At 58.7% G+C, this 57,671-nt stretch carries 50 protein-coding genes, 1 tRNA gene and 1 pseudogene (1 of these 52 running past the window's edge); 34 read left to right on the forward strand and 18 right to left on the reverse strand.

Translation table 11 applies throughout. The features are described from left to right. Positions 1-97 precede the first annotated feature (97 nt). The 6 genes from FHW37_RS33970 to FHW37_RS28930 all read left to right on the forward strand — a co-directional run bounded on the left by FHW37_RS33970 (position 98) and on the right by FHW37_RS28930 (position 7,870). Positions 98-349, forward strand: coding sequence for a hypothetical protein (locus FHW37_RS33970; protein ID WP_210249342.1), 252 nt, complete (start codon positions 98-100; stop codon positions 347-349). Between the two features lie 145 nt (positions 350-494). Continuing rightward, positions 495-1,046: a recombinase family protein gene (locus FHW37_RS28910; RefSeq protein ID WP_145642799.1), complete on the forward strand. Its 552-nt coding sequence runs from the start codon at positions 495-497 to the stop codon at positions 1,044-1,046. 142 nt (positions 1,047-1,188) lie between these two features. After that, positions 1,189-2,850: a type I restriction-modification system subunit M gene (locus tag FHW37_RS28915; protein WP_210249343.1), complete on the forward strand. Its 1,662-nt coding sequence runs from the start codon at positions 1,189-1,191 to the stop codon at positions 2,848-2,850. Beyond that, positions 2,840-4,078: a restriction endonuclease subunit S gene (locus tag FHW37_RS28920; RefSeq protein WP_145642801.1), complete on the forward strand. Its 1,239-nt coding sequence runs from the start codon at positions 2,840-2,842 to the stop codon at positions 4,076-4,078. The genes FHW37_RS28915 and FHW37_RS28920 overlap by 11 nt, the downstream gene beginning before the upstream one ends. Positions 4,079-4,089: 11 nt before the next feature. Next, the gene (locus FHW37_RS28925; RefSeq protein ID WP_145642803.1) at positions 4,090-4,812 is read left to right on the forward strand and encodes an abortive infection family protein; all 723 of its coding nucleotides are present in this window, start codon (positions 4,090-4,092) and stop codon (positions 4,810-4,812) included. Next, positions 4,805-7,870 carry a type I restriction endonuclease subunit R gene (locus FHW37_RS28930; protein WP_145642805.1) on the forward strand — a complete coding sequence of 1,022 codons (3,066 nt, stop codon included), beginning with the start codon at positions 4,805-4,807 and terminating at the stop codon, positions 7,868-7,870. The genes FHW37_RS28925 and FHW37_RS28930 overlap by 8 nt, the downstream gene beginning before the upstream one ends. Before the next feature lie 269 nt (positions 7,871-8,139). Here FHW37_RS28930 and FHW37_RS28935 read toward each other — a convergent pair. Next, a tRNA-Ser gene (locus FHW37_RS28935) sits at positions 8,140-8,229 on the reverse strand. A 315-nt stretch (positions 8,230-8,544) separates the two neighbouring features. Between FHW37_RS28935 and rplU the strand changes: the two genes are divergently transcribed. From rplU to FHW37_RS28955, 4 genes are all read left to right on the forward strand, one after another. After that, positions 8,545-8,856: a 50S ribosomal protein L21 gene (rplU, locus tag FHW37_RS28940; RefSeq protein ID WP_145642807.1), complete on the forward strand. Its 312-nt coding sequence runs from the start codon at positions 8,545-8,547 to the stop codon at positions 8,854-8,856. A gap of 32 nt (positions 8,857-8,888) precedes the next feature. Next, the gene (rpmA, locus tag FHW37_RS28945) at positions 8,889-9,158 is read left to right on the forward strand and encodes a 50S ribosomal protein L27 (protein ID WP_113004827.1); all 270 of its coding nucleotides are present in this window, start codon (positions 8,889-8,891) and stop codon (positions 9,156-9,158) included. A 130-nt stretch (positions 9,159-9,288) separates the two neighbouring features. Beyond that, a complete protein-coding gene (locus FHW37_RS28950; protein ID WP_145642809.1) occupies positions 9,289-9,924 on the forward strand; it encodes a GNAT family N-acetyltransferase in 636 nt (211 codons plus the stop codon). Beyond that, a complete protein-coding gene (locus FHW37_RS28955; protein ID WP_186458461.1) occupies positions 9,921-10,508 on the forward strand; it encodes a GNAT family N-acetyltransferase in 588 nt (195 codons plus the stop codon). The genes FHW37_RS28950 and FHW37_RS28955 overlap by 4 nt, the downstream gene beginning before the upstream one ends. Positions 10,509-10,551: 43 nt before the next feature. On the opposite strand, the gene FHW37_RS28960 is transcribed toward FHW37_RS28955, so the two are convergent. Then, a complete protein-coding gene (locus FHW37_RS28960) occupies positions 10,552-11,415 on the reverse strand; it encodes an endonuclease/exonuclease/phosphatase family protein (RefSeq protein ID WP_145642813.1) in 864 nt (287 codons plus the stop codon). A 99-nt stretch (positions 11,416-11,514) separates the two neighbouring features. On the opposite strand from FHW37_RS28960, the gene obgE reads away from it, so the two are divergent. From obgE to FHW37_RS29010, 10 genes are all read left to right on the forward strand, one after another. After that, entirely contained in the window at positions 11,515-12,576 is a 1,062-nt protein-coding gene (obgE, locus tag FHW37_RS28965) for a GTPase ObgE (RefSeq protein WP_145642815.1), read from the forward strand. After that, on the forward strand, positions 12,573-13,751 hold the full coding sequence (gene proB, locus FHW37_RS28970; protein WP_145642817.1) for a glutamate 5-kinase: 1,179 nt from the start codon (positions 12,573-12,575) through the stop codon (positions 13,749-13,751). Before obgE ends, proB begins: the two co-directional genes overlap by 4 nt. Continuing rightward, the gene (locus FHW37_RS28975) at positions 13,744-15,027 is read left to right on the forward strand and encodes a glutamate-5-semialdehyde dehydrogenase (protein WP_145642819.1); all 1,284 of its coding nucleotides are present in this window, start codon (positions 13,744-13,746) and stop codon (positions 15,025-15,027) included. The genes proB and FHW37_RS28975 overlap by 8 nt, the downstream gene beginning before the upstream one ends. A gap of 54 nt (positions 15,028-15,081) precedes the next feature. Beyond that, positions 15,082-15,678, forward strand: a complete 597-nt coding sequence (locus FHW37_RS28980; protein WP_186458468.1) for a nicotinate-nucleotide adenylyltransferase — start codon at positions 15,082-15,084, stop codon at positions 15,676-15,678. Positions 15,679-15,806: 128 nt separating this feature from the next. After that, on the forward strand, positions 15,807-16,259 hold the full coding sequence (gene rsfS, locus FHW37_RS28985) for a ribosome silencing factor (RefSeq protein WP_145642823.1): 453 nt from the start codon (positions 15,807-15,809) through the stop codon (positions 16,257-16,259). Positions 16,260-16,384: 125 nt separating this feature from the next. Next, positions 16,385-16,867, forward strand: coding sequence for a 23S rRNA (pseudouridine(1915)-N(3))-methyltransferase RlmH (gene rlmH / locus FHW37_RS28990; RefSeq protein ID WP_145642825.1), 483 nt, complete (start codon positions 16,385-16,387; stop codon positions 16,865-16,867). A 204-nt stretch (positions 16,868-17,071) separates the two neighbouring features. Next, on the forward strand, positions 17,072-18,493 hold the full coding sequence (locus FHW37_RS28995) for a murein hydrolase activator EnvC family protein (protein ID WP_145642827.1): 1,422 nt from the start codon (positions 17,072-17,074) through the stop codon (positions 18,491-18,493). After that, positions 18,483-19,814, forward strand: a complete 1,332-nt coding sequence (locus tag FHW37_RS29000; protein WP_145642829.1) for a S41 family peptidase — start codon at positions 18,483-18,485, stop codon at positions 19,812-19,814. The genes FHW37_RS28995 and FHW37_RS29000 overlap by 11 nt, the downstream gene beginning before the upstream one ends. Positions 19,815-19,907: 93 nt before the next feature. Next, on the forward strand, positions 19,908-21,098 hold the full coding sequence (locus FHW37_RS29005; protein ID WP_145642831.1) for a divergent polysaccharide deacetylase family protein: 1,191 nt from the start codon (positions 19,908-19,910) through the stop codon (positions 21,096-21,098). A 15-nt stretch (positions 21,099-21,113) separates the two neighbouring features. Further along, positions 21,114-21,644: an RNA pyrophosphohydrolase gene (locus tag FHW37_RS29010; RefSeq protein ID WP_145642833.1), complete on the forward strand. Its 531-nt coding sequence runs from the start codon at positions 21,114-21,116 to the stop codon at positions 21,642-21,644. 390 nt (positions 21,645-22,034) lie between these two features. On the opposite strand, the gene bfr is transcribed toward FHW37_RS29010, so the two are convergent. From bfr to FHW37_RS34290, 5 genes and pseudogenes are all read right to left on the reverse strand, one after another. Then, positions 22,035-22,520 (reverse strand): bacterioferritin, encoded by a 486-nt coding sequence (gene bfr, locus FHW37_RS29015; RefSeq protein WP_145642835.1) that lies wholly within the window; start codon positions 22,518-22,520, stop codon positions 22,035-22,037. Continuing rightward, positions 22,486-22,877 (reverse strand): annotated as a pseudogene (locus tag FHW37_RS34285) ((2Fe-2S)-binding protein). The gene bfr and the pseudogene FHW37_RS34285 overlap by 35 nt, the downstream one beginning before the upstream one ends. Before the next feature lie 203 nt (positions 22,878-23,080). Next, positions 23,081-26,548: an error-prone DNA polymerase gene (locus tag FHW37_RS29025; protein ID WP_145642839.1), complete on the reverse strand. Its 3,468-nt coding sequence runs from the start codon at positions 26,546-26,548 to the stop codon at positions 23,081-23,083. Further along, positions 26,545-28,020 (reverse strand): Y-family DNA polymerase, encoded by a 1,476-nt coding sequence (locus FHW37_RS29030; RefSeq protein ID WP_281407291.1) that lies wholly within the window; start codon positions 28,018-28,020, stop codon positions 26,545-26,547. Before FHW37_RS29030 ends, FHW37_RS29025 begins: the two co-directional genes overlap by 4 nt. Then, a complete protein-coding gene (locus FHW37_RS34290) occupies positions 28,004-28,939 on the reverse strand; it encodes an ImuA family protein (RefSeq protein WP_246690981.1) in 936 nt (311 codons plus the stop codon). The genes FHW37_RS29030 and FHW37_RS34290 overlap by 17 nt, the downstream gene beginning before the upstream one ends. A gap of 174 nt (positions 28,940-29,113) precedes the next feature. Here FHW37_RS34290 and FHW37_RS29035 point away from each other — a divergent pair, with 174 nt between their 5' ends. Next, on the forward strand, positions 29,114-29,551 hold the full coding sequence (locus FHW37_RS29035) for a metallopeptidase family protein (protein WP_145642843.1): 438 nt from the start codon (positions 29,114-29,116) through the stop codon (positions 29,549-29,551). 41 nt (positions 29,552-29,592) lie between these two features. On the opposite strand, the gene FHW37_RS29040 is transcribed toward FHW37_RS29035, so the two are convergent. Both FHW37_RS29040 and FHW37_RS29045 read right to left on the reverse strand, forming a co-directional pair. After that, positions 29,593-29,799 (reverse strand): DUF1737 domain-containing protein, encoded by a 207-nt coding sequence (locus FHW37_RS29040; protein ID WP_145642845.1) that lies wholly within the window; start codon positions 29,797-29,799, stop codon positions 29,593-29,595. Continuing rightward, on the reverse strand, positions 29,796-30,692 hold the full coding sequence (locus FHW37_RS29045) for an HpcH/HpaI aldolase/citrate lyase family protein (protein ID WP_246690982.1): 897 nt from the start codon (positions 30,690-30,692) through the stop codon (positions 29,796-29,798). The genes FHW37_RS29040 and FHW37_RS29045 overlap by 4 nt, the downstream gene beginning before the upstream one ends. Positions 30,693-30,800: 108 nt before the next feature. On the opposite strand from FHW37_RS29045, the gene FHW37_RS29050 reads away from it, so the two are divergent. The 5 genes from FHW37_RS29050 (at position 30,801) to FHW37_RS29070 (ending at position 34,489) form a co-directional block, all read left to right on the forward strand. Beyond that, the gene (locus tag FHW37_RS29050) at positions 30,801-31,028 is read left to right on the forward strand and encodes a hypothetical protein (RefSeq protein WP_145642849.1); all 228 of its coding nucleotides are present in this window, start codon (positions 30,801-30,803) and stop codon (positions 31,026-31,028) included. Between the two features lie 125 nt (positions 31,029-31,153). Further along, the gene (gene leuD, locus FHW37_RS29055) at positions 31,154-31,759 is read left to right on the forward strand and encodes a 3-isopropylmalate dehydratase small subunit (RefSeq protein WP_145642851.1); all 606 of its coding nucleotides are present in this window, start codon (positions 31,154-31,156) and stop codon (positions 31,757-31,759) included. A 14-nt stretch (positions 31,760-31,773) separates the two neighbouring features. Next, positions 31,774-32,163, forward strand: a complete 390-nt coding sequence (locus FHW37_RS29060) for a RidA family protein (protein ID WP_145642853.1) — start codon at positions 31,774-31,776, stop codon at positions 32,161-32,163. Positions 32,164-32,262: 99 nt separating this feature from the next. Next, entirely contained in the window at positions 32,263-33,372 is a 1,110-nt protein-coding gene (gene leuB, locus FHW37_RS29065; RefSeq protein ID WP_145642855.1) for a 3-isopropylmalate dehydrogenase, read from the forward strand. Between the two features lie 124 nt (positions 33,373-33,496). Further along, positions 33,497-34,489, forward strand: coding sequence for a phosphatase PAP2 family protein (locus tag FHW37_RS29070; RefSeq protein ID WP_145642857.1), 993 nt, complete (start codon positions 33,497-33,499; stop codon positions 34,487-34,489). Here the strand turns inward: FHW37_RS29070 and FHW37_RS29075 are convergent. After that, positions 34,390-36,273 (reverse strand): MFS transporter, encoded by a 1,884-nt coding sequence (locus FHW37_RS29075; RefSeq protein WP_145642859.1) that lies wholly within the window; start codon positions 36,271-36,273, stop codon positions 34,390-34,392. The genes FHW37_RS29070 and FHW37_RS29075 overlap by 100 nt on opposite strands. A gap of 112 nt (positions 36,274-36,385) precedes the next feature. Here FHW37_RS29075 and FHW37_RS29080 point away from each other — a divergent pair, with 112 nt between their 5' ends. The 3 genes from FHW37_RS29080 (at position 36,386) to FHW37_RS29090 (ending at position 38,819) form a co-directional block, all read left to right on the forward strand. Next, a complete protein-coding gene (locus FHW37_RS29080; protein WP_145642861.1) occupies positions 36,386-36,664 on the forward strand; it encodes a hypothetical protein in 279 nt (92 codons plus the stop codon). A gap of 113 nt (positions 36,665-36,777) precedes the next feature. Beyond that, positions 36,778-37,812 (forward strand): aspartate-semialdehyde dehydrogenase, encoded by a 1,035-nt coding sequence (locus FHW37_RS29085; RefSeq protein WP_145642863.1) that lies wholly within the window; start codon positions 36,778-36,780, stop codon positions 37,810-37,812. A 194-nt stretch (positions 37,813-38,006) separates the two neighbouring features. Beyond that, on the forward strand, positions 38,007-38,819 hold the full coding sequence (locus FHW37_RS29090; RefSeq protein ID WP_145642865.1) for a lytic murein transglycosylase: 813 nt from the start codon (positions 38,007-38,009) through the stop codon (positions 38,817-38,819). A 105-nt stretch (positions 38,820-38,924) separates the two neighbouring features. Here the strand turns inward: FHW37_RS29090 and FHW37_RS29095 are convergent, their stop codons facing one another. Further along, on the reverse strand, positions 38,925-39,599 hold the full coding sequence (locus tag FHW37_RS29095) for a carbonic anhydrase (RefSeq protein WP_145642868.1): 675 nt from the start codon (positions 39,597-39,599) through the stop codon (positions 38,925-38,927). 346 nt (positions 39,600-39,945) lie between these two features. On the opposite strand from FHW37_RS29095, the gene FHW37_RS29100 reads away from it, so the two are divergent. Continuing rightward, positions 39,946-41,874 (forward strand): methyl-accepting chemotaxis protein, encoded by a 1,929-nt coding sequence (locus FHW37_RS29100; protein WP_186458464.1) that lies wholly within the window; start codon positions 39,946-39,948, stop codon positions 41,872-41,874. 81 nt (positions 41,875-41,955) lie between these two features. On the opposite strand, the gene pdxY is transcribed toward FHW37_RS29100, so the two are convergent. After that, on the reverse strand, positions 41,956-42,828 hold the full coding sequence (gene pdxY, locus FHW37_RS29105) for a pyridoxal kinase PdxY (protein WP_145642870.1): 873 nt from the start codon (positions 42,826-42,828) through the stop codon (positions 41,956-41,958). A 163-nt stretch (positions 42,829-42,991) separates the two neighbouring features. Here pdxY and FHW37_RS29110 point away from each other — a divergent pair, with 163 nt between their 5' ends. Beyond that, complete coding sequence (locus FHW37_RS29110; protein ID WP_145642872.1) at positions 42,992-47,752, forward strand: NAD-glutamate dehydrogenase; 4,761 nt, start codon at positions 42,992-42,994, stop codon at positions 47,750-47,752. A gap of 30 nt (positions 47,753-47,782) precedes the next feature. After that, positions 47,783-49,174, forward strand: a complete 1,392-nt coding sequence (locus FHW37_RS29115; RefSeq protein WP_145642874.1) for an MFS transporter — start codon at positions 47,783-47,785, stop codon at positions 49,172-49,174. A gap of 22 nt (positions 49,175-49,196) precedes the next feature. Here FHW37_RS29115 and purH read toward each other — a convergent pair whose 3' ends face one another. The 4 genes from purH to htpX all read right to left on the reverse strand — a co-directional run bounded on the left by purH (position 49,197) and on the right by htpX (position 55,035). Beyond that, entirely contained in the window at positions 49,197-50,813 is a 1,617-nt protein-coding gene (gene purH / locus FHW37_RS29120; protein WP_145642876.1) for a bifunctional phosphoribosylaminoimidazolecarboxamide formyltransferase/IMP cyclohydrolase, read from the reverse strand. A gap of 84 nt (positions 50,814-50,897) precedes the next feature. Beyond that, positions 50,898-52,571, reverse strand: a complete 1,674-nt coding sequence (locus FHW37_RS29125; RefSeq protein ID WP_145643020.1) for a heparinase II/III family protein — start codon at positions 52,569-52,571, stop codon at positions 50,898-50,900. Between the two features lie 98 nt (positions 52,572-52,669). After that, positions 52,670-54,079 (reverse strand): RsmB/NOP family class I SAM-dependent RNA methyltransferase, encoded by a 1,410-nt coding sequence (locus FHW37_RS29130; protein WP_432442912.1) that lies wholly within the window; start codon positions 54,077-54,079, stop codon positions 52,670-52,672. Beyond that, positions 54,070-55,035 carry a zinc metalloprotease HtpX gene (htpX, locus tag FHW37_RS29135; protein ID WP_145643022.1) on the reverse strand — a complete coding sequence of 322 codons (966 nt, stop codon included), beginning with the start codon at positions 55,033-55,035 and terminating at the stop codon, positions 54,070-54,072. Before htpX ends, FHW37_RS29130 begins: the two co-directional genes overlap by 10 nt. A 120-nt stretch (positions 55,036-55,155) precedes the next feature. Between htpX and FHW37_RS29140 the strand changes: the two genes are divergently transcribed. Next, positions 55,156-55,374, forward strand: coding sequence for a DUF1674 domain-containing protein (locus tag FHW37_RS29140; RefSeq protein ID WP_145642880.1), 219 nt, complete (start codon positions 55,156-55,158; stop codon positions 55,372-55,374). A 132-nt stretch (positions 55,375-55,506) separates the two neighbouring features. Further along, a complete protein-coding gene (locus FHW37_RS29145) occupies positions 55,507-55,866 on the forward strand; it encodes a thermonuclease family protein (RefSeq protein ID WP_246690983.1) in 360 nt (119 codons plus the stop codon). Between the two features lie 5 nt (positions 55,867-55,871). Here FHW37_RS29145 and FHW37_RS29150 read toward each other — a convergent pair whose 3' ends face one another. Both FHW37_RS29150 and acs read right to left on the reverse strand, forming a co-directional pair. Then, positions 55,872-56,510: a tetratricopeptide repeat protein gene (locus tag FHW37_RS29150; RefSeq protein WP_145642884.1), complete on the reverse strand. Its 639-nt coding sequence runs from the start codon at positions 56,508-56,510 to the stop codon at positions 55,872-55,874. A gap of 105 nt (positions 56,511-56,615) precedes the next feature. Further along, a protein-coding gene (acs, locus tag FHW37_RS29155; protein ID WP_145642886.1) for an acetate--CoA ligase crosses the window boundary here: on the reverse strand, positions 56,616-57,671 show its 3' portion. Its footprint extends 900 nt past the window's final position; the window shows 1,056 of its 1,956 coding nt (coding positions 901-1,956); its start codon lies off the right edge, out of view; the stop codon is at positions 56,616-56,618.

The raw sequence follows: 57,671 nt of genomic DNA on the forward strand, positions 1-57,671 counted from the left end.
CATCCACATTCAGCGCTCAAGATGGCTTCCCCTCGGCAGTTCATCAGGGCAAAATCAATCTAGCCGACCTGTCCGGTGAAACGGGGAGCACTCCACCATGGCAGCGGATCTTAAAGGCACGAACTATAGGCTGGTCCCAACTGTGAACAAGCGCGTTGGCGGTCGAAGCGGGATCATGATCGTGGCTACCACCCCTCCAGTTGATAGCCTACTTCCTTTTGAAGAGCAGCGCGATGCAGTGCTGCAGGGCGCGAAAATCACAGAACGCCTTCGCGATTGGTTCGCTATGAACGAGGGTATCGTTCGTAGTTGGGCCCTTCTCGTCACCGAGGTATCACGGCCGAGCTAACTAACGCAGGGCTTAGTTAGTTCGTCGCAACATGCAGGTATACCCTGACGCGACACGCGGCGCGTTAGGGGCTGTGCCGTAACATCTGGGTTGACTTCGCCTATTTGTGACAGGGTAGCCTCGAGCCTAAAGCTTGAGGTTACACATGGCCCGCATCGGTTACGCCCGCGTTAGCACCGTCGATCAGGATTTAAACGTTCAACTCGATCGCCTTCACGCAGAGGGCTGCGAAATCGTCCGCTCAGAAAAGGTATCGGGCGCTAGCCGCTCGGGGCGAGCCGAACTCGACACGGTCATCCAATTCTTGCGGAAAAATGACGAGCTCGTCGTCACCCGGCTTGACCGCCTCGGCCGCGACACCCGCGATGTGCTCAACATCGTACACGACTGCCAGCAGCGCGGCGCCTTTGTCACCATCCTCGACCCGCATGTTTCAACGCGCGGTGAGATGGGGCATATCATTCTCACCGTTTTGGGCATGGTGGCGCAGATGGAGCGCCGGTTCATCAGGGACCGCCAGCGGGAAGGCATCGAACGCGCAAAGTCCATAGGAAAATATAAGGGTGGTATGGCTCGAATCGATCACCAGTTAGTCCGCAGCCTTCGCAATGAAATGACTGTCGCGGCTATAGCAAGACGCATCGGGTGCTCTCGGATGCAAGTCTACAGGATTTTGAAGACAAAATCGGCGGCATAAGCAACCTGATACGCCGTAAATTTAAATGAAGGGGGCGGGTGGCGTCGACCGAAGCGGCAGAATTCTGTAACTGTTGATTCGGGCCTATCCTCCATTGAATTCGGCACGAAACTCGAGCGGGCGACGTCTAAAGGAAAAAATTATGAACGAGCAATCGCCACCTCTGATGGTGGAAAGCAAAGAGCTTTCAATCAATCCCGAGGATTTGTGGCTTGCCGCCGACAAGCTGAGAGGAACTGTCGATTCTTCTGACTATAAGCACGTTGTTTTGGGACTGATTTTCCTAAAATACATTTCCGATGCTTTCGAAGCACGCCGCGCAGAACTGGCTACTGAACTAACAAATGAAGGCATATCCGGAACCGAGATTGAGCCTCTTCTTGAAAGTCGTGACGAGTATACGGCCGAGGGCGTATTTTGGGTGCCACAGGAATCTCGTTGGAGCGAGCTTCAGGCTAATGGCCGCCATCCAAACCTCGGAAAGCTTATCGACGACGCAATGTATGCTATTGAGCGAGACAACCCTAAGCTGAAAGGTAAGTTGCCTCGTGACTATGCGAGAAGGAGCATCCCGTCGGAGCGATTGGGTGGCCTCATTGACCAAATTGCCTCCATCGCCATCGGAACTAAGGACGCGCAGCGTAAGGATATATTGGGGCGAGTTTACGAGTTTTTCCTAGGTAAATTTGCTGCAGCCGAAGGAAAGCTCGGTGGTGAGTTCTTCACCCCGAGCTCAGTCGTGAGGCTAATGGTTGAGATGATCGAGCCTTACGAAGGTAGGGTGTATGATCCTGCTTGCGGGTCTGGCGGGATGTTCGTGCAGTCGGAGAGGTTTGCCGAAGCGCATGGGGGCAGCAAGCGGGATTTGTCCGTTTTCGGTCAAGAATCGAATGCGACCACGTGGCGGCTGGCGCATATGAATTTGGCTATACGAGGCATCGAAGCCAATCTAGGCGACCAGCCTGCAGACTCTTTTACGCGAGACCTGCATCCTGACCTTAAGGTCGACTACATACTCGCCAATCCTCCCTTCAATATATCCGACTGGTCAGGTCAGCTGCTGAGAAACGACGTGCGATGGAAATACGGCGTTCCACCCGTCGGCAATGCAAACTATGCATGGATCCAGCATTTCATACACCATTTGGCCCCTCCCAATGGCAGAGGCGGCGGCACCGCTGCTTTTGTTATGGCGAACGGCTCATTATCATCGAGTAGTAGCGAAGCCGAGATTCGAAAGAATATTATTGATGCTGATCTCGTAGACTGCGTGGTTGCGTTACCATCACAGCTATTCCTCACAACAGGTATTCCAGTCTGCCTGTGGTTCGTCACGCGAGACAAGACGGGCAAGCATTTAGCCAAGGGCAAAGGTGGGCGGGATCGGAGAGGAGAGACGCTCTTTATTGACGCAAGAGATATGGGGGCGATGGAAACTCGGGTGCTGAGGTACCTGACCGGGCGTGACAGCTCGGAGTCCCCACCACCGCCCGACACCGATATTGGAAAGATAGTGCAGACGTACCACGCTTGGAGGGGTGAGGTCGGGGCCAACCAGTACGCTGATCTAAAAGGCTTCTCTAAGGCTGCCACTATCGCTGAAATTGCTGCGAAAGGCCACGTTCTCACACCGGGAACATTTGTCGGAAGCAAAAAGAAAAGCTCCGATAGCGAATTATTCAACGACAAGATGGCTAGGTTAGTTTCTGAATTGTCAGAACAAATGCTGCGAAGCGAAAAACTTAACGGTGCTATCAACACCGCACTAGCGACTGTCGGGTTCGGATTTGACGATGTTAAGTGACGTCGCGGAAATATTGATGGGACAATCCCCGAAAGCGGCGGACGTCAATACCGATGCCAAAGGCTTGCCTCTCCTCAACGGGCCGACTGAATTCGGACCGGACCACCCGGCTCCTGTTCAATTCACGACAAGTCCCGTCCGGGTCTGTCAGAAAGGTGATTTATTGTTCTGCGTCAGAGGGTCGACCACTGGCCGAATGAACTGGGCTGATCAAGCATATGCTATAGGACGAGGCATCGCTGCAATCAGACATAAAAATGGCGAAGCCTTTCAGCCCCTGCTTCGGGCGGTTATCGAGCAGGAACTGGATGATTTGCTTGTGCAGGCAACTGGTTCGACATTCCCGAATGTATCCGCGCGATTGCTTGGCGGCATTCGCTGGCCCGACTTGGATGCGCGGCAGCAAGAGAGCGTCTCAGCGTTTCTCGGAGCGTGTGATCAGCAGATACAACTTACGCGAGAGATTATTAGTGCGCTGAGTGAAATCACCTCTACAATTTACAAGGCGTGGTTCGTCGATTTCCTACCGCTGGAAGCGAAACAGAAAGGTGCGACGTCCTTCCGGGGAATGCCGCAAGCACTCTTTGATGAACTGTCGGATAGCTACGACGTCTCGGAAATAGGGCCTATTCCGAAGAATTGGAGGCTGGTTAGCCTCAAATCGCTATCGACGGAGCTTCGTCGCGGCATCTCACCCGCGTACACAACAAAACGAGGCGTTCTCGTTCTAAATCAAAAATGTATCCGAAACCAAAGAGTAAACTTCGCACTTGCGCGACGCCATGACCCTCAATCTCGGGGCATCGAGGGGCGAGAGATTCAGCTGCACGATATCATTGTAAATTCAACTGGTGTCGGAACGCTCGGACGAGCGGCGCAAATTTATGATCTTAAAGAAGCGACTATCATTGACACTCACTTGACGGTAGTCCGCCCCAATAAGGCTGAGATCAACCCCATATACCTCGGCTTCGAGGTCACTTCAAAAGAAGCGAACATTGAAGCGCTTGGACGAGGTAGCACAGGTCAAACTGAACTTAACAGAGACGAGCTTGGCGCAATGCCCACATTGGTACCGCCGCCTCAATTTCAATGTGCATTTGCAAAAGTTGTATCTCCTTTCATCGCCAAAGCGGTGGTGCTCCGTCAGCAGCTGGAAACAATGCAGACTCTCCGCTCCGTGGCGGCTCCAAGACTAATTCTGGCTGAAACCCTGCGCGAAGGCTGAGAGAGAACCTGATGCTGGATGATGCTTTAGGACGGTTTCAACTTTCGGCATGCCGAGAGTTGATGGATAACCATCCCGAATCTCTCAGGATCCGAGAACAGGTCGAGGCTTTGGAAAGCGCGTTACCTGACAAGCCCGGTGTTGTTGTTTCGTTTTGTAGGACGATTATAGAAACTACCTGTAGGACCATCCTCACCGACCGAGGCGTGCCCCACGAGCCCGGTTGGAAGGCGCCAAAGCTGGTTTCCGAGACTACTAAATATCTCCATCTCGGAGTTCATGACAATGGTCAGGTCGACAGTCGCCTGAGAGATGGCGCGGAAAGACTTGTCAGCGGTGTAAGTTCGATCATCGATGGCGTGATGGCTATTCGCAATGATCACGGTTCGGCGGCTCACGGCGCAGACGCTTACGCTCCGATGCTGGATATTCGATATGCGGAGATTCTTGCGCGAGCCACCGACGCCGTCGTTGGGCTAATGTTTAAGACTCATCTTCAAAGCTCAAATCGCGACCCCCTCGCCCGTTTTCGATATGGTGATCATAAAGAATTCGACGATTGGGTTGATGGCGAGGCAGACGCGATCACTGTATTGGAGACGCCTCTAGTGCCGAGTGAGGCGTTATATCGTACTGACTTCGGGGCCTATCGCACCGCTCTTGTGCAGTTCAAGCAAGATCAACTGGAAGGTCGAAAGCGGCTGCTAGAAGTATTGAGGACACGTCATGTTTGAGCAAGTAGTAGAGCAAGCAACGCTCGGTTGGTTTGAGGCGTTGGGTTATGACGTGAAACGGGGAGCAGAAATTTCTCCGGGTGCGGACATTCCTACTTTGCGTTCAACGTACGAGGACGTTGTACTCCTACCGCGGCTGAAGGCAGCTCTTCGACGTATCAACCCTAACGTGCCTGAGGAGGCTATAGTTCAGGCATCGACTATCATATGCCGTCCCCCTGAAGCAGCTTTAATCACAAACAATCGGTGGCTTCATCGACTATTAACGGGAGGCGTTGACGTCGAATATCGCACACCTGACGGCGATATTAGAGGGGACAAAGTTAAAGTAGTCGACGACGAGGACCCTGACACAAATGACTTCCTTGTAGTATCCCAGTTAACAATCCACGGTCCGGAATTCGTCAGACGTCCAGACATCGTTGTGTATATCAACGGTCTACCGATATCGGTTCTGGAGATAAAGGATCCCTCGTCCAAGTCCGCGACTCTGTCGCGCGCTTTCGAACAGATTCGTGACTATCGCGACAACATACCGGCGCTCTTTGTCTACAACCAAATATTGATGCTCAGTGACGGGGACACAACACGGGTAGGGTCTTTAACTTCAGCCTATGAGCGATTCACCCCATGGCGATCGACTTCAGGGCATGGAGAGACTCAACGTCCCACATTAGAATCGGCAGTAACCGACCTCTTTCGGCGCGACACTATTCTGGAATACATACTTAAATGTATTACATACGACGAGGAGCCTACGACTGGGGCACTTCAGAAGAAAATTGCCGGTTACCATCAATTCCGAGCGGTGCGCTCTGCTACGCGATCATCAAAACTCGGACTTAGACCAGAGGGCGACGGGCGGGGCGGTGTAGTATGGCACACTCAGGGCTCAGGCAAGAGCCTGACGATGCTGATGCTCGCTGGCGCCTTAATTACCGATATAGATCTTCAAAATCCTACCATAGTTATCGTTACGGATCGTAATGATCTTGATGGCCAGTTATATGAGACGTTTGCCAGCGGTCGGGACCTCCTTCGGCAGATGCCCCAACAAGCTGAAAATCGGGAAGATCTTATTGCGCGTCTCGATCGAGCATCTGGCGGCGTCATCTTCACGACGATCCAAAAGTTTAGCGAAAGATCGTCACCAGTTAGTGAGCGAAACAATATTATTGTACTCGCCGATGAAGCTCATCGGAGCCAGTACGGTTTCGTATCCGGTGGCGCACGCTGGATGCGCGAAGCCCTTCCAAATGCGACATTCGTAGGCTTTACAGGAACTCCGATAGAGAGCAGCGACCGCATCACACGGGCGGTGTTTGGTGATTACGTCGACATATATGACATCAAGCAGGCAGTCGAAGACAATGCGACTGTCAAGATCTACTACGAAATGCGCTTGATTAGGCTTTTGCCAGACGAGAATGGCCTCGCAGAAGCTGAATTTAAGTTACATGAGGCGTTTGAGGCCGAGAAGGATGGAGAGGGTGTTCCACCGGATATCTCGATCCCGCTGGAAGAGCTAGCCGGTGCAGCGCCACGACTCCAAAAGGTTGCCGAGGAAATTATCAACCATTTCGAGAAACGCCTCTCGTCGATGGAAGGCAAGGCGATGATCGTCTGCATGAGCCGGGAAATCAGCATGAATCTCTATGATGAGATTGTGCGCGTTCGTCCCGAGTGGCACGACGACGACGACGACAAAGGCTTCATTAAGGTTGTTATGGACGCTGGCATACCACGAAACGCCAGCGCTGAAACGTCGCAGCGAATCAAGTATCATGGGAGAACTAAAGGGCGAAGAGAATATCTTTCGAGGAGGCTCAAAGATAGTACTGACGACCTCAAGATGGTTATTGTGTGCGATATGTGGCTGACCGGTTTTGACTGCCCACCTTTACACACAATGTATCTCGATAAACCACTTGCTGGCCATAACCTAATGCAAGCGATTGCTCGCGTTAATCGGGTTTTCGGTGACAAGCCCGGAGGAGTCGTCGTAGATTTCTTGGGAGTTGCAGATCAGCTTAAGGATGCCATTCAAGTCTATTCGCAAGCCGGTGGCGAAGGTAATCCAGTGGAGAGTATTCAGCAGCGAGCCGTTCCTGAAATGCTGCTACAATACGAGGCTTTAAGAGATTTTTTTGACGGCTTCGATTATGAAGCTCTTTGGCGCGGCAAAGCTTCTGATCGATTGGATGCCGTCGTTGGCGGTGCCAATCATGTTCTCGGAAAGGAAGATGGAAAGCGGCGCTTCATGAACATGGTCGCGGCGGCGTCCAAAGCTTTTGCTTTGTCGGTCCCTCATCCAGAGACCACAGCTGTTCGAGATCACCTCGCGTTTTACCAGTCAGTGCGCGCAGCAATTCAAAAGAGGCTTGGCGATGACGCGCCTTTGCGCACTAACGGGGGCTTTGCGGTTCGACAACTTATTTCAGACGCCGTGTCGACAGGCGGTGTAATTGACCTATTCGAGGCCTCGGGCCTCCCAGACGCCAATATTGGGATTCTGTCCGATGATTTCTTAGACAAGCTCGCTGCGTTACCACAGAAGAACTTGGCACTTGAGGCTATGAAAAAGCTGCTCGCCGAACAGATAAAAAACCGCGAGCAAATCAACCTTGTCCAGTCGCGTAGTTTTCGCGAGTCACTCGAAGCGACTCTAGCGCGTTACTCAAATCGCGCAATTACTACCGCTCAAGTAATCGATGAGCTGGTAAGCCTTGCACGTTTTCTTTCAGCGGCGATCACTCAGGGCAAGGAAACAGGCCTTTCTGATGATGAGATCGCGTTCTACGAGGCTTTGGCCGACAATGAGTCCGCACGTCGATTGATGAAGGATGATAAACTTCAGACGATAGCTCGCGAATTGGCAGAGAGCATCAAAAAAAGAGCTTCGCTTGATTGGACCCAACGAGAAACCGTACGAGCCGACATGCGTCGGACTATAAGAAGATTGCTGGCGAAACATGGCTATCCGCCTGATGCACAAGAAGCCGCAACTCAACTGGTGATCAAACAAGCTGAGTTGATGGCAGATAGGGAACTGGTTTGAAGAAATTCAGCGCTTCGCGGAGAGTCTTCTTCTTCCAGCGTGTCAGACCAGAAATCGGAAGACTGGCGAATGCGATAGGGCGTTTGGCCGGGCGGGTGAAGGGAATCAACCCCGCGTATTTAGTTCTTCAACTGGGGACTCTCGGGAGAAACTTTCGTGCTGGCACGTAGCGAAGCCTCAAGGCATCGAGCTGGATGTGGGGCAAATTGAGGGCTTAGCGCTACGGTGGCGAACAAAATGTTTAAATTTCAGGTATTTATCAAGTTAAGTGGCGGAGAGGGTGGGATTCGAACCCACGATACGGTTGCCCGTATGCCGCATTTCGAGTGCGGTGCTTTCGACCACTCAGCCACCTCTCCGCTTAAAGATGTGTTGCGTTGGTCAGCGCGGGCTGTCTCATAGCGGCGAAAGTTCGGGCTGGCAAGGGGCGAATCGCAAGAGAATGTAAGCTTTTACCTTGACAGTTTTTTATCCCTCACGTATCTCCGCACGCGATCAGGCGTGGAAAAGCTTTCCATGCCTCTTTGTTTGCCTGAAGACATGTGCTTCCCGGCAGATTTCACCGGCGGATCAGATCGAAATTTTCGGCCTGCAATCCCGCTATAGACCGACTGACAAAAAGACGGCCGTCCTTTTAAGGATAAGAGCCGGAAACGAACATGAAAGGATAACCAATGTTCGCAGTCATCAAGACCGGCGGTAAGCAGTACCGCGTGGCAGCCAACGACGTGCTCACCATCGAAAAGCTGGAAGCCGAAGCTGGTTCCGTAGTCGAATTCAACGAAATCCTGGTTGTCGGCGTTGGCGCCGATGCCAAGTTCGGTGCTCCCTTCGTTGCTGGTGCAACCGTCAAGGCTGAAGTTGTCGAACATAACCGCGGCAAGAAGGTCATCTCCTTCAAGAAGCGTCGCCGTCAGAATTCCAAGCGAATTCGCGGTCATCGTCAGCATCACACGGTCGTCCGCATCACGGACATCCAGGCTTAATCCGGGTTTCGAAGGTTTAAAGGAGAACTCCAATGGCACATAAAAAAGCTGGCGGTTCGTCGCGCAACGGTCGCGATTCTGAATCCAAGCGCCTTGGCGTGAAGAAGTTCGGCGGCGAAGTCGTCGTTCCGGGCAACATCATTCTGCGTCAGCGTGGCACGCAGTGGCATCCGGGCGCCAATGTCGGCCTCGGCAAGGACCACACCATTTTTGCGCTTACGGCCGGTAATGTGAACTACCGTACGAAGGCCAATGGCCGAGTATACGTGTCCGTAATGCCGAAAGCCGAAGCAGCAGAATAAAGCCGGTAAGCGTACTTTAGCAGCCGGTGTCACATCGACCCGGTTGAACGCGCAAGGTTCAGTCAGAAAAAAGGGAAGATGGGACACCACCATCTTCCCTTTTTCTTTTTCCCCATCAGGAGGACTGAACATGCAAGGCGAATTATTGAGGGCGAGCCAATCCCGGCCGCCGGAAGAACGGTTGAGACCCGACCGGTCGAGAAGCGATTGCCCCGTCTTATTGTCGAGAAGCCTGGTTCTGCGGGCTCCCCACGAAGAAGACATTGACGCACTTGCCCATCTCGCCAACAATGCGAATATCGCGACCATGGTGTCGCGTATGCCGCATCCTTATACGGCAAAAGACGCTGCCGATTTCGTGCGACGCACGAAGGCCGGCGAGATTGGCAAATGCGTCTATGCGATTACCAAAGGTGACAACGGCGCCTTTATGGGCTGCTGCGCGCTGGAGCCGCAGCTGGATGAGCATACGCTCGAGATCGGCTACTGGCTGGGCGAACCTTACTGGAACCGCGGTTATGCGACCGAGGCGGCCCATGCCCTGATCGACATGGCCTTCCGCACCCGCAACCATATCGATCATATCGATGCGCGCTGCAGGGTCACCAATGTCGCGTCGCGGCGGGTCATCCAGAAATGCGGTTTCCAGTTCCAGGGCTCCGGCATGATCGAATGCGTTGCCGCCGGCGGCATGGTGCCCGTCGAATGGTTCCGGCTCGACCGCAAGACCTGGATGTCATTGCGCAGCTGGGGAGACATGAGATGAACGCCGCTGTTCTGACCAAGACATCTCCGCTGCGCAACTCGCCCGGTCCCTGCCCGGTCATCACCAGCGATCGGCTAACCTTGCGTCCGCACCGGCTTTCGGATGCGGCAGCGATTGCCGAATCGCTGGCCGACTTCAAGGTCAGCCGCATGCTCGCGCGCGTGCCGCAGCCCTATGACCGGCAGGACGCACTGGACTGGCTCGTCCGGCAGACATCCGGGGTGACGCCGGACTGGACGCTGGCGATCACCACCGGTGATGATGTCCATATTGGTATGATCGGCATCGAGCTTAGGCATGGCCAATGGCATCTCGGTTACTGGCTGAACCGGTTCTACTGGGATCGCGGCTACATGACGGAAGCGGTGGTTGCCGTTCTGGAGCGGTTCTTCCGGCGCATGCCGGAAACCGAGATCCATTCGGGCGCCTTTGCCGACAATCTTGCGTCGCTCAACGTCCAGAAGAAGATCGGCTTCCGCATCACCGATGCGAACCAGGTTTTCAGCATGGCGCGCAACGGCATGGTGCCGCATATCGAAACCCTCCTCCAGCCGGAGGCGTTTCGGCGGCCGTCACGACCGTGATGCGGATTTGAGAAAGATGCCCGGCGGCAAGCCGCCGGGTTTTTCAGGCGATCTCGACCCGAACGGGAAAATGATCGGAACCGAGCGTATCGAGATCGACGAAGCAGTCGGTGACGCGCTCTGCCAGACCGGCACTCACAAAACAGTAATCGAGATGCATCTTCTGAGGACCATCACCGGGCGGCTCGGCCCAGCTGTAGCTTTCGAGCGTCAGCTTTCCGGCGCGGCCGAGCACATCAACCGGCTGGTTGGCTCGCAGGGCGCGGCCATAAAAACGATCCGCGCGGCCGACCATGGCAATATATTCGGGCGATTCCGGCTCCATGTTGAAATCGCCCATCATGACGAAATCCTCCGGCAGCGGCGGATCGGCAAAACCCTGATCGGTCGTGCCGGTAATCGCACCACCCTCCGCCACGAAATTCAGAACCCTATCCTTCAGGAAACGGATCTGATCCAGCCGCTCGTCCGGCGAGACATGGTCGAGATGCACGGAATAGGTCCGGAACGCCCCGCCGGGCGCATCGATCACCGCTTCCAGCGCCCCACGCTGCAGGTTGAGTTCGCCGATCGTGCGGCTGCGCGGCAGAAGAAGGTGCCTTGTGGTCAGGATCGGCCAGCGCGACAGGATCATATTGCCGAACTGGAAGCGGCGTTCGATACGCCGGCCACTGTCATGAGAAATGTCGAGCAGCACGTCACAGGGCGCGCCGAAGACGTGGAAATGATCGGGCAACAGCGCCTCGAAACGGGCAACGAGATCGCAATGGCCGTTCTTGTGGAAGCCGCGGGTCACCTCCTGCAAGGCAATGATATCGGCATTTCCGATCTCGGCGGCGATCCGCTCCGGGTCGAAATGACCATCCATGCCGATGCCATATTGAATGTTATAGCTGACGAACTTCATGATAGTCTTTGACCTCTCATCCAACCGACGCTATCGAAACCGCAAAATTGCTTTCGCGAAAAGTCCGAAAGCCCTTTACTACAGGACCTGTGTAGCAAGATGAAATTTCTCGACGAAGCAAAAGTCTATATCCGCTCCGGCGACGGCGGCGCGGGCTCCGTTTCGTTCCGGCGGGAAAAGTTCGTCGAATTCGGCGGGCCGGATGGCGGTGATGGCGGTCGCGGTGGCGATGTCTGGGTCGAGGCCGTCAACGGTCTCAACACGCTGATCGACTTCCGTTTCCAGCAGCATTTCAAGGCCAAGGTCGGCATGCACGGCATGGGCCGCAACCGCACCGGCGCAAACGGCGACGACGTGACGCTGAAAGTCCCGGTCGGCACGCAGATTTTCGAAGAAGACAACGAAACTCTCATCATCGACCTGACCAAGGAAGGCCAGCGGTTCCGACTTGCCAAGGGCGGCAATGGCGGTTTCGGCAATGCACATTTCAAGACCGCGACCAACCAGGCGCCGAACTGGGCCAATCCGGGCCTCGAAGGTGATGAAAAGACGATCTGGCTGCGCCTGAAGCTGATTGCCGATGCGGGCCTTGTCGGCCTGCCGAATGCCGGCAAGTCGACCTTCCTCGCCGCGGTCACCCGCGCGCGGCCAAAAATCGCCAATTATCCGTTCACCACCCTGCACCCGAACCTCGGCGTCGCGACGATCGATGGCCGCGAATTCGTGCTGGCCGATATTCCGGGCTTGATCGAAGGCGCCCATGAAGGCGTCGGCATCGGTGACCGCTTCCTCGGTCATGTGGAACGAACCCGCGTGCTGTTGCACCTGGTTTCCAGCATGGAAGAAAACGTCGGCAAGGCCTACAAGACGGTCAAGACCGAGCTCGAAGCCTATGGCGGCGGGCTGATCGACAAGCCGGTTATCGTTGCCCTTTCGCAGATCGACGTGATCGACGAGAAGGAACGCAAGAAGAAAGCCAAGGAACTGGAAAAGGCGAGCGGGCAGAAAGCATTCCTCATCTCCGCCATTACCGGCGAAGGCATGACGGATGTTCTGAGAGCGCTACGCGATGTCATCATCGAGGCGAGTGGCAGCGGCGAGACGGCGCTTCCCGATCGCTCGACGCCGATCCAGGATTTTGACGAGGACGACGAGGCATGAGTGCCGAGCGGAAATCGCTAAAGAGCCATCGCCGTATCGTCATCAAGATCGGCTCGGCTCTGCTGGTCGACCGCAAGACGGGGCTCAAGACCAGCTGGCTCGATGCAATCTGCGCCGATATCGCGGCGCTGAAGGCTGACGGGATCGAGGTTCTCGTCGTCTCCTCCGGTGCTATCGCCATGGGCCGCACCGTGCTCGACCTGCCCTCGGGCGCGTTGAAGCTGGAAGAAAGCCAGGCGGCAGCGGCCGTCGGCCAGATCGCTCTCGCAAGAGCCTGGTCGGAAAGCCTGTCGCGAGACGATATCGTCGCCGGCCAGATCCTTCTGACCCTTGGTGATACGGAAGAGCGCCGGCGTTATCTCAACGCCCGCGCCACGATCAACCAGCTCCTGAAGATCGGCGCTGTGCCGATCATCAACGAAAACGACACTGTCGCCACCTCCGAAATCCGTTATGGCGACAATGACCGGCTCGCCGCGCGCGTAGCCACCATGACTGGCGCCGACCTTCTCGTCCTCCTCTCGGATATCGACGGGCTTTATACGGCGCCGCCGCATCTCGATCCGGATGCGAAATTCCTCGACATCATTCCGGCGATCACGCCTGAGATCGAAGCCATGGCCGGCGGGGCTGCTTCGGAACTGTCGCGTGGCGGCATGCGCACGAAGATCGATGCTGGCAAGATCGCGACTGGCGCAGGCTGCGCTATGATCATCGCCTCCGGCAAGACCGACCATCCGCTGCGTGCCATCGAACAGGGCACGCGCTCCTCGTGGTTTTCGCCGTCCGGTACGCCGGTCACCGCCCGCAAGACATGGATTGCGGGCCAGCTGCTGCCGGCCGGCCAGCTTTTCCTCGACGAAGGCGCCGAAAAGGCGCTCGGCAGCGGCAAGAGCCTGCTTCCTGCTGGCGTGCGCAGGATCGAAGGTAATTTCCATCGTGGAGATACGGTGGCGATCATCGGCGCCGACGGGCATGAAATCGCCCGTGGACTGGTCAGTTATGATGCCGAGGAAGCGCGCCAGATCACCGGCCGCAAGTCGAGTGAGATCGAGGCGATCCTGGGTTATGCCGGGCGCGCCGCCATGGTTCATCGCGACGATCTGGTGATGACCGGCGCCGTGCGCCGTGGCGCGAAAAAGGAAGACCGCAAGGAGGATGCCGCCCATGCTTGATAAGGTCGCAAAAGCGGACGACATCGCCGCCCTGATGGACGAAATCGGCCGCAACGCCAAAGCAGCCGGGCGCGCGCTTGCGACGGCTTCAACCGAGGCCAAAAACAAGGCGCTCGAGGCCATGGCCGATGCCATCCTGGCAGCAAAGGACGAGATCCTCGCCGCCAACGCGGCGGACCTGAAAAATGTCGAGGGCAAGGATCTCCTGCCCTCCTTCATCGACCGCCTGACGCTGACCGAAAAATCGATCACCGGCATGGCGGAAGCCTTGCGCGAGATCGCCGCCTTCAAGGATCCGGTCGGCGAAGTGATAGCAGCCTGGGAACGGCCGAACGGGCTGAAGATCGAGCGGGTGCGCACGCCGCTCGGCGTCATCGGCGTGATTTATGAAAGCCGCCCGAACGTGACGGCCGACGCCGGCGCGCTGTGCCTCAAGGCCGGCAATGCGGTTATCCTGCGTGGCGGTTCGGATTCGGCGCAGTCATCGCAGGCGATCCATCGCTGCCTCACCGCCGGCCTCAAGTCTGCTGGCCTTCCCGAACATGCGATCCAGATCGTTCCGACCACGGACCGTGCGGCCGTCGGCGCCATGCTGTCGGGTCTCGGTGGCGCGATCGACGTTATCGTTCCGCGCGGCGGCAAGAGCCTTGTTGCCCGTGTGCAGAACGAGGCCCGCGTGCCCGTCTTCGCGCATCTGGAAGGTCTGTGCCATATCTATGTGGACGCGTCCGCCGATCTCGACATGGCAAGGAAGATCGTCGTCAACGCAAAGATGCGCCGCACCGGCGTCTGCGGCGCGGCCGAAACGCTGCTGGTCGATAGCGCCGCGATCGGCACCCATCTTATACCGATCCTCGAAGCACTGACGGAAGCCGGCTGCGAAGTTCTCGGCTCCGCAGCCGTGCTGAAAGTGTTTCCGGGCCTCAAGCCGGCAACCGAAGAGGACTGGCGCACCGAATATCTTGATGCAGTCATTTCGGTGGCGATCGTTGACGGTATTTCCGGCGCGATCAGGCACATCAACACCTATTCGTCGAACCATACCGAAGCCGTCCTCGCCGAAGACCCTGCCGTGGTTACCCGCTTCTTCAACGAGATCGATTCGGCCATTCTGTTGCACAATGCCTCGACCCAGTTTGCCGATGGCGGCGAATTCGGCATGGGCGGCGAGATCGGCATTTCGACCGGCAAGATGCATGCGCGTGGCCCGGTCGGTGTCGAACAGCTGACATCCTTCAAATACCGCGTGCACGGCACCGGCCAGATCCGGCCCTAAATCCCAGTGGCTGATGATGTGACGGAAGAAACAGTCGATCGGCACTATCTGTCCATGCCGCATGCCGAGCGCGGCATGGCCGTTGGCCTGTTTGGCGGGTCGTTCAACCCGCCGCATGCCGGCCATCTCCTTGTTGCAGAAATCGCCCTGCGGCGGCTGGGGCTTGATCAGCTCTGGTGGATGGTCACACCCGGCAATCCACTGAAGAGCCGCTCCGAACTGGCCTCACTCGGCGACAGGCTGGCGATGTGCGAGCAGCTGATCCACGACCCGCGCATCAAGATCACCGCCTTCGAAAAAGCCCTCGGCGGCGCTTACACGGCCGATACGCTTGCCCATGTGAAGGCTCGCAATCCTCATATCCACTTCGTCTGGATCATGGGCGCCGATAGTCTGCAGACCTTCCATCTCTGGCAGAAATGGCGGGAGATCGCCACGACGTTTCCGATCGCAGTCATCGACCGGCCGGGCGCGACCCTCTCCTTCCTCTCATCGAAAATGGCCCGCACCTTCGATTACGCGCGAGTGGATGAGGACGATGTCGGCACGTTATGGAAGCAGAAGGCGCCGGCATGGACCTTCATCCACGGCCCCCGCTCGACCCTGAGCTCCACGGCGATACGCGCCACGAAAGCCCCGCAACCGGAGTGAAGACCGGCCATGTGACACTTCGTTGAAGTTTTCCGGCAGTCGATCACCTTTTTGGACAAACCCTTGAAACATTAACCATTCGGTGCCAACTTTGCATAAGCGGGCGATTCTGATTTCACCCGCTGGAAGTGCATGTTGCTGTTACCTGGACGAAAGGACAAACCCTGACAACAGTACACGCCAAGGGGAAGGTGCCTGGCATCCTCCCGCAGAGCCTGGAACGTGGCGCCGATGCCGCCGCCCGTGCTCTCGAACTGGTCCTCGCAAGCCTTGAGGACTCCAAAGCTGAAGATATCGTCTCCATCAACATTGTCGGAAAATCCGCTCTGGGCGACTACATGGTCGTGGTCTCCGGGCGATCGACCCGGCATGTCATGGCGATCGCCGACCATCTGATGAAAGACCTGAAGGACGAAGGCCTCGGTACGGCCCGCGTCGAAGGTCTCGAAACCGGTGACTGGGTGCTGATTGACACGGGCGACATCATCATCCACGTGTTCCGCCCCGAAGTCCGCGAGTTCTACAACATCGAGAAGATGTGGGCCGCTCCGGATATCGAGGAAGGCACACTGCTACACTGACAGGCTTTTAAGGCACGTCCTTTAAAGTCGGGTTGGTTCGGATTTGATCTGGAGGCGATGAGCATCTGCTCTTCGCCGAGAGAGAATTTCGGCGAGTTTCGGTAGCCAAACCAACGGATCAGGACATGCGAATCAGCCTCTTTGCCGTAGGACGGCTCAAAGCCGGCCCGGAGAAGGATCTTGCGTCGCGCTATCTCGACCGCTTTGCCAAGGCTGGCCCGGCGGTAGGGCTGGAATTGGCCAAAATGGTCGAGGTCCAGGAGAGCCGCGCCTCCAATGCCGAGACGCGCAAGCGCGAAGAAGGCGGCATGCTCGAAAAAGCGCTGCCGGAAGGTGCCATCCTCATCCTGCTCGACGAACGCGGCAAGGCGCTCGACAGCGAAGCCTTTGCGGACTTCATCGGCCGGCACCGCGACAATGGAAAGCGCGACATGCTGCTGGCGATCGGCGGCGCCGACGGGCTCGACCCTGAACTTCGCGCCCGCGCAGACATGGTGATCAATCTCGGCACCATGACTTGGCCGCACCAACTCGTGCGCATCCTCATCGCCGAGCAGCTTTACCGGGCCGTGACCATTCTTTCCGGCCACCCCTATCACCGCGTCTGAGCCCGGCTGACGCCAGACATCTCCCTCAGTCGATCACGGCTCACGCAAGCTGAACTTCTTAAGCTGCGACAAACGCGACTTGGGAAATCCCCCGGGGAAATCCTTGGAAGCTTCAGCTATCGTTTACCTTCAAACACGATGTTGTTTGTGGCCTGGCTGAGCAAATCAGCTTACCTTTTCGGCCGATTGATCTTCGGAGAACCAATGACAAAAAAGGGAGCGATAGCCTTGGCCCCGACGCTGCTGTCGATTTCGACGGCCGTCGCCATTGCGTCCCTTGTCGTCTCCGAACTGCCCGGCGCGGCGCGCGCGCAGGTGACAGAAACCCCTGCGCCACCGGCGGCGGCTGCAGAAACGCCCGCTGTCGATCCCACCGCCGAACTGCAGAAGAAGCGCAATGAAACTCGCGCGGAACTCGAAGTTCTGGGCAAGACGATGAGCCTCTCCACGGAGAAGACCGCGGAGATTGAGCGCAGTATCGCCGACATCAAGAAGACCTCCGCAGACGTTCGCCAGGCGCTGATCGATTCGGCCGCCCGCCGCAAGGATCTGCAGGCAAAGACACTGGCGAGTGAAAAGAAGATCGCCGAGCTCAAGGTGAAGGAAGACGGCATTCGCACCGCCTTGCGCAGTCGTCGCGGTGTTCTTGCGGAAGTGCTGGCCGCGCTTGAACGTATGGGCCGAAGCCCGCCGCCGGCGCTCCTCGTGACGCCGGAAGATGCTCTCGGATCGGTTCGCAGCGCCATCCTGCTCGGCGCCGTCGTGCCCGGAATGCGCGCAGAAGCGGACAGGCTGGTGGCGGATCTCCAGTCGCTTGCGACCCTTCAGGCCACGGCCACCAAGGAGAAGGACACCGCGACACAGACGATCGCCGCCGGCATCGAGGAAGAGCGGCGGATGAACCTTCTGCTTGCCGAAAATGACAAGCTGAATGCACAGAACCAAAAGGACCTTGAGGCCGAACGCGCCCGCTCGCAGGAACTGGCCGGTCGCGCCACATCGATGCAGGACCTGATCCAGTCGCTCGAAGGACAGATTGCCTCTGTTCGCCAGGGCATAGATCAAGCGCGCGCGGAGGAAGAACGCCGTCGCCAGCTATCTGACGCCGACCGCGAAAAGGCCCAACAACTCGCGCAAAGCGGTGTGCCTGACAAAAACCGCATTGCGCCCGCATACGCGTTTTCAAGCCTCAAGCAGAAGCTGGAGCTACCCGTAGCCGGAGATATATTGCGTGCATTCGGTGATCCTGACGGGACGGGGCATCCGGCCAGAGGTGTGACGGTCGCATCCAATCCGGGCTCGGTCGTAACCGCACCGGCGGACGGGCTGGTTGTTTTCGCAGGAGCTTTCAGAAGTTATGGACAGATGGTCATCCTCAACGCAGGCGATGGATATCACATCGTTCTGGCGGGGATGGATGCTGTGAATGTGCGGCAGGGCAAGTTCGTGTTCTCCGGCGAGCCGATAGCTGCGATGGGTGAGAAAAGAGTGGCAAGTGCAACCGCGTTGGCGCTGGAAACAGATCGTCCGACGCTTTACATTGAATTTCGAAAAGACGGGACGCCGGTTGATTCTAAGACCTGGTGGACCGTGAAGGAACCTGGAAGGGCGCGCAATGATTCGTAGGGCTTCTCTTGTTATCGTCGGTGCACTCCTCGGTGCGACCGCGATGAGCGTCATCTATTCGGCCGGAGTGCCGGCCCAGGCCGCCGGCCCCTCGACCTACAAGGAACTGTCGGTTTTCGGTGATGTATTCGAGCGCATCCGTGCACAATACGTGACGCCCCCGGATGAAGAAAAGCTCGTTGAGGCTGCCATCAATGGCATGCTGAGCTCGCTCGACCCGCATTCGAGCTTCATGAATGCCAAGGACGCCGAGGACATGCGCACGCAGACCCGCGGCGAGTTCGGTGGCCTCGGCATCGAAGTGACGATGGAAAACGAGCTGGTTAAGGTCATCACGCCGATCGACGACACACCGGCAGCCAAGGCCGGCATTCTCGCCGGCGACTATATCTCGGAAATCGACGGCACGGCCGTTCGTGGCCTGAAGCTTGAAGATGCCGTCGAAAAGATGCGCGGCGCCGTCAACACGCCGATCAAGCTCACCGTCATCCGTCAGGGTGCCGACAAGCCGCTCGACATCACGGTCATGCGCGACATCATCGCCGTTCGCGCCGTCAAGTCGCGTGTCGAAGGCGGCGACGTCGGTTACGTCCGCGTCATCTCCTTTACCGAGAAGACCTATGACGACCTCGAAAAGGCGATCAAGAAGATCAAGGCCGACGTACCGGCAGACAAGCTCAAGGGTTACGTACTTGATCTACGTCTGAACCCAGGCGGTCTGCTCGATCAGGCGATCAACGTTTCGGATGCCTTCCTCGAAAGGGGCGAAGTGGTGTCGACCCGCGGCCGCAATGCCGACGAGACCCGCCGCTTCAACGCTGGTCCAGGCGACCTGACTGACGGCAAGCCGGTCATCGTTCTCGTCAACGGCGGCTCGGCCTCCGCCTCGGAAATCGTCGCAGGCGCCCTTCAGGATCTGAAGCGTGCAACGGTTCTCGGCACCCGCTCGTTCGGCAAGGGCTCCGTCCAGACGATCATTCCGCTCGGTGAAGCAGGCGCGCTGCGCCTGACGACGGCGCTCTATTACACGCCGTCGGGCAAGTCGATCCAGGGCACCGGCATCCAGCCGGATATTAAGGTCGACCAGCCGCTGCCGCCGGAACTGCAGGGCAAGGTGAAGGCCGAGGGCGAATCGAGCCTGAAGGGTCATATCCAAGGCGCTGCCGAGACCGACGAAGGCTCCGGCTCCGCAGCTTACGTCCCGCCGGAAACGAAGGACGATATCCAGCTCAACTACGCGCTGGACCTGCTGCATGGCGTCAAGACCGACCCGTCCTTCCCGGCCAACCCGGACAAGGCCGCCGCTGCGGTGAAGAAGTAAGAGACCAGAAAGACAGGACGGCCGAACCGCAAAGGTCCGGCTGTCCTTTCCCATCGGGTTTCCGGATTTTAAAACAGTGACTTGGGCCGCGACTTGGGCAGTGATCTCCACGCACCGCTGGGACAGGACCGGCAGGCCGGCAGGCGCCACAATACCTGGCTGTCTGCGTCTCTCGTCTTCGGTTGCATGGCCGTGGGCGCAGTTCTTGTCCTCTCGCTCTATGCGATGCGCGGTGACGACAAGCTGAAGCAGGTCGCGGCTGTTGCCAAGACGGAGCAGGCACCGGCGACTGCATCCGACAACCGACCTACCTCATCGCACAACGATCCCAGCGGCATGCCGAGATCAAACCCGAATTCCGGCGCCAATATCGAGCGAACACTCACGAACGACGGTTCGGTTGTCACAAAATACACGCCGCGCCAGCGCGACGGCAAAGGCCCGATCCTCATCGACGCACAGCGGATCGGCCAGGATCCACGTGTCGCCGCCCAGCCCAATGAGGCCCTTCTCGAAGATTCTCCGGACGGCCGCCTGCCTATCATCGGCCCCGACGGAACGCGGCCGATGGATCAATATGCAAGGCCCTGGTCTGGCGCCAGGGGCACGCGTATTGCGATTGTCGTCGGTGGTCTGGGTCTGAGCCAGACGGGCACACAGCGCGCCATACAGCAACTGCCCCCATCCGTGACATTCGGAATGGCGGCCAGTGGCAACAGTCTTCAGCGCTGGATGCAGGAAGCTCGCCGCACAGGCCACGAACTTCTGATCCAGGTACCACTAGAGCCTTTTGATTACCCGGCAAACGATCCAGGCCCCGGCACTTTGCTGATCAAGTCTTCGGTCAAGGACAATCTCTCGCGGCTGCATTTGGCAATGGGCGAGATCACCAATTATACCGGGATTATGAATTATCTCGGAGGTCGCTATCTTTCGGATGCCGGCGCGCTCGAGCCGATGCTGAAGGATCTCTCGAAACGCGGCCTTCTTTTTCTTGACGACGGCACATCGGCGCAGTCGAAGACGGCAGTGGTCGCCAAGGCGCTGCAGCTGCCGCATGCCTTCGGCGACCTCACGCTTGATGACCAGCTACAGAAAGATGCGATCCTGAAGAAACTCGACGAGCTTGAACGGATTGCACAACGGCGCGGTCAGGCAATCGGCGTGGCATCGGCTTTCGACGAAAGCATCGACGCCATCCGCGAGTGGAGCGAGGAAGCGACCCAGCGCGGCATAGAAATCGTCGGCATTTCCGCGCTCGCGCGCGACAGCGTCGACCCCTGAAGGATAGGTAGAGGCATGGCCAAGAAGAACGAAAAGCCGGTGAAGGCGGAAGATCTCCCTTACCGCCCCTGCGTCGGGATTATGGTGCTCAACAAATCGGGGCTTGTCTGGGCCGGTCGCCGCATCAAGGACGGCAATACGGAATATGACGGCTCGCCGCAGCTCTGGCAGATGCCGCAGGGCGGGATCGACAAGGGTGAGGATCCGATGCCGGCAGCTTACCGGGAACTCTATGAAGAGACCGGAATACGTTCGGTCACCCTGCTTGCCCAGTCGAGCGACTGGATCAATTATGATCTGCCGGCGCATATGATCGGGATTGGCCTCAGGGGCAAATATCGCGGCCAGACCCAGCGCTGGTTCGCCTTCCGCTTTGAGGGCGACGAAAGCGAGATCGCCATCAACCCGCCCCCTGGCGGTCACGAGGCCGAATTCGATGCCTGGGAATGGAAGCCAATGGCAGACCTTCCCGGCCTGATCGTGCCCTTCAAGAGAGCGGTCTACGAAAAGGTGGTAGAAGAGTTCCGGCATTTGGCCGAGGCTTGAGCCTAGGTAAGCGCTCCATTTGGCGAGCGCGTTGTGGGGAATATCTCCCGAAAGAGGGCACGAGCTTTCGGATAAAGGCGTCCGAAGAAAGAAGCTGAAGCGCGATAGCGGAGCTGAAGGGGCGCGACCCGCTTGGGGCTACCGCTGTAAACCGAAGAATCGCTTTGAGCATTCAATGAAACGGCGAGACTTTACAGCTGCATTAAAGCGGCGAGCGGCGCGGCAAATATGCATGGGCTGGCCGTTTAAGATCTTCGCTTTTCGCACCAGTCAAAGCCGGGCCATATTTTTGAAGCGCGCGCTGAAAACGCAGAAGTAAGCCTGCATTCTCGACTAGGCATATTGAAAAGCCGGCCGAAATTTCGCTTCGGCCGGCTTTTGCTTTAAAAATTACTCGGCAGCGTCAGCGGATTCCGCGTTGAGCTGGCCATACTTCTCTTCACCGATCTTGGCGAGGAGGTCCAGCTGGGTTTCGAGGAAATCGATATGACCTTCCTCATCCATCAGAAGGGCTTCGAAGAGCTTCATGGAGACATAGTCTCCGGCCGCGTGACAGATGTCGCGCGAAGCCTTGTAGGCCGTGCGGGCGTCGTATTCGCCGGCAAGATCAGCTTCTAGAACTTCCTTGACGTTCTGACCGATACGCGGAGGTGCAAGGGTCTGCAGGTTGGGGTGACCTTCGAGGAAAATGATGCGGTCGATCAGGCGATCGGCATGCTGCATTTCTTCGATGGATTCGGCCCGCTCCTTTTTCGCGAGCTTGGTAAAGCCCCAGTCGCTCAACAGGCGATAGTGCAACCAGTACTGGTTAACTGCGCCGAGTTCGAGAAACAAAGCCTCGTTAAGCCGCTCGATGACTTTTGAGTCGCCTTTCAATGTCCGCTCTCCTGTTTTCCTCATGGAACTGTTTTAAGCGAGACATATATACAACGACATCAGCCTCCGTCGAGTGGTGCTCGGCGTGATAGGCTTCGGTGGTGCGGATAATCAGGTCGACGACATTCGGGAAGCAGCCGCAACAGCGGCCTCGTTTCGCCATGGCATGATAGACCTTGGACGGAACAATCAGCTGCCAACAGTCTTCGTCAAGAAGCTGGACGATCGTGTCCCGGATCTCCTTGTCGGTAATGTAATTACAGCTGCAGACGAGCATTATGGTCGGCCTGGTAACATGACATCAATCCTCTCCTTTTCGCAAAAGCGGACAGTTGGTGTCAAGAAAAATGCGATCACAAGGCTGAGCTTTTTAGAATCTACTTAGAAAGAAAACAGATTTCACAGCGCTCTGTCGTATCCGCAGACCCGAACGTCTCGATTTCAGTGACCGAAAGCCATGCCTGAGGTCACCAATCAATGGAGGCCAGGCTCTCACATCAGAAGGATAGGCAAGATCAGTTTTCGATGCACATAAGCCCGTTCCGTGAGACTGGGGCCGGTCAATGAAAGTTCCGGCCTTTCGGCATGACGTCACCCGGCTCGATATCATAGGGCTGAACCCGCTTTGGGTCTGTAACATCACGGACTTGCCTTGCTCCGTTACTCCCCGTCCGGGATTTCTGCCTGTGATCGATGCTCGATTTCAGCGTCTCGTCCGCTCTCTCTGAAACGCCGAACCGCCTTGCCTCCTTCTGCAGAAGCCCCAGCATCGGTGTCATGTCCTCGATATGCTCGACGACCGTATGGATGACGCCGCTCTGGCTCTGCAAGCGCCCACGGATCTTCACCAGCCGCGCCCCCATCACAACCGCGCGGTAACGTTCAAAAACTTTTGGCCAGACGATAGCATTGGCGACACCTGTTTCGTCCTCGAGCGTCATGAAGATCACGCCCTTCGCCGAACCAGGCCGCTGGCGGACGAGGACAAGCCCACCGATCGTAATCCTCTGGCCATTCGGAACCGTCAGGAGATCGACACTGCGGGTAATCCCGAGGCTCTGAAATCTCTCACGCAGGAAAGAGACGGGATGCGCCTTCAGGGAAAGAGAGAGATACCGGTAATCCTCGATCACCTCCTCGCCCGGAAGCATGGTGGGAAGGGCCACTTTTGCCTCGGGCCTCAGATCGACATCTTTTGCCAGCGCAAACAGGGTCGGCTGGCCGGCCTTATCCTCCTCCTGCTTCCCTCCATCTAGCCCCCTGACGGCCCAAAGCGCCTGGCGGCGATTGAGGCCGATCGAATTGAACCCATCGGCATCGGCGAGCCGTTCAAGATCCGACCTGTCGAGCCCGGAACGCAATGACAGGTCGTGGACGGAGCGATACTTTTCTGCACGATTGCCCACCAGCTTCTCGACCATGTCCTTCTCGGCAAGTCCCTTGACCTGCCGAAAACCGAGGCGGACCGCATGCCGGGTGAGAATGACATCGCGCATGGACTGATGCCGAGGATCGACCGAAACCCGCTCGAAGGGCATTTCCTCTAGTGTACAATCCCATTGCGACCTGTTGACATCGACCGGCAGGATCGTGACCCCATGCTCTCGCGCATCCCGGATCAGCTGCGCCGGCGCATAAAACCCCATCGGCTGGGAATTCAGCATCGCTGCGCAGAAGACATCCGGGTAATAGGTTTTGATCCAGGACGAGGCATAGACGAGGAGCGCGAAAGAAGCCGCATGGCTTTCCGGAAAACCATATTCCGCAAATCCCTGGATCTGGCTGAAACAGCTTTCCGCAAATTCACGTGAGTACCTATTTTCCAACATGCCGTTGATCATGTCATTCTTGAAGCCTTCCACACGGCCTGACCGTTTGAATGTCGCCATCGAGCGGCGGAGCATGTCAGCTTTGGCAGGAGAAAACCCGGCTGCCGTAATGGCGATCTGCATCGCCTGTTCCTGAAAGAGCGGAACGCCGAGCGTCCGCTTGAGAACCTCTTTCAGTTCCGGACTCGGATACTCTATCGGCCTGCCGTGGCGATCATCCTCACGTCGCTTCAGATAGGGGTGCACCATATTGCCCTGGATGGGACCAGGACGCACGATTGCTACCTCAACGACGAGGTCATAGAATTTTCTGGGCTGCAATCGTGGCAGCATGCTCATTTGAGCCCTGCTTTCGATCTGGAAAACCCCGATCGTGTCCGCACGGCAGATCATGTTATAGACATTCTGATCCTCACCCTTTTCTCTCAGGAGAGAGGGGAGCGTCTCCTTCCGTTCGTAATGGACCTCCATGAGCTCGAACGCCTTTTTCAGGCAGGTCAGCATGCCAAGCGCCAGGACATCGATCTTCAGGAGCCCCAATGTATCCAGATCGTCCTTGTCCCATTCGATCATGTAACGGCCGGGCATCGCCGTTTTCATGATAGGGACGACCTCATCCAACCGGTCGCGCGTGATCAGGAACCCGCCCACATGCTGGGTAAGGTGGCGCGGAAATCCCATGATCTCCTGCGCAAGCGCCATGACCCTGAGTGTTACCGGATCTTTTGTATCGAGGCCGGCTGCCTTGGCATCACGCTCCAGCATGCCGTCTTCGGACCACCCCCAGACCATGCTGGACAGCGCTGCCTGCACGTCTTCCGAAAGACCAAATGCCTTTGCGACCTCGCGTCCGGCCATACGTGTCCGATAGCTCGTCACTGCTGCCGTCAGGCCGGCATGACGATAACCGTAATGCTCGTAGATATACTGGATGACTTCTTCACGCCGGCTGTGCTCGAAATCGACATCGATATCCGGCGGCTCATTGCGCTCAGTGGAAATGAAACGCTCGAAAAGCAAGGTCGTGAAGGTCGGGTCCACATCGGTGATGCCGAGACAAAAGCAAACCGTGGAATTGGCAGCCGAACCGCGACCCTGGCATAGAATCTTCAAGACATGTCGGGCATGCCAGACGATATGCCGGACGGTCAGAAAATAGGGTTCGTATTGCATGTCCGCAATGAGATCGAGCTCGTAACGGATCTGCTCGGAGACCTTTTCCGGAATACGATCGGGATAACGCCTCCTTGCACCCTCCAAGGTGAGCCGTTCAAGCGTTTGAGTAACGGTTTCTCCCTCGACACTCTCGTCCGGGTAATTGTGCTGGAGTTCCTTGAGCGAAAAATCCAGCTTCCGGAAAAATCGCTCCGTATTGGCAACGGCCTGCGGATAGAGGGAAAAAAGGCGCGCCATCTCCGCTGCCTGTTTGATGTGCCGCTCGCCATTGGCCGCAAACCGGAAGCCGGCCTCCTGCACCGTTACATGCTCGCGAATGGCAGTGACGACATCCGAGATGGGACGTCGATAGGAAAGATGGAAGAGCGGCAGATTGGTCGCGATCAGCGGCACATCGCATTCGTCGGCAATCTGGGCAAAGGTGGCGAAAACGAAGGCATCGCGGCCGTCATAGGTCGGCGAGAGGGCGAGATAGATTTTTCGACCGAACCGCTCCCGATATTTCACAAGGCATTTCCTCAGATGAGCCTGATAGCCCGCGTCTTCAGCCTGAGAAAAATCCGGCACGACCGCGAGCATCATCTCGTCGCACCATTCCCAAAAATCCCATTCCTCAATGATGCAGGAACCCTTTTCGGTCCGCAGATTGCCGCGGCTCAGCAGACGGCAGAGATTGGCCCACCCTTTGCGGTTCTGCGGATAGGCAAGCACATCCGGCGTCTCGTCGGAAAAGACGAGCCTGGCGCCATATTGCAGCCGAACCGGCTCGAAGATGGGCTCAGGGTCTTCCTTGAGGACCGCTTCCGGACCGATCTCCTTGGCCCGCTCAAAACGGGCCTTCATGTCGCGAGCCTTGGTGAAGGCCCGGACCACGCCGGCAACTGAATTTCGGTCGGCAATTCCAAGACCCGAGAGACCGAGTGCGCTGGCGGCAAACACCATTTCCTCTGGCCGGGCGGCACCTTCAAGAAAGGAGAAATTGGTTTTTGCCCCGATCTCACAAAAACCGGTTCCGCTCGTCATGCGAAAACTCCATGCACATGCCAAGTCGGCGGCACCTTATCAGGCCCGTAATGTCCTTTTCGAAAGATCCAGAAACGCTGGCCTGAGCGGTTTTCGAGCTTGAAATAATCGCGTTCGGATGCGTCCTTTTCGGTCACCCACCATTCCGGCGAGATCCGCTCCGGGCCTTCCGCACGAAAGACTTCATGCACGACCCGCCGCCAGCGAAAACGTTGCGGCGGACCATCGGGAACCGTCGCTGCAAACACATCCACCGGCTCGGGATGGCGCAGCAGGCGCAGAGGTCGGTCGGCTCGGGGTTTGAAGATCCCACCAGTTTCCGGCACCGGACTTGGAGCGGCAATCGCCGGCAAAAACATCTCCGCTCTTTCAGGGATATGACTTTGCCGCAATTCGAAGACCTGCAAACAGTCCATGCCCAAACGGGCGGAAACCTTATCGATGAAATCGGCGAGCGAGATCTGCTGCTCTCCATCGCCGGTAAAATCGTTCTGGACCGTTTTCAGGACATCGTGCTGCAACACATTGAGGCGCAAAAGTTCGAAACCGAAACCGGCATCCAGATCGTCATGCACCGCCGTCAGACGTTCGCCAAACAGCGCCGCGATCCGCTGCGGATCGCGCAAGGGTTTTGATGCACCGGCTGTGATGCGGAAAACCCGGCCATCGACCCGAAACAGCGCCAGTTCGAAAACCTGGCCGCCGACACCGCGTGCATCGAGGCTTTCCGTCAGCGAAGAGGCGATCCGCCCTGTCCATTCCAGGACATGCTCTTCCGCCTGTACCGGCTCGGCCAGCCTGCATTCCGCCGAAAGGACCACAACAGGCCGCCGGGGCGAAATTGCCTCCTCATGACTGCCCAGAGCCTGATCGAGCCTGAACAGAAGCTGGGCGCCAAACCGGCGCGCAAGCGGCGCCCTTGGCAGATGGATCAGGTCACCCACCCGTTTCAGGCCGAGCTTGGAGAGCGAAGTGACGAGCTTTTCCTCAAGGCGAAGCGCATTGACCGGAAGTGGTGCCAGAGACGCTTCCGCCATCTCCTCCTCGATTACGCCGCCCCGGCCATAACGGCAGGACGCCCAGGACAGGCCGGGCGAGGGCGAAATCGCGGCGCGGACATCAAACCCCATCTGGAACAGGCCCTTGAGAATATCCCGGATAAGCGCTTCCTCGCCGCCGAACAGATGGGCGCAGCCGGTAATGTCCAGAAACAGGCCATCCCGACCGTCAAGTGCCACGAGCGGCGTATATCGGTCGCACCAGTCGGCAATCGCCTCGAGAAGCGCGTGGTCGGCGGCCTCGTCCTCATCGATGGCATCGAGATCCGGAAACATGGCGCGGGCTTCGGCAAGTCCCTGGCCACGTTTGAGGCCACGGCGCTCGGCCATTTCATCCAGTGCGGTGAGACGGATGGCGTTTTCGCGCCGACCCATGCAGATGATCGGCGGATGGGTTTCAGGACGCCCTGTCATACGCCAGGACGGACCCCATAATTTCCTTGCGATCCGGTCGGTCTGAAGATGCGGCAAAACGAGCGCCAGGATTCGTTTTCGGCTGGCGAGGAGCGGTGTGCTCTGCTGCCCTATCTCCAAGGGAAAATTGACGGTCATGGGGGTTCCACTCCAGAAGAAAGGAGAAGGGGGCCGGGTTTCGGCTTTTCTCGAGGGTGAGCGCAAAGACGGGATGGCCGATGCTGCCGCCAAGCATGCTGCCATCCGGAAGACGACGGCCGAGGGCCGGCGCCGGTTCGGTCAGAAACCGGAAGCAGGCGCTGCCCGCCTCTTCCTCTCCCCCATGCCGCAGGAGAAAGAGCGGAGAGCCCGATGCCTTGGCCCGAAGGCTGAGGCGGCGGCTTTCCGTCAGGCCGAAATGTTTCGGATTGCCGGGAATTTCAAAAATGGTGGCAGCGAGCGCACCGCTTGCCAGCGCCGCTTCCGCAAGCCAGAGGGCATCCGCCAGCTTTCGCGGAGACGCGTAGAGAAAATCCTCCGGCTGCAACCCGAACTGTTTTAGGCCGGCCCCATAGGGAAGGCCCGCCTCCATGGCGCAGACCACATCCCCGACCCACAGGACGGGCGCAGCATTGCCTCGTGATTTGATATAGGCCGCGAGAGACAAGGCAAAACCGCTCGCAGCGCCCGCATCCGCCATACGGCTCGAGCGGATCTCGGTTATCCCGTCCAGCGGCAAGCCACCTTCCAGAAGAGCGTCTATCCTCGGAATATCAAGGGGAAGGCGTGTCTGTCGGGTATCGTCCCTTTGCCATTCCGTGCGGAATTCCGCCGCGGAAGGCAAGGCTGCGCCCAGAGCCGGCACGGTTTTGCCTTCCAGTCTGGCGATCTGTTCACGCAGGGCAACAAGCCTCTCCTGCGCCGCGGCTTGGTTCGCCATGGCGTCAGCTCCTGATCTCAAATGTTCACTTTATGTTCCTATAGATTCCAGACCGCTAAAAGAGAGTCAACAACAGCAGAACAGGAATCTTTTCCTTTCCGGGATAGAGCCATGATTCTCTTCTCGAAAAAAAATCCTTGAAGCCTTATATGAACGTGATTGGAAGGAGTGCCCATGGCCCGCATTGACCAGACAGACGATTGGCGGGACCGCCATGCGCCGACGATCAGCTCGTTCGAATCCCTGGCGATCGAAGCCTATGGCCATCTGCCGGAAGAATTTCGTGCGCTCACCACGAACCTGACGATCGAGATCGAGGATTTTCCCGATGACGACGTGTTCGAGGATATGGCGCTGGAGACCCCTTTCGACCTTCTCGGCCTTTTCGAAGGCCGCGGCATTTCCGAAAGGTTCACGGTCGAGACCGGCGAATTGCCGAACCGCATTCGCCTCTATCGCCGTCCGATCCTGGATTACTGGGCGGAAAATGATGAAACGCTGGGCGATATCATCACCCATGTCCTCATCCACGAGATCGGCCATCATTTTGGCCTGAGCGACGACGACATGGAACGGATCGAGGCGAGCGCCGAAAACGCGGCGCAGCGCTGAGAGGCGCCCGGTCACACCGGGCGCTCAAACGTTCGTACGGCTTATTGTTCGCCGAGCTTCATTTCCGGAACATATTCCTTGCCTTCGACAGTCTTCGTCACCGCCTGGCCGCACTGCATTTCGCCGGTTTTGGCGTTGAAGGCATAGGTCGGCGAGCCAGAAAGCTCCCAGCCCTTGTTCAGGGCAGCTGTCACCTTGTGGCAGAAGGCGGAGTCATCGACACCGGTGAGAAAACGATAGAGTTTCATGGCCTGTTCTTCCTTTCAGTCATATGTCTGGCACGGGTGAGCAGCTTTTCCGCTTCCACGAGATGCAGCCGCTCGACCATCTTTCCATCAAGATTGATGACGTTGAGATCCTGTGCCTCTGCCACTGAGAAGGCGGCAACAATCGCCTCGGCTTCCGCAATCGCCGCAGGATCGGGGCCAAAGGAGCGGTTGGCGGCATCGATCTGGGCGGGATGGATCAGCATCTTGCCGGAAAAGCCCATGGCTCTCCCCTGCTCGCATTCGGCCTGAAAGCCGTCGGCATCCCTGAAATCGTTGAAGACGCTGTCGATCACATCGACACCATGCGCCCGCCCGGCGAGCACGACCTGCATCAGCCAGGGCACGAAATAGGAACGTCCGGGCAGGGGTAGAACGCCGGTTTCCTTGCGCAGATCGTTGAGACCGACCACGAGGCAGGCAATCCCCTCGCCGGCAGCGGCGATTTCAGCGGCGTTGAGGACACCTTTCGGCGTCTCGATCATCGCCCAGATGGCAGGCTTCCTGTCCAACGGCTTGCGGGACAGGATATCTGCGACGGCCCTTATTTCATGAGCTTCTTCGACCTTCGGGAGAAGCACCGCATCGGGCATGAGATCAAGGACAAGGTCGAGATCGGCACCGACAAACTCGCTCCCCTGCGGATTGATGCGGATCGCCATTTCGCAGTGGGTTTCGGGCTTTGCGGAAAACACCCGGCGCAGATTGTCACGTGCTTCCTGCTTCTTTTCTGGTGCGACGGAATCTTCCAGATCGAGGATCACGGCATCGCAATCGAGACCGGGGATCTTCTCCAGCGCCCTGACGTTGACGGCAGGAACGCTGAGGACGGAACGACGGACCGGAAAGGGAAGATGTTCATGCAAGACGGCCATGAACTCCTTGTGACAATCTTTTGATGTCGCGGCAATACCGGTACACCAAAAGCCTCTTGCAAGCGGCCTCGGCAAGACCCACATTGCCTATGCAGAAAGGTTTCAACCATGCAAAACGTTCGTGCATTATTCATTATCGTTTCGGCAATCGCAGTATTGGCTGTTGCAGCCTTGCTGACAGCATCGCTGACCGTCGCATTTGCAGGAATTCTGGCGGTTCTTTCGATCGGCCGCGCCGTTTCGGCTCGCCTGAAACCGGTTCCCGTCCGTGCAAAGGCGAACAAGCAGCCGATGCGCATCTGGAACGATGGCCGCGGTACGATCATCGACCTTTAAAGGCTGATGTCCGGGCAGGCATGCTTCTGCTTGGCCAAGCGTACCAATCGCAGGCAAAATGCCCTTCAAATCGGCAGGAATTTGCTTTATTGCACCTTCACGAAAATTCTTCGTGGAGGCACATCATGGACAAGTTCACCAAACTCACCGGCGTCGCGGCGCCGCTTCCGGTCGTCAATGTCGACACGGACATGATTATTCCGAAGGATTACCTGAAGACGATCAAGCGCACCGGCCTCGGCAAGGGCCTGTTCGCGGAAGCTCGTTATAAGGAAGACGGTTCGGAAAACCCCGATTTCGTCCTCAACAAGCCCGCCTATCGCAACGCCCAGATCATCGTCGCCGGCGACAATTTCGGCTGTGGCTCCTCGCGCGAACATGCGCCCTGGGCACTGCTCGACTTCGGCATCCGCTGCGTGATTTCGACGAGCTTTGCCGACATTTTCTACAATAACTGTTTCAAGAACGGCATCCTGCCGATCGTCGTCTCTCCGGAAGATCTGGAGAAGCTGATGGACGATGCGGAGCGTGGCGCCAACGCGATCCTGTCGATCGATCTGGAAGCCCAGGAAATCACCGGCCCGGATGGCGGCAGGCTGCATTTCGACATCGATGCCGGCCGTCGCCACATCCTTCTCGAAGGTCTTGACGACATTGCCTCGACGCTGAAGAGCGATGCCGCGATCACCAGCTTCGAGACGAAGAACCACGCCGAGCGCCCCTGGTTCTGATCGGGGAGCATTTTATGGTCAAGCGCATCTCATCCGGGTCGCCTTTCGAAGCGCGGATCGGTTATTCGCGCGCCGTTGTCGACCGCGACATGGTCTATGTCTCGGGCACGACGGGTTATGACTATTCCAAAATGGAAATGCCGGACGATGTCGCCGACCAGACGCGCAATGCGCTCGGTACGATCGACAAGGCGCTGAAGGAAGCCGGCAGCGGTCTCCAGGATATCCTGCGCGTGCGTTACTACCTGACCGATATCGCAGATTACGATTCCGTGGTGGAAGTGCTTGGCGCCGCATTTTCCGAAATCCGGCCCGCTGCGACAATGATCACCTGCGGCCTGGCCGCTCCGGAAATGAAGATCGAGATCGAAGTGACAGCCCGTATCGGGGCCGGCGCCGAGTAAGGGAATTTTCCGCCCGTCTTTTGGTCTCATGCTTCAGCAGGGACCGGATGCGGCGGTGGGCTCGAAAGCCCAAGGACAACTGCGAGGATAAAAGACGACATGGCAAAGAACCTCTTCCTTCTTCCAGGCGACGGCATCGGCCCCGAGGCCATGGGCGAAGTCCGCAAGATCATCGCCTATATGAACAGCGCCATGAAGGCAGACTTCAAGCTTGATGAAGGCCTGGTCGGCGGCTCTGCCTACGACGCGCACGGTGTCGCGATTTCCGACGCCGACATGGCCAAGGCGATGGCAGCGGATGCTGTCCTGTTCGGCGCCGTCGGCGGCCCGAAATGGGATGGTGTGCCGTACGAGGTTCGCCCGGAAGCCGGCCTTCTGCGCCTGCGCAAGGATATGGAACTGTTCGCCAACCTGCGCCCGGCAATCTGCTATCCGGCGCTTGCCGCCGCTTCCTCGCTGAAGCCAGAACTGGTCGAAGGCCTCGACATTCTGATCGTCCGCGAACTGACCGGCGGCGTCTATTTCGGCGAGCCGAAACAGATCATCGATCTCGGCAACGGCCAGAAGCGCGGTATCGACACACAGATCTACGACACTTATGAAATCGAGCGCATTGCCGGCGTCGCCTTCGAGCTTGCGCGCACCCGCAAGAACACCGTCTGCTCGATGGAAAAGCGCAATGTCATGAAGTCCGGCGTGCTCTGGAACCAGGTCGTCACCGAAACCCACAAGCGCTCCTATTCCGACGTCAAGCTCGAGCATATGCTGGCGGATGCCGGCGGCATGCAGCTCGTACGTGCGCCAAAACAGTTCGACGTGATCGTCACGGACAATCTGTTCGGCGACATGCTTTCGGACGTCGCAGCCATGCTGACCGGTTCGCTCGGCATGCTGCCTTCCGCTTCGCTCGGCGCGCCCGATGGCAAGACCGGCAAGCGCAAGGCGCTCTACGAGCCCGTCCACGGTTCGGCACCGGATATCGCCGGCAAGGGCATTGCCAACCCGATCGCCATGATCGCCTCCTTTGCCATGTGCCTGCGTTATTCCTTCAACATGATTGCCGAAGCCGACAATCTCGAAAAGGCGATCGCCAATGTCCTCGACCAGGGCATCCGCACCGGCGATATCATGGCAGAAGGTTGCCGCCAGGTCGGCACGACGGAAATGGGCGACGCGATCCTGAAAGAGTTCGAGAAGCTCTCCGCCTGATCGATCCATCATTCCTGCAAAAGGGCTCTCCGGCCGACGGGGAGCCCTTTTGTCTTCCTGTCATCCAGCCCTGATAAACTCCCTCGCTAAGCCGGATACGGCCACGGCATCGTGAGGAGGATGGATGAACAGGATGATCGAAGCGCTGACCCGCCGACGCAAGCGTTGCAAGGCCGCGAATTTTTCGATCTGTCGTGTCTGGCCCTGGGCACTGGTTCTGGTGAACCTCATTGTCCTGGCCGTCTTCCTGCTTGATGCGCCTGTGGCCTCCTATGCGCGAAAGAACGCGCTTCTGCTGAAGCCGATCGGCAGCACGATCACCGATTTTGGCGATTCCGGCTGGATCATCGTCACCACGCTCGTCATCTGCATCGAGGCCATTGTCGCCTATCGGCTCTCGCCGACCCTCAGAGGGCGCTTCCAGGCTGCCTTTGTCGGCCATATGGCGGCTTATGTCTTTGTCTGCGTGGTCTTCTCGGGCCTCATCGCCAATCTCCTGAAGCGGCTGATCGGCCGGGCACGCCCTACCCTTTACGATGATTTCGGCATTCTCGGCTTCAAGACGCTCGCCGGCAGCTCCCGTTTCGAAAGCTTTCCTTCCGGCCATGCAACGACCGTCGGCGCCTTCATGATGGCGATGGCGCTGATAGCACCGCCCTATCGCCTTCTCTTCCTCGTCATGGGTCTCTGGCTCGGGTTTTCACGGGTCATCGTCGGCGCACATTATCCAAGCGACGTGATTGCCGGCCTTGCGCTCGGCGCCTGGTTCTCGCTCTTCACTGCCATCCTTTTTGCGCGCCATGGCCTGCTCTTTGCCCAGGGGCAGGACGGCTGGCCGGTTCTGCGCCGTGCAGTGCCGCTTTCGCTCCTGCCGCCTGACCTAGATTACCAGAAGGGCCGCCTTCCCAACGGCACCCTGCTCTCATTCGTGCAGAGCAAAAGCAAAAGCCCGGCGCTTGAAGCACCGGGCTCTGACATGATCGCTGCAGTCCGGAAGACTGCGATCCGGTATTGGCGTCAATCGGCGCTGATATCCCGGTCCTTCGTTTCCGGCAGGAAGATCAGGCCGATCACCAGGGTGATCGTCGCAAAGACGATCGGGTACCAGAGACCGTAATAGATATTCCCGGCCGCGGCACTCATCGCAAAGGCAGTTGCCGGCAGAAGACCACCGAACCAGCCATTGCCGATGTGATAGGGCAGCGACATGCCCGTGTAGCGAATGCGGGTCGGGAACAGTTCGACCAGCAGCGCCGCGATCGGGCCATAGACCATCGTCACATAGACGACGAGGACGAACAGGACGGCGATCGTGCCGATCCAGTTCACCCGGGCCGGATCTGCCGTCATGCTGAAGGCCCCGCCATTGGCGATGGCATAGACCGGCATGTCGGTCACGCCTGTCGCTTCCTGCGAGGTCAGCAGCTTCTGCGAGACGAGGTCGGCGGCCGGAACCATCGTCTTGTCGCCACTCCGAACGGCAGCGGCATTGAGGCCGAGCTCCGGGTTGGCCGCAATGAAGGCATCGAGCTTCGAATCCGGCACTTTGACGGTGGCCCGCTTCAGGGGATAGCCGGCATCGTGGAGCGCGACATTGATGCCCTTTTCAAGCGCGCCCTGCTTGGCCTTGGCATCGGCACCCGCTGCAATCGCATCGAAGCTGGTAACGGTCTTGTCGCCGATCTTGACGGTCGCCGGCTGGCCTGCAGGTCCGGGTACGATTTCATAAGGCACCGAATTGCGGGTCAGGAATGACGTGGCAATGTCGCAGGAATTGGTGAACTTTGAAGTTCCGGTCGGATTGAACTGGAATTTGCAGTCCGCCGGATCCGCCGTCACGGTTGCCTTGATCGTTGCCTGCGCCTCGGCAAGCGCCGGGTTGGCCATTGCCGTCATCGCCTTGAACAGCGGCATATAGGTGACCGCCGCAATCAGCAGGCCGGCCATGATGATCGGCTTGCGACCGATCTTGTCCGACAGCGAACCGAAGATCACGAAAAACGGCGTGCCGAGGAAGAGTGCAATCGCGACCATGATATTGGCCGACTGCAGATCAACCTTCAGCACGTTCTGCAGGAAGAAAAGCGCATAGAACTGACCGCCATACCAGACGACAGCCTGGCCCATCGTCGCGCCGAGCAGGGCGATGATCGCGATCTTGGCATTCCGCCACTGGCCGAAGGCTTCGGTGAGCGGCGCCTTGGAGCCCTTGCCCTCTGCCTTCATCTTCTGGAAGGCGGGCGATTCGTTCATCTTCACGCGGATCCAGACGGAGACGCCGAGAAGCACGACCGAAACCAGGAACGGAATGCGCCATCCCCAGTCGGCAAAGGCGGCATTGCCCATGATCGATTGCACGAAGACGATGACGATCAGCGACAGGAACAGACCGAGCGTTGCCGTGGTCTGGATCCAGGACGTGAAATAACCACGCCGGCCATGCGGTGCATGTTCGGCAACATAGGTGGCCGCACCGCCATATTCGCCGCCGAGCGCCAGGCCCTGGAGAATACGCAGCACGATCAGGATGATCGGTGCCGCAATGCCGATCGTCGCGGCACCGGGCAGGATACCGACGAGGAACGTCGACAGACCCATGATCAGAATGGTGATGAGGAACGTATATTTGCGTCCGACAAGATCGCCCAGTCGACCGAAGACAAGCGCCCCGAACGGCCGCACCAGAAAGCCGGCCGCGAATGCGAGAAGCGTGAAGATATTGCGCGTTGCTTCGGGATACTGGGTGAAATAGGTGGCGCCGATATAGGTCGCCAGCGAACCATAAAGATAGAAGTCATACCATTCGAATACGGTGCCTAGCGAAGAGGCGAAGATGACTTTCTTCTCCTCCCGCGTCATGGGGCCAGCCTTTGTGACGGCCGCCGATGCGACGTTTGCCATTGTCGTCCTCCCAACAAGGTGAAACTGCCCGCTTCCTCTCCCGGTCCCTCCCGGCCGAAAGATTGGTCGCGCAATGGCTGAGAGTGACAGAATTCGGGACGCCCGATGAGAGATGCTTTGGGATTATGACTTTCGTCTAATGCCACCTGTGGCATTCATCGTCGGCAAAGCCTCACGCGAAGATCGCACATCCTCGATCAGCGGCCGGTGCGACAGCTTGACTCGCGCCAAAAATCTTCTAAACAGCTTTGCGAACGGAAAGACACCCATGCGCGCCTGTGGCTATCACATCGCTATATCCGCCCTGCCGGCACACCATGCCGGGCAGCGGGCAGGTTTTTCCGCTTTCTCCAAAACCACGGCCAAAACGACGACGAAAATTATCGTCTGACGTCTCTGGCCCGCCGCTCTCTCCCCGGCAAGGCCGGGGACAAGGAACACCGCGATACCATCCGCGGCTTCCCCCTCACCAAACCGAGGAGAGACAGAAAAGAGAGCAAGACAATGGGTTTCAAGATCGCAATCGCCGGTGCAACCGGCAATGTCGGCAGGGAAATGCTGAACATCCTCGCTGAACGGGGTTTTCCGGCAGACGAAGTCGTGGCACTGGCCTCTGCCCGCTCCCAGGGCACCGAAGTCTCCTTCGGCGACAAGACCCTGAAGGTTTCCAACCTCGAGAACTACGATTTTTCCGATACCGACATTTGCCTCATGTCGGCTGGCGGCGATATTTCCAAGAAGTGGTCGCCGAAGATCGGCGCGCAGGGCTGCGTCGTGATCGACAACTCTTCCGCCTGGCGCTACGATTCCGAAGTTCCGCTGATCGTGCCGGAAGTGAATGCCGATGCCGTTGCCGGCTTCACCAAGAAGAACATCATCGCAAACCCGAATTGCTCGACCGCCCAGCTCGTCGTTGCGCTGAAGCCGCTGCATGACTTTGCCAAGATCAAGCGCGTCGTCGTCTCGACCTACCAGTCCGTTTCGGGCGCCGGCAAGGAAGGCATGGACGAGCTCTTCACCCAGACCCGCGCCGTCTTCGTCGCCGATCCGGTCGAAGCCAAGAAGTTCACCAAGCGCATCGCCTTCAACGTCATCCCGCATATCGATGTCTTCATGGAAGACGGTTATACGAAGGAAGAGTGGAAGGTTCTGGCCGAAACCAAGAAGATGCTCGACCCGAAGATCAAGGTAACCTGCACCGCCGTGCGCGTTCCGGTCTTCATCGGCCATTCGGAATCGGTCAATATCGAGTTCGAGAACGAGATCACCGCCGATCAGGCCCGTGACATCCTGCGTGAAGCGCCGGGTTGCCTCGTCATCGACAAGCGCGAGAACGGCGGCTACATCACCCCGCTCGAATCGGCCGGCGAAGACGCAACCTATATTTCCCGTATCCGCGAAGATGCGACGGTCGAGAACGGCCTCAACATCTGGGTCGTCTCCGACAACCTGCGCAAGGGTGCCGCACTCAATGCCATCCAGATCGCCGAACTTCTGGTCAACCGTGGGCTGGTAAAGCCGCGCAAGGCCGCCGCATAAGCGATTTCTTAAGCATGTTGGCCTAAACCCCGTCAGGAATGGCGGGGTTTTTGCTGGGGAGCGCCAAGCTTCACGAACAGTTCATGTACGCTTGAGTTGCACTTGCCTGCAACCATCGCCATAAGGCCGATTGAGCAAATTTTACCGGGGGGCTTACGGCCGAGCGAGCCCGGTCCTGAGACGGGTTTGACCGCATGAAGAAGAGTGTTCTGGCAGGATTGATCGCAATTGGCTGTATGGCCGCAACCTCGCCTGCGCTTGCAGCTCAATGCGGCAACGACAGTTCCGGTTTCGCCCGCTGGGTAGAGGACTTCAAGCAGACCGCGCCTTCCAACGGCATCAGCGCATCGGTCATCGATCGCGCCTTCGCAAACGTCGTTTACAACCGCCCGACGATCAGCGCCGACCGTGGTCAGAAGAGCTTCAAGCTTTCCTTCGATGAATTCATGAAGAAGCGCGGTGGCGCCGCCATCATCTCGCGCGGCAAGACCATGAAGAATTCCAATGCCGCACTGTTTGCCGGCATCGAGCGCCGATTCGGCGTTCCGGCCGGCCCACTGATCGCGATCTGGGGCATGGAAACCGGTTTCGGCAGCTTCCTCGGTGACCAGCATACCCTGTCCGCCGTCACGACCCTTGCTTACGACTGCCGTCGCTCCGCATACTTCACCGAACAGCTTTATGCTGCCCTTCAGCTCGTTGCCCGCGGCGACCTGAGCCCGACCGCCCGCGGCGCGGCCCATGGCGAAATCGGCCAGACCCAGTTCCTGCCATTCAACGTCGTCCGCTTTGGCGCCGATGGCGACAATGACGGTCATATCGACCTGGTTCATTCGCGTGCCGACGCACTCGCATCCACCGCAAACTTCCTGAAGGGCCACGGATGGCGTGCCGGTGCCGGCTATCAGCAGGGCGAGCCGAACTTCGTCGCGATCCAGGGCTGGAACGCAGCCACGGTCTATCAGCAGGCCATCGCTTATATCGGCCAGCAGATCGACGGCAAGTAAGCCGCTTTCACCGGCTGGCCTTCCAGCCGGATAGGAAACAAAAACAAATGGCCGCAGCAGTGATGCCCACCGCTGCGGCCATTTGTTTTGAAACTTCGGTTCGGTTCAGATGGAGGCTTGCTCTTCCGCAGCGGTCTCTTCGCTGAGGCTGGGGCGAATGAAATCGCCCTTGTCGTTCATCACCCACAATTCGCCGGTCGAGATATCGAACCAGGCGCCGTGAACGGCGAGATCGCCCTTCTCGCTGACAGCCTTGATGAAGGGGAATGTCTGCAGGTTGGCAATCGAATTGCGGATAGACACCCGCTCGAGGGCTGTCTGCCGCTCGGACTGGGTCATCAGGTCATTGCTCTGGATCTGTTCGGCAGCGGGCCGGACGAGACCAATCCATTTGCCGATGAAATCACCCGGCGAAAGCGGCTTCATATCGAGATCGAGTGCCGCCTGAATGCCGCCACAGCGCCCGTGGCCCATGACAACGATATTGTGGATCTTCAACACCTGTACCGCATATTCCAGCGCAGCCGATGTGCCATGGAACTGGCTGTCGGGCTCGTAGGGCGGCACCATGTTGGCGATATTGCGGACCACGAAGAGCTCGCCGGGACCACAGTCGAAGATCGTCTCCGGCGCCGCGCGGGAATCGCAACAGGCAATGATCAGCGTATGCGGCGTCTGGCCTTTTTCGGCGAGGACACGGTAACGTTCGCGCTCGTCCGAATAGCGGCCGTCCATGAAGTTGCGATAGCCCGTCAGGAGCCTGTCTGGAAAATCCGTCATGCGCCCACGATTATAGCGGCGGCTGGGGAATATCAACGTCCTTGTTCCTGCGCGGGAAAACCCGCCGCGCCACAATTAAATAATTAACAACCAAAAGATGAAAAGAACAACCTTAAATTATTGAATAGAAATAGAGTTTCTAAAAGAATAAATCCCATTAATTTTAAGGATTTTGTAAATTAAATTTATAGATAGTGCGGGTCGGCAAGTTTGGGAGGAGGTACTCGTTATGACGGCGGGCTCCATTGCCATGTCCTCACGCTATCTCCAACGGATGATGTCACCCGCTTCAGCGCATTGACGCTGACCGATGGTGACGTTGCCACACACCATCCGGAGCCCCCGAATGAACTTTCTTCAGAATGCAAAGATACGGACCAAGATTGTTTCCGTCATCGCACTGATGGGCATCATTTCTATTGCAGGACTGGCCTATGTCAGTGCCCAGTTCAAAAGCGCCGACAACCGTTACTCGGATTTTCTTGCGCATGAAAGCATGGCCGCCATGCTGAACGCGCGCGCCACCGGCGGGCTTCTGCAACTCGGCTTTCAGCTTGGTCTCGTTCTGATCAAGGATCCCGGCTCTCCGGAATTCGCAGCCTCACTGAAGATCTACACGGATAACTTTGCGCTGATGAAGGAGCGCATTGCAAAGACCGGCGAGCTTGTCGATGCGCGGGCAAAGCCGGCATCCGAAATGCTCGCCGCCGTCAACGCCTTCGACCAGCGCGCCCAGCAGGTAATCGCCCTGGCACAGGCCGGCAAGCGCGAGGAAGCCTCGAAGCTGATGCTGCAGGTCGGCAACGAGCTGACGGCCATCCTGCCACTTTTCGCCGGCGGCAATGATCAGCTGATCAAGCAGCTGGAGACGGGCACGACGGCGCTCCGCAACGAAACGAACAACACGATCGTGACTGGCCTCGTCCTGATGGGTGTTGCGCTCGTTGCCATCATTCTTCTTGGTCTTTATGTCGCCTCGCGCGGCATCACGCTGCCGATCAATCGTCTGCAGGAACGGATGGCATCGCTGGCATCGGGTGAGACCAGCCAGGAAATCCAGGGCGTCGACCGCAAGGACGAACTGGGCCAGATGGCAGCGGCTGTCGCCGTCTTCCGCGACAATGCCGTGGAGCGCGTACGCCTCGAAAACGAAGCTGACGAAGGACGCAGCCTGTCGGAACGCGAAACCCGTGCTCGTGAAGCCGCCAAGGCGAAGGACGCCGCCGACACGAAGGCAGCCGTCGATGCGCTTGCCCTCGGCCTCTCCCGCTTGTCGGACGGTGATGTTTCCTACCGCATCTCCGACCCCTTCGTCGATCATCTGGACGAGCTGCGCCAGAGCTTCAATGCATCGCTTGAAAAACTGCATGCAGCACTCAGCGAAGTCGGCAAAAATGCCGGTGTGATCAACTCGGGCGCATCGGAAATCCGCAGCGCCGCAGACGATCTCGCACGCCGTACCGAACAGCAGGCCGCTTCTCTTGAAGAAACCGCGGCTGCCCTCGAGCAAATCACCACCACGGTGCGCGATTCTACCAAGCGCGCCGAGGAAGTCAGCTCTCTCGTGGAACGCACCCGTACCGGCGCCGAAAAGTCCGGTACTGTAGTTCGCAATGCCGTCGCCGCCATGAACGAGATTGCAAAATCCTCCGGCGAAATCGGCAATATCATCGGCGTCATCGACGATATCGCCTTCCAGACCAATCTTCTGGCCTTGAACGCGGGTGTCGAAGCGGCGCGTGCCGGTGAAGCCGGCAAGGGTTTTGCCGTCGTCGCCCAGGAAGTGCGCGAACTGGCCCAGCGTTCGGCCAATGCCGCCAAGGAGATCAAGCAGTTGATCGACACGTCGGAGGCGCAGGTCCGCAGGGGTGTCGATCTCGTCGACGAAACCGGTGACGCGCTCGTCCAGATCGACCGTGAAGTCACCGAGATCGCCGGACACGTTCGCGCAATCGTCGAAGCTGCACGTGAACAGTCGACCGGCATTCAGGAGATCAACACCGCGGTCAACACCATGGACCAGGGCACCCAGCAGAACGCTGCCATGGTCGAAGAAAGCAATGCCGCAAGCCATAACCTTGCGACGGAAGCCGAATCGCTGAACGCGCTGCTGGCCCAGTTCACACTTTCGGGCAATGGCCGGTCATCGGCACCGGTCGCAAGGCCGCGGCCGGTCGCTTCGGCACCATCCGCTCCTGCTCCGGTACGGCGTGCGCCGGTTCCGGTCAGCATGGGCAATACGGCTGTCGCCTCGAAGGATTGGGAAGAGTTTTGATCTGACCTTATCGGAGAAGTCCGTCAGCGCGGGCTCTCCCTGAAAGCGATCCATGCAGCCCGGAAACGGGCTGCATCTGTTTTAACGCTTGAGTTTCTGCAGCGGATGCACCAGCCGGCGCATCTGAACCATAGCCATCGGCGAGGAAAGGCTGGAGGAATCGGTTTCCAGCGTCAGTTCATCGCTGCCGCGCTTGGCCGTACGCGCCAGCACCTCGAAGACGCTGGCGGTCGAAAGCTGCAGCGCCTTTTCCTCATCCATGCCGGACAATATGCGCGCCGTGAAAACGGCCGACAGAAGGTCGCCAAGCCCGTTCGGCGGATTGTCGACAAGCCGATGCTCGGCGAGGAGTGCATGATTGCCGCTGAGATAAAGATTGCCGGTGCCGCCGGCCATCATCGGAACGGCGGAGGTGACCAGCAGGCGCGGCGGGCCGAGCGCAACGGCCGCGTCCATGATTGCTGCATTCGTATCCAATGGTGCTCCGGAAAGCCAGGCAAGCTCATAACGGTTCGGCGTGGCAATGGTCGCGAGCGGAAGAAGCTCGTCGCGGATCGCTTCGGCCGTCGGCTGAGGAATGTAGAGACCACCGAAATCACCCATGACGGGATCGCAGACGTAAAGCAGATCCGGATTGCGTTCCTTGAGCGCGCGAATGAGCCGCGCCACCGATCGTGGCTGGGCGACATTGCCGAAATAACCGGTCAGCACCGCCTTCACTTCTCCGAGCCATGGCGCCCGGATGAGATCATCTATAGCCTTGTCGAAATCCGATTCGGGAAAAATCATCCGGGTGGAAGGACCGTGGCCAGGATGCCAGGGGAGGACGATGGTCGGCAGGGCCCAGACAGGAAAACCAAGTGTCTCGAGCGCAAAGACCGCTGCTCGATTGCCGACGGAACCACGCACAACATGGCTCGAAATGACGATCACGGCGCCGGGCTTGTCCTGCATGACTTACACTGCTTTCGACTGGTTTTGGTCTTTTGATAGGTCTTGCCGACCACATGTCAACAAGCCGTGACGATAGAATGACAGGCTGACGCGACCTGATGGCCGGCAAGCGTGACAGCTGCCGCGATTTATCGCAATTTAGAAAAAACGATGGGAGAGACGAATGGCCGGTAGGCAGAATCCGAAACGGGAAAAGCAGATCGAAAGCGCGCGCAAGATCGCAGCCGACAGCAGCAAACCCTATCTCGACCCATATATTCTCTTCGGTCGTGCCAGCAGCGACGATCTCGAAAACTACACGCCCGAAATGCTCGCCCTCTCGGCACAGCACGCAGCAGCGCGGCTGACGGCCTGGAGCCGGATCAAGGCGGACATCAATGTCGAACAGTTGCCGGACGTGGCGCCGAACGGGGTGCCAGTCTCGGTGCTGACGATCATCGATCGCAACATGCCCTTCCTGTTTGATTCAATTATGGGCGAAGTTACATCCGCCCATCGCGATCTGACGATGGCGGTACACCCGATCCTTTTTCTTGAGCCGGGCAAAGATCCCGTCCTGCATTCGAACCAGCAGCCGGGCAACCCGGCTTATTACGTCAGCCTGATCCAGATCCATTTTCCGCTCCTGTCTGAGGAACAGTCGGAAGCTCTGGTTACGCGAATCCGAGCCGTTCTCGACCAGGTCCATCTGGCGATCACAGACTGGTCTTCCATGCTTGAAGTTCTGGACGGCGCCTCCGGGCAGCTCGGCAATTCCGAAAGCCGAAAGAAGACCGAGCGGCAGGAAGCCCAGGCCTTCCTGGAATGGTTGCGCGACGACAATTTCATCTTCCTCGGCATGCGCGAATACGTCTATTCCGGCAAGGGTGCGAAGGCGAAGGTGGAGCGCGGCAAGGGCCGTGGCCTCGGCATTCTTTCCGATCCCGATGTTCTGGTCCTGCGCCAGGGCAAGGATGCGGTGATGACGACGCCGGAAATCCTGGAATTCCTCGACGGACCGGATTTCCTCATCGTCACCAAGGCGAACGTGAAATCCGTCGTCCACCGCCGCGCCTATATGGACTATATTGGCGTCAAGCGCTTCGACGAGAACGGCCAGGTCGTGGGCGAGCTGCGCATCGTTGGCCTTTTCACCGCAACCGCCTATACCGGCTCGGTCCACGATATCCCTCTCCTGCGCACCAAGGTTTCGAAGATCGAAGCGCATTTCCGCTTCGATCCGGACAGCCATTCCGGCCGCATGCTGGAAAACACGCTGGAATCTTACCCGCGCGACGACCTCTTCCAGATCGACGGCGAGCTTCTCGCACGTTTCTGCGAACAGATCATGGATCTGAACGAGCGCCCGCGCGTACGCGTTCTGCCGCGTATCGACCATTTCGACCGCTTCGTTTCGGTCATCGTCTATGTCCCGCGCGAGGATTATAATTCGCTGGTGCGCGAAAAGGTCGGCGAATATCTCGCCACCATCTATGACGGTCATGTCTCCGCCTATTACCCGGCCTTCCCCGAAGCCCGTGTGGCGCGCGTTCACATGATCATCGGCCGCCGGGCCGGCAAGACGCCGCGTGTGCCGCAGGCAAAGCTCGAAGAGACGATCCGCCTCATCGCCACGCCCTGGGAAGAGCGTTTTGCGAACCTTGCCAAGCAGGGCCCGCGCCTCACCGCATCGCAGGCCTTCCAGGAAACCTTTTCGCCGGAAGAGACTTTTGAGGATCTGGCGGATATCGCCGCCTGCACGACGGAAGAGAATATCCGCATCCTCTTCTACCGGCGCCCGACGGACGCCGCCGATATCGTCTCACTGAAGATTTTCCATCGCGGCGGCCACCTGTCGCTTTCCAGACGTGTTCCGCTTCTGGAGAATCTCGGCTTCCACGTCGTTAGCGAGCAGACGTTCGAGTTACGTGTCGGGCAGAGCCAGGAGCTGGTCGTCCTGCACGACATGGAGCTTCAGCTCGAAGGCAATCGGACGATCGATCTTTCTCGCGAAGGGCCGCTTCTGGAGGAAACCTTTCTCTCCGCCTTCAAGGGCCTGATCGACAATGACAGCTTTAACCGGCTGGTGCTTCTCTCCGGCCTGACCGCCCGTCAGGTTACGGTCCTGCGCGCCTATTCCCGCTATCTGCGGCAGGCCGGCATCGTTTATTCGCAGGCCTATATTGCCGATACGCTCAACAAATATCCGGCAATCTCGGCTGCCATCCTCAACCTCTTCATCGAAGGTTTCGATCCGAAGATTGCGGAAAAGACCCGCATCAAGAAACTCACGCAGCGGCACGAGCAGATCGAAGAAGCGCTTGCGGGCGTGCCCAATCTCGATGACGACCGCGTGCTGCGCCGCTTCGTAAACGCCGTCGATGCGACGCTGCGGACCAATTACTTCCAGATCGCAGCAGATGGCCAGCCGCACAGGATGCTCGCCTTCAAGCTTGATCCGAAGCTGGTCGACGGCCTGCCGGAACCGCGCCCCTTCCGCGAAATCTTCGTTTACGGCACCGAAGTCGAAGGCGTGCATCTGCGCTTCGGCAAGGTGGCGCGCGGCGGTATTCGCTGGTCCGATCGTGGTGAGGATTACCGCACCGAAGTTCTCGGCCTCGTCAAGGCTCAGCAGGTCAAGAACGCCGTCATCGTGCCTGTCGGCGCCAAGGGCGGCTTCTTCCCGAAAATGCTGCCGGTCGGCGGTTCTCGTGAAGACTTCTTCAACGCCGGCAAGGATGCCTACAAGACCTATATCCGCACCCTGCTTTCGGTGACCGACAATATCGTCGACGGCGAGATCGTGCCGCCGGCCAACACCCTGCGCATAGATGAGGACGACCCCTATTTCGTCGTCGCGGCCGACAAGGGCACAGCCACCTTCTCCGACACCGCCAATGGCCTCGCGCAGGAAGCCGGCTTCTGGTTGGATGACGCCTTCGCTTCCGGCGGTTCCGCCGGTTACGACCACAAGAAGATGGGCATCACCGCCCGCGGTGCCTGGGAAGCCGTTAAACGGCATTTCCGCGAGAAGGATATCGACATCCAGACGACGCCATTCTCCGTGGCCGGTGTCGGCGACATGTCGGGCGACGTTTTCGGCAATGGCATGCTGCTGTCGCGAAAAATCCGGCTGATCGCAGCCTTCGACCATCGCGATATCTTCATCGATCCGGATCCGGATATCGAAGCCTCGTTCGCGGAACGCGAAAGAATGTTCGCCCTGCCCCGTTCGAGCTGGCAGGATTATGACCGGTCGACCCTGTCCGACGGCGCGATGATCATCTCGCGCTCGGAAAAATCCGTAAAACTGACGAGGGAAGCAGCAGCGGCCATCGGCATCGACAAGACCACCGCAACGCCGTTCGAGATCCTGACCGCGATCCTCAAAAGCCCGGTCGATCTTCTCTGGTTCGGCGGCATCGGCACCTACATCAAGGCCGCCTCCGAAACCGATATGGAAGTCGGCGACCGCGCCAATGATCCGATCCGCATCACGGCAGCAGAAGTGCGCGCCAGCGTCATCGGCGAAGGCGCCAATCTCGGTGTCACCCAGAAGGGCCGTATCGCCTATGCGATGGCCGGCGGGCGCTGCAATTCCGACGCGATCGACAACTCGGCAGGCGTCAATTCCTCCGACGTCGAGGTCAATATCAAGATTGCCCTCAACCCCGCCATGCAGGACGGCCGCCTGCCGCGGCCGAAGCGCAACCAGCTGCTCGCATCCATGACCGAGGATGTCGGCCATCTCGTGCTGCGCAACAACTATCTCCAGCCGCTCTCGATCTCGCTGACCGAGCGCAAGGGCGCCGGAAACCGTGAGGAACTGGCCCGGCTGATGTCCGTGCTGGAAGCCAATGGCAGGCTGAACCGCAAGGTGGAAACCCTGCCGGACGATGCGGAACTGGCTGAACGTTATTCCTCAGGCCGGCCGCTGACCCGCCCGGAAATCGGCGTCCTCCTCTCCTATTCGAAAATCGTCCTGTTCGACGCGCTGATCGACAGCCCGGTTCCCGACGATCCCTATTTCGCTTCCGTGCTGATGGGCTATTTCCCCGCCAAGATGCAGAAACAGTATGCGGGTGATATCGCCGGCCACCGCCTGCATCGGGAAATCATCGCCACGGCGCTCGCCAACGAGGCGATCAATCGCGGCGGCCCCGGCTTCATTCAACAGATGAGCGACATGACCGGTGCGACGGCCGCCAATGTGGTCAAGGCCGCCTTCCTTGCCCGCGACAGTTTTGAACTGCCGCGGCTCTGGGCCGATCTCGACGCGCTGGATGGCAAGATTTCCGGCCGGATCCAGAACGATCTCTATGCGCGGACGAGCGAGATCTTTGCGGAAGCCACACGCCTGATCCTGCAGACCGAAGGCGGCGCCGGCGCCATGACCGAGGCGATCGAGCGTTTCAAGGCGGCGATTAAGGGGCTTCGCTCCTCCGTCACCAGCGCCGGCATTCTGGAAGCCGCAGCACAGGCGGGCGAATACGAAGCCCAGGGCGTTCCCTCGAAGCTGGCGCAGGAAATCGCCATGCTCTCGACCATCGTCCTGGTGCCCGAGATCATGCTGATCGCCGACCGGACGGGCGCGACGATGGCGCGTGCGGCGGAAAGCTATTTCGCCGTCACCGAGACCTTCCGCGTCAACCGGCTGATTGCGTCGGGCGAACGGATCGCCACCAGCGACCATTACGAAAGCCTCGCGCTTTCGCGCAGCCTGCAACAGATCGCCTCGGCTCGCCGGGCGATCGTGATCGCCGCACTGTCCAACCATGCAAAGGAGAAGAAGCCGGTCGAAGCCTGGCACGCCGAAGATCGGGTGCGGATCAACCGAATCGGCGCGGAACTGGTGGCCCTTGGCGAAAGCGGCGAGCTGACCCTACCGAAGATCACCGTTGCGGCCGGCCTGCTGGGCGATCTCGCGCAAGGTCGGGTGATGTAAGCAGGCATAAAGAACTGCGCCGGAGGATCCATGGCCATCTCAGCATCCGAAGACAGGCCTCAAAGGGTCAGCCGGCGCGGTATCGCCGGCTGGATGTTTTTCGACTGGGCGGCGCAGCCCTTCTTCACCGTCGTCACCACCTTCATCTTCGGCCCATATTTCGTCTCGCGCCTGACCGATGATCCCGTGGCTGCCCAGGCGGCGTGGAGCAATATGGCGACGATCTCCTCGCTGATCATCGCCATATTCTCCCCCATACTCGGATCGATCGCCGACCAGTCGGGAGCGCGCAAACCCTGGATCGGTGGTTTCGCCGTCATCAAGATCGCAAGCCTCATGATGCTCTGGTGGGCCGCTCCCGGCTCGCCGATCTTCTGGCCGATCCTGTTCATGATCCTCGCCTCGATCGCCGCGGAATTTTCGATCGTCTTCAACGATTCCATGATGCCGCGCCTCGTCGGTGACCGGGATGTGGGCAATATTTCCAACATCGCCTGGGGGCTGGGTTATCTCGGCGGGATGGTCGTGCTGATCTCGGTCGTCGTCCTGCTTGCCGCCGATCCACAAAGCGGCAAGACCCTGATCGGTATTCCACCGCTCTTTGGTCTCGACCCGCATCTGGGCGAGGACGCCCGCATCACCGGCCCGATTTCGGCCGTCTGGTACCTTCTCTTCATCCTGCCGATGTTCTTCTTCACGCCTGATGCACCGAAAGGAAAGCCGTTCGGCCAGGCAGTCAAACTTGGCCTGAGCGAACTTGCCGGCACAATCAGGGAACTGAAATACCGCAAGGGGATCACCAGGTTCCTGATCGCCCGCATGCTCTATCAGGATGGGGTCAATGCGCTGGTGATCCTCGGCGGCACGTTCGCAGCCGGCATGTTCGGTTGGGTGACGATCGAAATCGGCATCTACGGCATCATCCTGAACGTCGTGGCGATCTTCGGCTGCTGGGCGGCAGGTGCGATCGACAGGATGTTCGGCTCGAAGATCGTGGTCATGACGAGCCTTATCCTGCTTCTGGTCGCCACGCTTGGTGTCGTTTCCACCGGCCCTGGCATGGTCTTCTTCGGCCTTGTGCAGCTGTCGACAGAAGATAGCGGCGGGATGTTCGGCACCGCGGCCGAAAAGGCCTATATTCTGTTCGGCCTGCTGATCGGCATTGCCTTCGGCCCGGTTCAGGCCTCGTCGCGATCCTATCTCGCCCGCAGCATCAGCCTGGAGGAATCGGGGCGCTATTTCGGGATCTACGCCCTATCGGGGCGGGCGACGAGTTTTCTCGCCACCCTCGCCTTTTCACTCGCGACCTATGCCAGCGGTTCGGCCCGGATCGGCATGGCCACGGTCGCAATTTTCCTGGCCGCAGGATTGTTGCTGCTGATCAAAACACCCTATCCGGCGGATCACGGCCAAAGCCACTAACCGCCGGACAGATACTTGTCGTTTAGTGCCTGAAATGCCGCATGCCGGTGAAGATCATCGCGACATTGTGCTCGTCGGCGGCGGCGATGACTTCCGCATCACGCATCGAACCGCCCGGCTGGACCACGGCCGTTGCGCCGGCAGCGATCGCCGACAGCAGGCCATCCGCAAACGGGAAGAAGGCTTCCGAAGCAACGGCCGAACCCTTGGTGAGCGGCTGAGCCCAGCCCATGGCCTTGGCGGCATCCTCGGCCTTGATGGCAGCGATGCGAGCGGAATCAACGCGGCTCATCTGACCGGCACCGATACCCGCGGTCTGGCCGTCCTTGGCGTAGACGATGGCATTCGACTTGACGTGCTTGGCAACCGTATAGGCGAATTTCAGATCGGCCAGTTCGGTCGCGGTCGGCGCACGCTTGGTCACGACCTTGAGTTCGATATCGTCGATCACGCCATTATCGCGGCTCTGGACCAGCAGACCACCGGCAACCGTCTTTGCGGTGATGCCACGCGACCGCGGGTCGGGCAGACCGCCGGTGACGAGAAGACGCAGGTTCTTCTTCGCGGCGATCACAGCCTTGGCTTCCTCGGTCACTTCAGGCGCGATGATGACTTCGGTGAACAGCTTTACGATCTCTTCGGCGGTTTCGGCATCGAGCAGCTGGTTGAGCGCGATGATGCCGCCAAAGGCCGAGGTGCTGTCGCAGGCGAGCGCCCGCAGATAGGCATCCTTCAGCGTCGGGCCGGTTGCCACGCCGCAAGGGTTGGCATGCTTGATGATCGCGCAGGCCGGACCCTTTTCAGCTGAAAACTCGCCGATCAGTTCGAAAGCACCGTCCGTGTCGTTGATGTTGTTGTAGGAGAGCTGCTTGCCCTGCAGCAGGGTTGCAGTGGCAACGCCGGGGCGGTTTTCGCCGGTGACGTAGAAACCGGCCGTCTGATGCGGGTTTTCGCCGTAGCGCATCTCTTCCCTCAGGATGCCGCCGATGGTGCGGTATTGCGGCGTTGCGATATTAAGCGCTTCGGCAAACCAGTTGGAGATTGCCGTGTCATAGGCGGCGGTACGGGCATAGGCCTTGGCGGCCAGCTTCTGGCGGAAGGCATATTCCGTTTCGCCATTGTTGGTGTCGAGCGCCGCGACCAGTTCGGCATAATCCGAAGGATCGGTGACAATCGCGACATAAGCGTGGTTCTTGGCCGAGGCGCGGATCATCGCCGGGCCACCGATATCGATGTTTTCGACCGTCGTCGGGTAATCACCGCCGGCGGCGCGGACTTCCTCGAACGGATAGAGGTTGATGACGGCAAGATCGATGCCCTCGATGCCGTGTTCCTTCATCGCCGTCTGGTGTTCGGCATCGTCGCGGATGGCGAGAAGACCGCCGTGTACCGTCGGGTGCAGCGTCTTGACGCGGCCATCCATGATCTCAGGAAAGCCTGTGACGTCGGACACATCGGTCACGGCAAGGCCCGCAGCTGCGATCGCCTTGTGGGTGCCGCCGGTCGAGAGCAGTTTTACGCCCTTGTTGCTCAGCGCTTTGGCAAGCTCGATAATGCCGGTCTTGTCGGAGACGGAAAGAAGTGCTGTGCGGATGCGCACACGATCGGGAGCGGGGATTTTTTTGGAAGCGACAGCCATCGGTATCTCCTGGCAGGGCGCCTCAGAGCCGGGCGCTGGATTGGAAGGCCGCCCGTTAGCACAGCTTCCGCCTCGAGGAAACGCCTATTCGCCCCGTCGCAGCATCCAGCGGACTTCCGTCGTCCCCGGCAGGCTGAATTCGATCGCCAGCTGCTGGCTCGGCCGGGCGCCGGACACATCGGCGAAGAAGATGTCCTCGTCGATCAGTAGTTCCAGGCCGGGCGCGGTAAACAGCCAGCGCTCGCCGTCATTGGCGCTCATCATGACACTCTCGGCATCGCGTCTGGAAAGCTTGATCGACGGATGAACGTGAAAACGCACGATGGCAGTCAGTGTTTCGTCACCGGCTTCATGGCCTTCCGGGACAAACAGCTTGTCATGCCCCTTGATCTTGTTGCCGGCGGCATTGAGGCCGATTTCGCGTTCGTGCTTGTAACCGTAATCCCTGAGATAACCGTCATGCGAAGCGCGCAGCCAGTCGTTCCCATGCGGATCCTCCCAGCGTTCGACAGCCACTTCCGATACGCCAGGAAGCAGAATGGAACCGACCAGTTTCGGCTTCAGGATCCGCGAGGATGAGGTTTCATCAAGAATGAGCGTCGAATGCGCAGCGGTGGAACGGGCGATATTGCGATGCCCACGACCGGCAAAGGTCGGCGCACCGCAATTGACGATAAAGCGATGCCGTCCCGAGGACATTTCGAAAGCAAGGCTGCCGGCATGAGCGCTGCGAGCCACGTCAGGCGAGGAATAGCCGGTATCGGCGATCAACGTCGTCGCATCGGCCGAAAGCCGGTGGTAATTCATGTGGGGCAGGGTCTTGGACGGTTTGCCGCCGCTCTCGTCATATCGCAGCACCGACATCAGCAGGCTGGCCGGCGTGGCCGTGGCGCCGTTGAACAGCGCCAGATCGCCATCCTGATGCCGGAAGAAACGCAATGCCGGATAGATCCGGTCGATCGTCGGGATCAGCTTCTGCGGTAGGTCATGGCCAAGATTGATATAGGTCTGCCTCAGCGGCAGAAGATCCATCAGGATATCGAGCATGACCCGCGGATTGCGGGAAACATGGCCGCCATCTGCAAGGATCTGGCTCTCGAGCTCGCGGTCAAGCCTTGCCCCTTCGCGGCGGATATAACCGGTGCGCGTCGGCATCGAGACGGACGCCATGGCAAGCGCAATGCGGATTTTTAGCCGAGTCTCGTCCTTCGGCAGGCAGCCGGCGATCTTGCGCAGGTACCGGACCTGATAGGCAAGGCTCTTCATGAACCGGCGATAAAAACCGGCCTCGGCACCCTGCAGCACGACGGTGGAATGCGAGAGCCACGCGATCACCCGCTCTGCGACTACATGCGATTCCCAGGCAAGGCCCTTCGGCCGGCGGCCATGGACGGCCATCCAATCGGAAACGATTTCCCGCGCATTGGCGCAGGCCTCTTCCGTTTTGTTGGCACGGATATGCCGCAGCCAGGCAAAGGCGTGGAGACGTTCGGCAAATGCCTTGGAAGGCAGTTCGACGGAGAAAGGAGACTGGCCATAAGTCTCGAGAATGCGCCCCGCCAGGGGAAAGCGCCCCTCAAAAATTTCCTCGGCGATGAAGGGATCAAGCGAACGAAGATCGGTCGGCGCCACGATCAGGCGATCCGGCACCGGCAGCGGGCTGAAAAGCAGACGCAAGCCGGCGGAGCGCCGGCAGAAGCGTCGCCAGACCTCCCGCCAGCCGAAGGCAAAAACCCTTCGGCGATCCGCGAGCCGCATCGTCACGCCAGAATCCCCCCGCAGGAACAGATGTCCGCCCCGCGGCCGGACCAAAATTAGATAATACGAAATTATGTCGCGTTATGGTGAAGAAAGCCTTACCCGAAACGCAGCACGCTTGCGAAGAACCCGTCCATTCCACCCACAAATTTGTCGTCGCCCGGCAGCATGGCCGGCGTGGTGCGGAATTCGCCAAGTTCGGTAATAGCGCTTTCGAGCCCCGGCCAGTCCTTGGGATCGACAGGCACACGGCTGACATTTTTGGTATCGCCGATGATCTTTGCGACGAGTTTTTCGCCTTCGATCGGATCGAGCGAGCAGTTTGAAAAGACCACGATGCCACCTGGCTTCACCAGCGTCAGCGCATGGCGCAGCATTCTTTCCTGCAGCACGGCGAGCTTGCCGATATCCTCCGGCCCCTTGGTCCAGAGGACGTCGGGATGCCGGCGGGTTGTACCGGTGGAAGAGCAGGGGGCATCAAGCAGGATGCCGTCGAGCGGCTCGTCGGGTTGGAAATCAAAAAGATCGCCACCGACCAGTTCGGCCTCCAGACCGAGACGACCGAGATTTTCCTTCAGCCGCGCAAGACGGTTGGAAGACTGCTCGACGGCAGTAACTTTTGCCCCGGCTGCAATCAGCTGCGCCGTCTTGCCGCCGGGCGCCGCGCAGAGATCGGCAATCCGCTTGCCGGAAATATCGCCGAACAGTTTTGCCGGAATGGCCGCGGCCGCATCCTGGATCCACCATTCACCCTGATCGAAACCTTCAAGCCCGGTGACGGAACCCTCGAAGGCAGCGAGCCGAATGCTACCCGTTGGCAGAACTTTGCCGCCGAGGCGCTCCGCCCATGCCTTCGGATCCGATTTCACGGTCATGTCGATCGCCGCCGGTACGAGCTGCGCTTCAGCGATACGCTCCGCTTCTTCCGCGCCATAAGCGGCGGCGAGGCGTTTGCGGAACCAGTCCGGCACCGGCGAAACCGAAGCGGTCGCGGCCAGAATCTCGTCTTTCTCGCGCACCATACGGCGCAGCACGGCATTGACCAGTTTCGCAAACCGCCTGTTGCGCGGGTCACGATTGGCCTGCTCGACCGCAAGATCGACGGCCGCATGCGACGGCACATCGAGATGCAGGATCTGCGCCGCTGCGACGATCAGCACATGCTGGAGCGCGCGAGCCCCTTCCGGCAAAGGCGTATCGATCAGCGACGCGATCGCGGCTTCGAGCCGCGGCAGATGCCGCAAAGCGGTCGTCAGAATGGCACGGGCAAGCCCACGATCGGCATCGTTGAGCGCCTTATAGGCCGGATTGCCATGGGTCAGATCCAGCATGCCATCGAGAGAAATCTTCTTGTCGATGACCGCGGCGAGCAGCTTGGCAGCCGTTGCCCGGACTTCCAGCCCAGGCTTGGCCGGCGCTCTTTCGGCGCCGGCAGGAGCCTGCCTGCGACGGTGCTCGGAGGGTTTTCCGTTTTTCTTTTCGTTGTTCTTTTTGTCGTTCAAGACCAGGGACCCTTGCGCGGTTCGTTCGAGCCGCGACCCCAGCCTGTATTCGGAACGGAGCGCGCGCTGCGCTGCGGTCTAGCAGCACTGCCCGCCGCAGTCGAGGCATGGCCGCGAAACTCACCTGCCATCTGCTGTAGGGCGGCAATCCGGTTTTCCGTATTCGGATGGGTGGAAAAGAGGTTGTCCATCCGTTCGCCCGAGAGCGGGTTGATGATGAACATATGCGCGGTGGCCGGATTGCGTTCCGCATCATAGTTCGGGACCTGATGGGCGGTACCGGCAATCTTTGCCAGCGCCGAGGCAAGCGCCATCGGGTTTCCGCAGATCTCGGCACCGCGGCGGTCGGCCGAATATTCGCGCGTGCGGCTGATCGCCATCTGCACCAGCATGGCGGCAAGCGGTGCTACGATCATGGCCACGATGACACCGATAAAGCCGAGCGGATTGTTGTTGTTCTCGCGGTTGCCGCCGAAGAAGAAGGCAAAATTGCCGAGCATGGAAATCGCACCGGCAAGCGTTGCGGTGATCGTCATGGTCAGCGTATCGCGGTTCTGGACGTGGGCCAGCTCATGCGCCATGACACCGGCGACCTCCTCATGCGTCAATATCTGCAGGAGGCCGGTCGAGGCAGCGACGGCGGCATTTTCCGGATTGCGGCCGGTCGCAAAAGCGTTCGGCTGCGGGTTGTCATAAACATAGACCTTAGGCATGGGCAGGCCAGCATTGGCGGCCAGCTGCCGGATCATCAAATAAAATTCCGGGGCGCTGCGCTCATCGACTTCCTGGGCACGATAGGCGGACAGCACCATCTTGTCCGAATTCCAGTAGGAAAACAGGTTCATGCCCGCCGCGATAAGCAGCGCGATCATCATCCCGCTCTTGCCGCCGATCAGGAAACCGACACCCATGAAAAGCGCCGTCATGAAGGCCAGAAGCATGGCGGTGCGCATGATATTCATCGTCATCTCTCCGTTGCCAATTCGCAAAGCAGCTTTTGCAGGGTTTTCCCTTGGCTGCGAGTGGCTTAAGATGTGGTCAATGCAACTGCAGTTTTCAATGAAATAACCGGTGAACCGACAATGCAGACGGCCGACAACGACAATTCCGAAGCGCTGAACGAAGCTGGCGCGGCAAAAAAGCCGCTTTCACCGGCAGCACAGCGCGCCCTGCAGGAAGCCGAGGAACGGCGGCAAGCAGCGGAAAAACCGGACCTGCCGGAAGAATACGGCGGCCGCGGCGGCGCCGATCCGGCCCGTTTCGGCGACTGGGAAATCAACGGCCGCGCGATCGATTTCTAAGATAAAATTCCTATTGACTTTGATGGATGATCGGAATTTATTCCTTTCATGCCAAAGCTCCTTGCCATATCTCTTGTCCTTTTTGCAGCTTCAGGCTGCGGGGCTTTAGCGCGGGAGGAGATTGCCGGGCCGGTGACAGCCGAGATAAAGCGCGTGATCGACGGCGATACCTTGCTTGTCGAGGCACGGCCTTGGCCGCAGCAGCGCGTCGAGGTCTATGTCCGCATTCGTGGTATCGATGCCGCTGAACTGCATTCAAAATGCAGCGATCTTCGCAATATTGCGCTCGATGCGCGTCAGGCGCTTGAAATCATGACGGCCGAGTCCCCGATGATCCAGCTGACCCATATTTCCGGCGACAAATATTTCGGCAGGATCGTTGCAGATATCCTGTTGCCGGACGGAAGCAGCGTCGGAAACAATCTTCTCGCTTCGGGCATGGCACGCCCTTATGACGGCGGCCGCAAGCCGGCAGAGATCTGCAGCCGGTAGCCGGCTTATTTGCCGCGGCTTTTCAGAATGGCCTCGACCGTATCCATGTTCGGTTCGAAATATGTCTCGTAATAAGAGCGGCCGCGCTTCTGGGCCTCCTGCACCTGGTCCGAATTCATCATGGACGCCAGCTGCATCGCGTTTGCCATGGCGGAATCGTCCATGATCGTTGCGTGCGTGGAGGGATAGATCCACGCAAAGCCCTCTACGGGGTCGGCCTTCACGCCTTTGCCTTCGACATAAAGCAGGCCAAGCTCGTTGCCGGCACGAAAGTCGCCGTGTTTGGCGGCGAATTCGTACCATCTGGCCGCATCGGCATAATTTTGCGTCACGCCATCGCCCTTGCGATAGGCCTGAGCCAGATTGTAGGCGGCCAGCACGCTGCCGCCATCTGCTCCCTTGCGATAGTAGTTGACCGCCTTGGCCATGTCGCGCGGACCAGCCTTGCCCTCGGCATGAAGAACGCCAAGGTTGAAGAAAGCCTGCGCATCACCGGCGGCAGCTGCTTTTTCGAGCTCGCTGACCGCTGTCGGATAATCGCCCTTGCGGTAGGCGACGATACCTTTTGCCGTATCCGAAAGAGCCTGGCCGGCGAAAAGCGAAATGAATGCCGAAACAAGACCCATGCGCCACAACCCTTTCATCAATCACCTTCCCGATTGCTGTCATGGGTTGTTATAGGGCGGCGGATACCGCCGCCCAGATTTCCTGATCGAGAATTTGCCGGCAATCGGCAGGACAGATGCCGGTCAGGCGTCCGTCTTGTTCTGCCGGTTGGCGATCAGGTCATCGACCACGGCCGGATCGGCCAGCGTCGACGTATCCCCGAGTGCGCCAAAATCATCTTCGGCGATCTTGCGCAGGATACGGCGCATAATCTTGCCGGAGCGGGTCTTCGGCAGGCCCGGCGCGAACTGGATCTTGTCCGGTGCGGCGATCGGGCCGATTTCCTGGCGGACATGCTTGACCAGCTGCTGGCGAAGCTCATCCGTACCTTCATTGCCGGCCATCAGGGTGACGTAGCAATAAATGCCCTGGCCCTTGATGTTGTGCGGGTAACCGACGACTGCGGCTTCCGAGACGAGATTGTGCGAGACGAGCGCCGATTCCACTTCCGCCGTGCCAAGCCGGTGGCCGGAAACATTCAGGACGTCATCGACGCGGCCGGTGATCCAGTAATAACCATCCTCGTCGCGGCGGCAGCCATCACCCGTGAAATATTTGCCCTTGTAGGTCGAGAAATACGTCTGGATGAACCGCTCATGGTCGCCATAGACGCTGCGCATCTGGCCCGGCCAGGAATCGATGATGCAGAGATTGCCGTCGGCTGCACCTTCCAGCACCTTGCCTTCGTTATCGACCAGCTGCGGCTGAACACCGAAGAAGGGCTTTGTCGCCGAGCCGGGTTTCAGATCGGTTGCACCGGGCAGGGGGGTGATCATGTGGCCACCGGTTTCCGTCTGCCACCAGGTATCGACGATCGGCGAACGCTTGTCGCCGACGACGTTGTAATACCATTCCCAGGCTTCCGGATTGATCGGCTCGCCGACCGTGCCGAGCAGGCGCAGGCTTTCACGCGATGAGCGGGTGACGAACTCGTCGCCGGCACCCATCAGCGAGCGGATCGCCGTCGGCGCCGTGTAGAAGATATTGACCTTGTGCTTGTCGACGATTTCCCAGAACCGGCCCTGATCCGGGAAGTTCGGCACGCCTTCGAACATCAGCGTCGTGGCGCAGTTCGCCAGCGGCCCGTAGACGAGATAGGAATGGCCGGTGACCCAGCCGACATCAGCCGTGCACCAGTA

This window comes from Neorhizobium alkalisoli (assembly GCF_007829835.1).
Classification (GTDB): domain Bacteria; phylum Pseudomonadota; class Alphaproteobacteria; order Rhizobiales; family Rhizobiaceae; genus Neorhizobium.

What these genes read in the sequence shown, in the direction of transcription:
- FHW37_RS33970 (WP_210249342.1), top strand. Translation starts at nt 98, where the DNA reads ATGGCAGCGGATCTTAAAGGCACGAACTATAGGCTGGTCCCAACTGTG.
- FHW37_RS28910 (WP_145642799.1), top strand. Translation starts at nt 495, where the DNA reads ATGGCCCGCATCGGTTACGCCCGCGTTAGCACCGTCGATCAGGATTTA.
- FHW37_RS28915 (WP_210249343.1), top strand. Translation starts at nt 1,189, where the DNA reads ATGAACGAGCAATCGCCACCTCTGATGGTGGAAAGCAAAGAGCTTTCA.
- FHW37_RS28920 (WP_145642801.1), top strand. Translation starts at nt 2,840, where the DNA reads ATGTTAAGTGACGTCGCGGAAATATTGATGGGACAATCCCCGAAAGCG.
- FHW37_RS28925 (WP_145642803.1), top strand. Translation starts at nt 4,090, where the DNA reads ATGCTGGATGATGCTTTAGGACGGTTTCAACTTTCGGCATGCCGAGAG.
- FHW37_RS28930 (WP_145642805.1), top strand. Translation starts at nt 4,805, where the DNA reads ATGTTTGAGCAAGTAGTAGAGCAAGCAACGCTCGGTTGGTTTGAGGCG.
- rplU (WP_145642807.1), top strand. Translation starts at nt 8,545, where the DNA reads ATGTTCGCAGTCATCAAGACCGGCGGTAAGCAGTACCGCGTGGCAGCC.
- rpmA (WP_113004827.1), top strand. Translation starts at nt 8,889, where the DNA reads ATGGCACATAAAAAAGCTGGCGGTTCGTCGCGCAACGGTCGCGATTCT.
- FHW37_RS28950 (WP_145642809.1), top strand. Translation starts at nt 9,289, where the DNA reads ATGCAAGGCGAATTATTGAGGGCGAGCCAATCCCGGCCGCCGGAAGAA.
- FHW37_RS28955 (WP_186458461.1), top strand. Translation starts at nt 9,921, where the DNA reads ATGAACGCCGCTGTTCTGACCAAGACATCTCCGCTGCGCAACTCGCCC.
- FHW37_RS28960 (WP_145642813.1), bottom strand. Translation starts at nt 11,415, where the DNA reads ATGAAGTTCGTCAGCTATAACATTCAATATGGCATCGGCATGGATGGT.
- obgE (WP_145642815.1), top strand. Translation starts at nt 11,515, where the DNA reads ATGAAATTTCTCGACGAAGCAAAAGTCTATATCCGCTCCGGCGACGGC.
- proB (WP_145642817.1), top strand. Translation starts at nt 12,573, where the DNA reads ATGAGTGCCGAGCGGAAATCGCTAAAGAGCCATCGCCGTATCGTCATC.
- FHW37_RS28975 (WP_145642819.1), top strand. Translation starts at nt 13,744, where the DNA reads ATGCTTGATAAGGTCGCAAAAGCGGACGACATCGCCGCCCTGATGGAC.
- FHW37_RS28980 (WP_186458468.1), top strand. Translation starts at nt 15,082, where the DNA reads ATGCCGCATGCCGAGCGCGGCATGGCCGTTGGCCTGTTTGGCGGGTCG.
- rlmH (WP_145642825.1), top strand. Translation starts at nt 16,385, where the DNA reads ATGCGAATCAGCCTCTTTGCCGTAGGACGGCTCAAAGCCGGCCCGGAG.
- FHW37_RS28995 (WP_145642827.1), top strand. Translation starts at nt 17,072, where the DNA reads ATGACAAAAAAGGGAGCGATAGCCTTGGCCCCGACGCTGCTGTCGATT.
- FHW37_RS29000 (WP_145642829.1), top strand. Translation starts at nt 18,483, where the DNA reads ATGATTCGTAGGGCTTCTCTTGTTATCGTCGGTGCACTCCTCGGTGCG.
- FHW37_RS29010 (WP_145642833.1), top strand. Translation starts at nt 21,114, where the DNA reads ATGGCCAAGAAGAACGAAAAGCCGGTGAAGGCGGAAGATCTCCCTTAC.
- FHW37_RS29025 (WP_145642839.1), bottom strand. Translation starts at nt 26,548, where the DNA reads ATGACGAGCGGAACCGGTTTTTGTGAGATCGGGGCAAAAACCAATTTC.
- FHW37_RS29030 (WP_281407291.1), bottom strand. Translation starts at nt 28,020, where the DNA reads ATGACAGGGCGTCCTGAAACCCATCCGCCGATCATCTGCATGGGTCGG.
- FHW37_RS34290 (WP_246690981.1), bottom strand. Translation starts at nt 28,939, where the DNA reads ATGGCGAACCAAGCCGCGGCGCAGGAGAGGCTTGTTGCCCTGCGTGAA.
- FHW37_RS29035 (WP_145642843.1), top strand. Translation starts at nt 29,114, where the DNA reads ATGGCCCGCATTGACCAGACAGACGATTGGCGGGACCGCCATGCGCCG.
- FHW37_RS29040 (WP_145642845.1), bottom strand. Translation starts at nt 29,799, where the DNA reads ATGAAACTCTATCGTTTTCTCACCGGTGTCGATGACTCCGCCTTCTGC.
- FHW37_RS29045 (WP_246690982.1), bottom strand. Translation starts at nt 30,692, where the DNA reads ATGGCCGTCTTGCATGAACATCTTCCCTTTCCGGTCCGTCGTTCCGTC.
- FHW37_RS29050 (WP_145642849.1), top strand. Translation starts at nt 30,801, where the DNA reads ATGCAAAACGTTCGTGCATTATTCATTATCGTTTCGGCAATCGCAGTA.
- leuD (WP_145642851.1), top strand. Translation starts at nt 31,154, where the DNA reads ATGGACAAGTTCACCAAACTCACCGGCGTCGCGGCGCCGCTTCCGGTC.
- FHW37_RS29060 (WP_145642853.1), top strand. Translation starts at nt 31,774, where the DNA reads ATGGTCAAGCGCATCTCATCCGGGTCGCCTTTCGAAGCGCGGATCGGT.
- leuB (WP_145642855.1), top strand. Translation starts at nt 32,263, where the DNA reads ATGGCAAAGAACCTCTTCCTTCTTCCAGGCGACGGCATCGGCCCCGAG.
- FHW37_RS29070 (WP_145642857.1), top strand. Translation starts at nt 33,497, where the DNA reads ATGAACAGGATGATCGAAGCGCTGACCCGCCGACGCAAGCGTTGCAAG.
- FHW37_RS29075 (WP_145642859.1), bottom strand. Translation starts at nt 36,273, where the DNA reads ATGGCAAACGTCGCATCGGCGGCCGTCACAAAGGCTGGCCCCATGACG.
- FHW37_RS29080 (WP_145642861.1), top strand. Translation starts at nt 36,386, where the DNA reads ATGCTTTGGGATTATGACTTTCGTCTAATGCCACCTGTGGCATTCATC.
- FHW37_RS29085 (WP_145642863.1), top strand. Translation starts at nt 36,778, where the DNA reads ATGGGTTTCAAGATCGCAATCGCCGGTGCAACCGGCAATGTCGGCAGG.
- FHW37_RS29090 (WP_145642865.1), top strand. Translation starts at nt 38,007, where the DNA reads ATGAAGAAGAGTGTTCTGGCAGGATTGATCGCAATTGGCTGTATGGCC.
- FHW37_RS29095 (WP_145642868.1), bottom strand. Translation starts at nt 39,599, where the DNA reads ATGACGGATTTTCCAGACAGGCTCCTGACGGGCTATCGCAACTTCATG.
- FHW37_RS29100 (WP_186458464.1), top strand. Translation starts at nt 39,946, where the DNA reads ATGAACTTTCTTCAGAATGCAAAGATACGGACCAAGATTGTTTCCGTC.
- pdxY (WP_145642870.1), bottom strand. Translation starts at nt 42,828, where the DNA reads ATGCAGGACAAGCCCGGCGCCGTGATCGTCATTTCGAGCCATGTTGTG.
- FHW37_RS29110 (WP_145642872.1), top strand. Translation starts at nt 42,992, where the DNA reads ATGGCCGGTAGGCAGAATCCGAAACGGGAAAAGCAGATCGAAAGCGCG.
- FHW37_RS29115 (WP_145642874.1), top strand. Translation starts at nt 47,783, where the DNA reads ATGGCCATCTCAGCATCCGAAGACAGGCCTCAAAGGGTCAGCCGGCGC.
- purH (WP_145642876.1), bottom strand. Translation starts at nt 50,813, where the DNA reads ATGGCTGTCGCTTCCAAAAAAATCCCCGCTCCCGATCGTGTGCGCATC.
- FHW37_RS29125 (WP_145643020.1), bottom strand. Translation starts at nt 52,571, where the DNA reads ATGCGGCTCGCGGATCGCCGAAGGGTTTTTGCCTTCGGCTGGCGGGAG.
- htpX (WP_145643022.1), bottom strand. Translation starts at nt 55,035, where the DNA reads ATGAATATCATGCGCACCGCCATGCTTCTGGCCTTCATGACGGCGCTT.
- FHW37_RS29140 (WP_145642880.1), top strand. Translation starts at nt 55,156, where the DNA reads ATGCAGACGGCCGACAACGACAATTCCGAAGCGCTGAACGAAGCTGGC.
- FHW37_RS29150 (WP_145642884.1), bottom strand. Translation starts at nt 56,510, where the DNA reads ATGAAAGGGTTGTGGCGCATGGGTCTTGTTTCGGCATTCATTTCGCTT.